Consider the following 57,671-nt stretch of genomic DNA (forward strand, 5'->3'; position numbering starts at 1 on the left):
AAGAAGAAATTTATAACATCAGTTACTGGAAAAAGCAGGAGTATTGAATTATTGATTGAAAAAGATCAGTTACCTGAATTTAAGTAGGGGCAACTGATCAAAATATATGTGAAAGAGTACTAGCACCTAGCACCTAGCACCTTAAAACATTTAATTACGCGATATAAAACACAGCTACAATTTTGCTAACTTGCTAACTTGCTAACTAACCCCTAAAACCAGTTACTTTGTTTTCGATCATTGCGCTATAAGGTACTCAAATCTATACTTTTTGTATCGATCTTGATTAACAATATCAGCACTTTATAAGCGAATGGAAAATCTGAACATAGCCATGGCTGGGCTAACCGCCATTATCCTTTTTATTTTTGGGCTTGAGAACTTTTCTCGGGAAATTGAAAGTATATCGGGGGAGCGCTTTCGTAAATCATTAAGTCGCGCGACTAACATTCCTATTTTGGGGGTGTTAATTGGTGCTGTGGTGACGGCCTTTATTCAATCGAGTTCTGCGACGTCGGTGATCACGATAAGCTTGGTAAATGCGGGGGTGTTAACGTTTAAAAATAGTGTCGGTATTATTTTTGGATCAAATGTGGGCACTACGATAACGGCTCAGCTGGTGGCTTTTAAGCTGACGGTATTTGCTCCTGTGATTATTATTATTGGCTTTTTTCTGTCGCTGACTCGCAATCGCTTTTCTATTTTTGGTAAGGCGATTTTCTATTTCGGTTTTGTCTTTTTTAGCCTTAACCTGATTTCATCATCACTTGCACCATTACAAAACAACCCTGCATTAATTGAGATTTTAACTCAGCCGCAAAACCCACTTTTAGCGATTTTAGTGGGCTGTGTATTTACTGCTATGGTGCAGTCGAGTTCGGTGACTACAGGGCTTGCCATTGTTTTTACTCAGCAAGGTATTTTGGGGCTTGAGAACGCGGTACCCATTATTATGGGGGCGAATATTGGTACCACAGCAACTGCAATGATCTCGGTGTTTGGTATGGATATCGCAGCAAAGAAAGCAGCGCTGAGCCACCTGTTGTTTAATGTGGGTGGGGTGCTTTTATTTCTGCCTTTTATTTTATTGTTTGGTGATAAGTTAAGTGAAATTACGCTTGATCCCGCTGTCGCACTGGCAAATATTCATTTTATTTTTAATGTGGTTGCCAGTTTAGTTTTTATTGCTTTTGTTAACCCCTTTACGCGCTTTGTCGATTTTCTGCTTGGTGAAGGAAAGATGGACTTTGAGCGCCTTGAATTGCCGACTTACCAAGAGGATGAAGAGTTTCAGCATGTCGTCGATAAGTTAGAGTCAGGTAACCAACAGCTGCTTAACTTCTTAAAAGAAAACTATAATCAGGTCACGCTGAGCTTAGAGACCAACTACAAAGGTATTCAAGATACTGCACAAAAGCGTTTGGAATATGCCAGTTTTGTTGAGAAGGAATACATCACTTATTTCACTACTATTGTTAGTAAAATCAATGATGAAGAGCAGTCACGAGAGTTAATGCTGCAAATTAACCGCTTTGATTATTTGTTCCAAATTCATGATTCCATCATTGATCTGTTTGAAAGCAAGCGGATTATGAATGAACAATTTATAGAATTAGAAAGCGATATTTTGATTATGATCCGCGAACTTTCGAGTGATACGCTGACCTTGTTCACCCATACCAGCGAGAATTTAGAACAACCTAAAAATGACGAAATAGATAAAGCAGCTAGGTCGTTGCAACTGCATCTGAATCAGGCGCAGCGTAAGTTATTAATGCTACTTGCTGATACCAACAGAAAAGATGCCGGTACGCTGACAAATTTCGTCACCTATTCTCAGCGCCTCAAAGATAAACTGCTGAACTTACATAAAATGTATTCACGTAAGAATGCCGAGTTGTAAGTTGGGTAGAGCGGAGCGAAACTCGATAAGTTAGCGAGTTTCGAGGGGAAAGAGTAAAGGGGGGAAGGGAGCTATCAGCTTTCATCCGTCAGCTATCAGATTGAAAGTTAGCGAGTTAGAAAGAGTAAAGGGGAAAGTTTACTCGCACCTCGCACCTCTCACCTCGCATCTCGCATCTCACCCCTCTTTTACTCCTAAAATCTAATAATTTGTACTTAAAAAACGCACAAAAGTTAAATTAATGTAAATTTATTCTTGCTTTCGTACCTGTTTGGTCTATGTTTTTGGTCGGAGGTCACTCCTCCAACCTGATAGATAGAATGACAATCAACAGGAACACACATGAAAATAAAAACACTCTCACTAGTGCCAGCTTTAATGTTGGCAGCGGGTATTAGCCACAGTGCTTTTGCTGCGCAAGGAGTCGCATTTGTGCACGGTACAGGCCAGCAAAGCGATGCGTATAATGACTATTGGACAGGCAGTTTTGTCGACACAGTTCGCCAGGGATTACCAAACAGTAGTAATTACACGGTCATTAATTGTGACTTTGATCAATACATGTGGGCAGATGCAGCATCTGGCTGTTTAGCAGGGCAGCTCACTACATTTATCAATAATAAAAACATCACAGATTTAACTCTGATCACCCATTCTAACGGTGGCAATGTGGTGCGTTGGATTTTATCTAACCCAACATGGGATAGCCGTTATCCAAATATTATTAGCAAAGTCACGCGTACTATTGCTCTGGCTCCTTCAAGTGGTGGTACGCCGTTGGCTGATGCGGTTATTGCGGGTAATTCGTTCGAGCAAAGCTTGGGTTGGCTTTTAGGTTACGGCAGCGATGCAGTAAAACAACAACAAGTATCTTGGATGGAATCGTATAACGCACAGTGGCTGTATGGCACACCGAACCGCCCAAGTTTACCGTCTCAATTCGAAACCGTGGTGGGCAGTGATGTTGAATCAGCGGTATGGGATAGCGACAGCTATTGTGGCGGTTATCAAAATCAAGTGGGCCTTGAAGTAACGCAAAACTGGTTAGATAGCTGCTCAGATGGCTTTTTAAATTGCAGTTCTCAGTCGTTAGCTGGGGTGGTGTGGTTTACCGATAAATCACGAACCCAAGGTGGTGAGCCTTTGAGTCATCAGCAAAGTCGACGTAACTGTTTTGGCTTGCCAAACATGCTTAAAAACCGAATTTAGGAGCCTGCTATGATTAATAAGTTAACCACAATTGCAGCTGCAATAGTGCTTGTAAGCACAGCCGCAAATGCTAATGAGCAAACGGTTTATCAATTCCCTCAAGTTCAACCAGCATCAAGCGCTCAACTACAAACACTTGAAAAAGACAGCGTTGAATATTGGCAGAAAGTATCGGGTAAAGAGCTTAAGCGTGGTGTGCCTGTCTTTGTAAACCAAGCTGATAACTTTATTCGCATTGCACCAAAAGCACGCTTTGATAGTGGCGAAGTATTTAAGCCTCATGGCTTACAGCTAGATAAACTGTCGGTGCGAGATGACAGCTTTAGACAAATGCCAATGCAAGCCATGGTTGCACGTGAGCAAATGGAAAATGCAGGATTTAGCGATGGTAGTGTTGGGCTAAAGCTAGGTCAGGTAAATGGCAAAGCAATGTTAAGAACAAGCCAAGCGCTGAACGATAATGACACCTACTTGCTGCATGTGATTGAAAAAGGCTCGAGCAATGCTTTACATGCTAAATCGCAGTTTAAAGTGAAAGATCAGCAACAACGTGTTGCTATGCAGCTTAGTATGGGTAAAAAGCGTTTTAAAGATAGTGATGTGAAGTTAACGCTTTCAAGCCCTGATGGCGAAAAACTAGATGTACGTTACGAAAATGGTGAAGCCGTATTTAATTACCCGCTTGAAACCTTAGGCGCAATAAATGGTTACTATGAGCTTGAAGCCAGTGTAGACACTAAAGTGAATGGCCAAACGGTAAAACGCTCTATAAAAATGCCGTTTGTGCATAGCTCACAAACCATTAGTATGGATAAAGCCAAAGTCACTGCGCTTGGCAATAATAAATACCAAGCTAGTGTACCGGTGCAAGTGACCGATTCAGGCCGTTATGCCATTCGTGCAACCTTAACTGGCAAAGGTGATAAAGGTGAGCGCATCAAACTGGCAACGGTTGAAGTAGCAAAACAGATTGATAGCTACGGCAGTTTCACCATGCCTTTTGCAGTCACTCAAGCAGCCAAAGCCCCATATGAGCTGGTGGATATAGAGCTTACCGACCAAACGCGAATGTTAAAGTTTGCGGGAGAGTAAAAGGTAGCTCTTATTGTATGTTGGGTGGAGCTGAGCGAAGCCCAACAAGTTAGTGAGTTGCTAGGGGAGTAGCTATCAGCTTTCAGCCGTCAGCTATCAGAAAAGTTTGCGAGATCGAGTTGTAGGCGTTTTTACGCCGAACCCTGTGGTTCAATTTGTTTTGCACAAAGAGAAGAGAATGAGTAACCCAACAAAACCACCAAATTTGTTTTTAATAATACCTCTAAAGCGCAGCGTCTCTTATTACTCTTTGTGAGTATTACTTTCTCTGTGTAGCGCGAAGCGCCTCGGTGCTCTCTGTGGTTCAATTCGCTTTTCACAAAGAGAAAAGAATGAGAAGTAAATGAGATAGACCAAAAGAGTATTTTGGTTTTTCTTCTAAAGCGCAGCGTCTCTTATCCTCTTTTTGAATATTATTTTTAAATGCTGTTTTTCTCAGTGTAGCGCGAAACACCTCGGTGTACTCTGTGGTTCATATACTTTGAAAATAAAAATATGCTCAATGTGAATTTGAACTCAAACAAATATCTGTTTAATAGGTTGTTTTTGTGTTTATTATAGAAATTAAACAATAATAAAGTTTGAGCTGTATGCTCACCAAGGACGGTTATGCCAGATATGTATTTTGGAATGCTTGCCAATTTAGGCGTTGTTCTATTACTCGTTTTAATTTTAAGATCACTCAATAAAGTAACTATAAACCTAACTTGGTTGCTTGCAACTCTCTTAATTCTATTTTGCTATTTCTTAGCTTTATTCAAAGGTAAAGAGCTCATTTCCTTAGATTTACTCTTTACAGATCTCAAATGGAATTGGTCAGGTAAAATTGTCGCTATTACTCTTTGGGCTTTGGTTTTGGCTATATTAGCAGCATTTAAAAATGACTTTAAAATCAAGGATGCTGGTTTTACTTTTAGGCAAAATAAAGGCTCTATTAAGCCTGCGCTCGTTGTTTTAACCCTGTTTGTTGTGTTGCAGATTATTGTAACGCTTAGCTTTGGGAACGGACCAAATTACGATTTTGAAACGCTACTCTATCAAGCTCTTATTCCTGGGTTAGATGAAGAACCAATGTTTAGAGGGGTTTTATTATTTTGTTTTTCGTTGGCTGTTGTTTCATCGCGCATTAACTTTTTTGGCTCGCCAATAAACATTGCAGGGTTACTTTTGGTTTTATTATTTGGTCTAGTTCATGGGGTTATGTATATCGATGGTGAGTGGCATTTGTCTGCATTTAGAGTCGTATTAACTGGGAGTTATGGATTTATTTTGCTGTGGTTAAGAGAGCGTACTGGTAGCCTTGTTTTTCCAATTGTAGCGCACAATATGGTTAACTTTGTTGGGCAGTTAGTTTAGTGCTTGAACGTAAAGGAAATATGTCATTAAGTAGGAATGTTGGCTTGATGGGAAAGTAATGGCAAAATTGTGTTTTAAAAAATGGAAACTTAAATAATGGATTATAATCAGCCACTTTCGAAGCACTCCCTAGATTTAAACCTGAGCGACCGAGTTTGGTTTAGGTATTCAACTTTCTATAAAAAGCCAGTATTGCAGGCTGATTCTAATACAAAACTAAAGTCGCTACCGGGCCTAGCTGTGCTGTCGGGCGGAGCTGAATTTTTATTTTTCTTTATGACTATCGCTATTGCTGTAATGAGCCTAGTGCTTCAAGAAACGATGCAGCCGATACCTGCTTTTGTAACTTGTGTGAGTTGTTATCTTTGTGTATTTGTTATCAAGCGAATTGTGATTTATAACAAATTTGGATTTGGTCGTAAGTGGGTTATGAGTATATCTAAAGACTCACTCGAAATAGATAGGCAAGCAATAGAGGGTAAAGCTTCAAAAGTTTTGCAAATCGCTAAGGAAGATATCAAAGAGATCATTTTTAATTATACTTTTCACGGTAGAAGTGGTCATATTGTGAACGAAAAAACGGCCAATTTACACGCTTGTGAAATTCATCAAAAAAGTGGCGATGTTGTTACGCTAGATAGTATGCGAGTAGGTCTTTTTGATGTGCTGTATCTTTTAAAATTCCACGAATACCCGCTACTATTCAGAAGTACAACTTCGGGCGGTGCAGGTAATATAGTTATTTTGATTATGCGGTTAATTTCTCTTTCTGCGATCATTTCGGCTCTTGTAATGTTGGCATTTAATTTAAAGTCATAAAGGTGAGTTTTTTGTATGGCTATCAGCTGGTAGGTTGGTTAGAGCGGAGTGAAACCAAACAAGTTAGCGAGTTGCTAGGGGAAAGGAGCTATCAGCTTTCAGCCGTCAGCTATCAGACGAAAAAGTTAGCGAGATACGAGTTATAGGAGGCGTTTTAACGCCGAACTCTGAGGTTCAATTTGTTTTTGCACAAAGAGAATAGAATGAGAAGTGAATGAGTAACCCAATAAAACCATCAAGTTTTTTAATAATTCCTCTTAAGCGCAGCGTCTCTTATCCTCTTTGTGAATATTATTTTTAAACCCTACTTTTCTCTGTGTAGCGCGAAGCGCCTCGGTGTTCTCTATGGTTCAATTTGTTTTTGCGCAAAGGGAAGAAAACGAGAAATGAATGAGTAACCAATAAAACTATTAGTTACTTTCCTCTAAAGCGTAGCGTCTCTTATTACTTTTTGTGATTATTCAGTGGGTTACGCGATATAAAATCGCAGCTACATTTTGCTAACTCGCAACCTGTGTCTCTAGACCCTTTCACCTGTATTCTTTTACAATGCATAAAATGACTTAATTTAGAGAATGCGTTGAACTACTTGGCTCACCTTTATTTAGCACAACCGACGGCTGATTCACATTTTGGTAATTTGCTGGGGGACTTTGGTGGGCGTCGATATTCAGCACAGTTACCCAATGCGGTTAAAAATGGCCTTGAAAATCATTATTTGGTTGATAGGTTTACTGACTCACATCCCCTTGTAAAAGAGGCTAAGCAGTACTTTTCGCCAGCACGTAAACGCTTTGCAAGTGTCGCCATTGATGTAGCGTTCGATCACTTTCTTATTCAGCATTGGCAGCGCTTTAATGACCAACCATTGGCTGATTTCAAACAGCACAGTTATGGGCTTTTAAATGCCAGGCAAGCCATGATGCCTTCACGCATGCAGCAAGTTGTGACCAGTATGACCAACAATGATTGGTTTAAAGAATATGAAACCCTCGATGGGGTCGGCCTTGCCCTTGATAACATCGCCAAGCGTATTCGTTTTGCCAACAACTTTGCAGGAGCCGCTGACGATATAGCCCGCCACTACCAACAGTTAGACGCGGTGTTTTTAGCGTTTTTCCCAGAGCTGGTTGAACATGTGAAGCAAATGGGAGTGGAAAAGCTAAAGCTTTAAGCCGGTAGGTTGGGTAGAACGGAGTGAAACCCAACAAGTTAGCGAGTCGCAAGGGTAAAGAGTAAAGGGGAAAGTTTGCGAAATACGAGACGTAGGAGGGGAACGTCCAACTGGTAGCAGCGGGTTTACCCCGCGTAATTTACTGTTTATTTCTATGTAACGCGAATCGCCTCGGTGTACTATGTGGTTCAATTTATTTGTTGCGCAAACAGCTTAATGGAAGTGAAAAGGGAGATAATTCTTCCCTAAGACTCAGTGTTTATTAATGGAAAAGTGTTCGCAGTTACAGTTATTATTACAATTGCTTTTTAATATACTGTAATTGCTTTTTGTGCCGTCTCTTATGCCTTTTAATAACGAGTGAGCTAGTTTTAAGTAGCTTACTAAAGAATAACAGTGCTAGTAATAAGTTAAGCAAAATAAAAAAGCTTGATAACTTTAAACCATTAACAGATTGGGCATAAAGGTCAGTGAATAAAATTATAAAAAAAGTAAAAAGTGATATTAAAGTCGCTGTAATAACCAGCCCTTTAAAAATTTTTATGACCCAGGTTTTTCCAAGAGATAAAAGTACACCCAGTGTTATACATGTACAAATTCCAGAAAAGAAAATTATTACTCTAGGAGTCAAATCTTTAAAGGATTCATAAGGCCAAAGAACCATTAATACTAAGAACGCAGCTGATGAGTAGCTAAAAACACTAGCAACTATAGATATAGCGCAAGTTAAAATGTATTTTAACTTTGGGACGGAGTCACTTAAGGGTAGATCTTCAGCCTTCACTTTCTAAGCTCTCATATACACCAATTGCAATTCCTTTTATTTCACCGTTATATGCACTACCGGTAAAAGCAAGTGCTGCTGCGACAGAATCACGTAAACGCGTTCTTAGTTCATTGTTTATTTGTATATTATTAAACCTCTTCGGAACAATATTACTTCTCATCATTTTTTTAAGCATTTTATTAGATATCCCTGGTACCTTAAGCCTTATTATTTCTTTAGTAATCCGGCTTCTTTCTTGTCTGCTTTTACTTGATAATAGTTGTCTAAAGCTCACACCGCTAGAGTTTGCTATCTTGAGAGTTCTTACTGCGATAGCACTAGCAGCTGTAGCTCCAGCTAAAGAGATATAGTCTAGTGCCTTGATTGTGTTTACATACCAGTCCTCAGAATCTAGCCAATCATTAAATTCTGGAGAATACTTTTCAGCACTACTTCTCAGTATTCCGTTTGCACATTGGAGTGTTGTTGCAGATGCAGCGCTAAAGGATAAAACAGAGACTACTGCACTGCTACCAAAAGATATTGGGGTAGCTAAACCAGAGGCGACAAAAGCAACCCAAGAAATTATTGCACCAGTACACGCAAAAACTGTCCCTGTAACTTCAGATACGAATCTACTTTCTCTAGGGTTAACCGAGCTATGTCTAAGTTCGTTTGTAAAATCGCTTTTGTTTATATGCTTTGGTGGTTCTCTTAGAATTACATTTACAGGATTTAGACGGCATATAGGTTTGAACTCCCTAAGAGTAACTACTGTAAAATTTTCATCTATATATATAACACCAGCGCCAGAGAGCTGGATATCCTTGTCTATTTCTTCAAATAACTTTTTTTGATCAAGAAAAAAATTTAGTTTGGTTTTAAGTTGCTTTTGCTTAAAACTATCCCTGTTTAAAATATTCACCTGTTATTCCTTTAAAAGGTTTAATATAGGTGGTCATGGTCTAATTAAATAAAACGTTTGTCAATAATAAGGGAACGGAATTGTTTTTCACTTAACTAATAGTTAAAGATACATTTTTTGGTTGAAACAGATTGTTCATCACTTCTTTTCTGCAGAAGCTCGTATTTTTATTTTCTCCTTGTAGCGCGCAGCGCCTCTTTCCTCTTTGTGAAAATCACCCCACTGCGGTTTACAAACAGATTTACCTCTTACTTTAAAATATGAAATGGCTGATATCTTGGCTACTTGTTGCGGTTATATAGTGGTTTATCGATAGATAAGTAATCTCTTAGGCGCTTAAAAGCTCGTTATTTAACTGAGCTGAACTACCTTTTGTAAAGCAAGTAAGCCTTGAATGAATACTTACCTCAATCGCAGTACCTTGAACATAGCAATGTAATGTAGCAACCGTGAGGGAACAATAATGAGCAAACCCATAATTGCAGCCGTTTCGCCGAAAAAAGTCACCTTAGAGCAGGGGCAAGAATACTATTTTTGTGCCTGTGGGCGTTCTAAAAACCAGCCATTTTGTGATGGCTCACATGCCGGAACCGATTTCAAACCCAAAGCATTTACAGCAGAAGAGTCGGGCGATGCCTATTTATGCCAATGTAAGCACACTGCCAATGCGCCGTTTTGTGATGGCAGTCACAAACAATTTGATCAAAGCCAAGTTGGTCAAGAAGGGCCTGGCGTGCAAATTCAAGCCTCTGATTCGCCAGTTGCTACAGCAACCAAAGAGGAACCCACCGTTGAGCTTATCCATCAATTAGCACGTGAAGGATTATCTAAGCTTGGCCATCATGGCCCTATGGTGTCGATGGGCGTGCCACGATATCAATTACCTAAATGGGATGATTTACAGCTAATGGTGGCGCAAATGGCAACGCAACCTTTAATGGAAGATGTTGCTGTTAATACTGAGCTTGTGATTGGCCCGCGAGCGAAAAAGCCATTAAAGCTGGCTATTCCATTATTTGTTTCTGATATGAGTTTTGGAGCTTTATCTGAAGAAGCTAAAGTATCTTTAGCAAAAGGAGCAGAACTTGCTGGCACAGGTATTTGTTCGGGTGAAGGGGGTATGCTTCCTGAAGAGCAGCAAGCCAATTCACGGTACTTTTATGAATTAGCAAGTGCAGGCTTTGGTTATAGTGAAGATAAATTAAAGAACGTTCAGGCCTTTCACTTTAAAGGTGGACAAGGCGCAAAAACGGGTACTGGTGGGCATTTGCCGGGCAATAAGAATGTTGGGAAAATCTCTGAGGTTAGAGGAATTGAAGCGGGTACTTCGGCGATTTCACCACCAACATTTAAAGACTTACACAGTGCGGCCGATTTCAAAAAGTTTGCTGACAAAGTCCGCGAAGTAACCGGCGGTATTCCAATCGGGTTTAAACTAAGTGCTAATCATATTGAGGAAGATATTCAATTTGCGCTCGATGCGAGTGCCGATTACATCATTCTTGATGGTCGTGGAGGCGGTACAGGCGCAGCCCCTGAGATCTTTAGGGATCATATTAGCGTACCGACTATTCCTGCACTTGCCAGAGCAAGAAAGTATCTAGATGAACAAGGTGCAAGTGATGTTACTTTGATCATCACTGGTGGTTTACGTTTACCAATTGATTTTGTAAAAGCGCTTGCGCTTGGTGCCGATGGGGTGGCGATATCAAATAGTGCAATGCAAGCAATCGGCTGCGTTGCTGCGCGTATGTGTAACACCAATAACTGCCCTGCAGGGATTGCGACACAAAAGCAAGATTTACGTCAGCGCTTAAATATTGAAAAGTCAGCAAATCAATTAAAGAACTTTTTTGAAGCGTCAACTGAGTTAATGTCGGTAATGGCTAGGGCATGTGGTCATGACTCTTTAGCTAAGTTTAATGCTAATGATCTAGCAACATGGCACAAAGGTATGGCGTCGTTATCTGGCGTTAAGTATGCAGGTGTTGGAATAAGTTAGCGAGTTAGAAAGAGTAAAGTTAGCGAGATACGAGACGTTTCAACGCTGAACTGGTAGCAGCGGGGGTTACCCCGCGTAATTTACTGTTTATCTCTGTGTAACGCGAAGCGTCTCGGCGTTCTCTGTGGTGCAACTTGCTTTTGCACAAAGAGAAGTGAATGAGTAACCCAACAAAACTATAAAATTTGTTTTTTAATAATACCTCTTAAGCGCAGCGTCTCTTATTCTCTTTGTGAATAATATTTTTAAACCCTGTTGTTCTCTGTGTACCGCGAAGCGCCTCGGTGAACTCTGTGGTTCAATTTATTTATTGCACAAAGAGAAGTGAATGAGTAACCCAACAAAACTATAAAATTTGTTTTTAATAATACCTCTTAAGCGCAGCGTCTCTTATCCTCTTTGTGAATAATATTTTTAAACCCTGTTTTTCTCTGTGTAGCGCGAAGCGCCTCGGTGAACTCTGTGGTTCAATTTATTTATTGCACAAAGAGGAGATAATGAGAAGTGAATGAGAAACCCAATAAAAACTATTAGTTACTTTCTTCTAAAGCGTAGCGTCTCTTATCCCATTAATCGTCTGGGCCTTTTAGGGTAAATACTAAATGCCTGCGCATGTCTTTTAAAATCACGCCTTTTTTAAGCATTGCGCCACTTAGGCGTTTTTGCCACTTTAATAGCTCTGGGGTCGCTGCATCGAGTGTTTGTTGGTTTTCAAATTGAAAACATAAAAGCAATGAGCCTGGGAATAAGTGGTATTCCACATCAAACCAGCATTGCAACATGCCTTCAAGTTCTGTGCGACCTTGCTCTTCAAGGGCGTCGGCAACATTTAATACAAGGGCTTGCTGTTTTAATTGTACTTTAGAAAGCTTTTTCATGTAAAAACCAAAATCGAGTCGAAAAACAGATTATACCTAAGCTTTACGCTTGGCGGAATGCATTACGCCAGTCTCGCGGTGATAAACCAAACTGAGAGCGAAAATGATGACGTAAAGTAACAGATGAGCCAAAGCCGCATTGCTCGGCTAAATGTTCTAATGGTAAATCAGTTGACTCAAGAAGTCGCTGTGCGTGGTTTAAACGTTGATTTAACAGCCACTGCCCAACGCTCTGTCCTGTAAGCGATTGAAAGTGGCGGGTAAAGGTGCGTCGGCTCATGTGCATTTGCTCTGCGAGTGTGTCAATCGTATGGTTGCTAGCTAAGTTTTTTTGCATCTGTTCAAGCAAGCTTGCTAAACGCTCATCAGCAACATTTTGCGGGACGGGTAGGGCAATAAATTGTGTTTGCCCCCCAGTGCGATACGGCGCAGTTACCATCATTCTGGCAATAGCATTAGTTTGCTCGCTTCCTAAAAATTTGCGAATTAAATATAAGCAACAATCAATGGCTGCCGCTGTTCCTGCCGATGTATATAGCCGATTATGTTCAAGGTAAAGTACTTGATTGTTAAGTTTCACTTTTGCAAAGCGCGCTTTGAAGTCATCGCTGTATGCCCAGTGGGTGGTTGCTTCAATATTATCTAAAAGCCCAATGTGCGCTAACGCATAAGCGCCTAAACAAAGCCCTACAATTATAGCGCCACGGCTATGCGCGTTTAGCAAACTGGTTGCTAATTCTTTAGAGGGGGCTGTTTCAGGTGATGGCCAAGACGGAATAATTATAATATCTGCCTGATCAAATTTTGTTATTGAGTGGTGCGCTTGAATATCAAACCCCGCACTAGAGGGCATTACCTGTTCGAATTCGCTGCACACTGTTAAATTAAATTCTTTGATACCAGCTGAGCGAGCGCCTTCACCAAACACCATGCATGGTACTGCAAGGTGAAATGGGCTGATATTTGGAAATGCGAATACTGCAACATTCATGGTAAAGCCTTATCAAACACTTTGGCCCAATATTATCGATAAATGGTGTTTGGGTCACTGTTTGATACGTTAAAAATTCAGCAAACTAGGCGTCAATACAATGAAAAAGGGTTTATACAATGACAAACACAGCATTACTAATAATCGACTTACAGAATGATTACTTTGAGGATGGCGCGTTTCCTTTATGGCAGGCTAAACAAGTAAAAGATCAGCTCGTCGATGTGATAAAACAAGCCACAGAGCGCGGAGTTTTACCTATTCATATTCAGCATGTTGCTGATCCTTCTCAGGGTTTAGCGCCATTTTTTAATGAAGGTACAGAAGGTGTTGATATTCATCCTGATATTTTAAATGCAGCACCAGAAGCCCCTGTGGTTGTAAAACACTATGCAGACAGCTTTCATCAAACTAATTTAGAAGATGTCTTAAAGCAGCATGGTATTAAAAAACTTTTGATCGCAGGCATGATGACGCAAAACTGTGTGACTCATACAGCTATCTCAGAGCAAGCTAAAGAGTACGATGTGGCAGTTTTAACGGATGTGAGTACAACAGTATCTGAAATGCTACATTTAATCGCACTAAATGCGCTTGCCCCACGAGTAAAACTGCTAGACGCAAAGCAAGCCTTGCTTAGTTTGCAAAGTAATTAATATTTGCAAAGGCCGAAATAACATCTTTGGCAAATGCAATACGGGGGTGCTTTAGTGCCCCTTTGTTCCAAACTAAGTAAATTATGTTTTCTGGGCCTTCGGGTCCTAGTTGCACAAGCTCCCCGGCTTTTATCTGATCGCGACAAAGGTAATCGGGTAATACAGAATAGCCAATGCCTGAGCGAATAATATTGCTAATAGCACGTATGTCTGGGCAAATAGCAATGACGTTTGAGTGGCATTTTGCGTTGAATACAGCTTCAAAGTATTGTCTTATCAAAGGCAGCTCTTCATCATAAGCAACGACATTGTAGCTAGAGAGTAAATCTGCGGTAATGGTGCTGTCTTTGATTTCTCTTCCATGTAGACGGTTCATCACCAAAATTAACTTTTCTTTGTCGAGCACTAGGCTATCAAATAGTGCTGGATCAGGCGCTGATGCGGCAATAGCAATATCTGCAGTACCTGATTGCAATGCGTCAAAAATACTTACCTTATTACCAATATGCAGAACAAGGTTCACATTGCCAGATTGCAGTAAGTTGGCAATTTGTGGCCCTGACACACTACTAATATATTCGGCAGGTCCTGCGATATTTATAGTGCCATGTGCGGCATCAGAACGTGCCCGTATCGACATGATCTTTTGCTCTAATATATCGATATGACCAGAAACCTGCAGCGCTAAATCATGTGCCGCTGCGGTGGGGGTAACACCGCGGGCTTTACGCTCAAATAAAGATTTACCAACTACAGCTTCCATTGCTTGAATGTGTGAGGTCACCGAAGGCTGAGATAAGCCTAAATTAGCCGCTGCCTTCGTAATATTTTTACAACGATAAACTTCAACAAAGGTTTTTAATTGCGTGAGATAAGACATGTAAATGTACGAGCCATAAATATTCTGATTGCTCCTCTTAATTTATCCGAATTCTACTCGCCCCGCAAACCAACTATGATGGCTGCACTTTCTAAGAGGATGAGTTATGAAAAAGATATTACAGCGACTAACGCTTGTTGCTGCATCAACTATGTCGATGTTTGCAGTGGCGGGTGAAGGTGAGGTGTTGGTTATTTTATCAAGTGAAACAACAATGGATTTAGCTGACGGTCAGAGTATTGAAACAGGCTACTACCTAAATGAGTTTGGTGTGCCTGCGAAAGCATTGGTCGATGCGGGTTATGAGCTTGTACTTGCAACACCCAAAGGTAATGCGCCTCAAGTAGATAAAAAATCAGTGAGTACCGACTACTTTGATGGTGATGAAGCTAAAATGCAGAGCATTCAGCGTTTTGTAGCATCGCTACCAGATATCAAAGATACCGCAAGTTTAAGCGAAATTTTAGCGGGTGACTTAAGCCAATATGAGGCTGTGTTTATCCCAGGCGGCCATGCGCCTTTAATTGATTTAGCAAACAACCCAGAAGTGGGTGAGATTTTGCGTCATTTTAATAAGCAAGGTAAACCAACAGCGGCAATTTGCCATGGCCCAATTACGTTGTTGTCGGCACAAGTTCAGCCAAATTCTTATTATCAAGCGATAAAAGATGGCGAAAAAGCATCAGCCAATAACTGGATTTATGACGGCTATAAAATGACTATTTTTTCAGACCCTGAAGAACGTGTTTTTGAAAGCAGTTTAGAAGGTAAAAAGCTTAAGTTTTATCCAGCTATGGCAATGGAAAAGGCCGGTGGAAATATGGCATTCGCTAGTGAGTGGCAGCCTAATGTGGTTGTTGACCGCGAACTCATTACGGGGCAAAACCCGTTTTCAGATAAATTATTAGCAGAAAAGCTTTTAGAAATGTTAGCTAAGTAAATTAGCTAATTAGCAATTTAAACCTAATTTAAGGGGCATTTAAATGTTGAACTTTATTTATAAAAATCAAACTGAAATTTTGTTTGGTAAAGGTCAAATGAGTGAGATCACGTCACGTTTACCAGAAAACGCTAAAGTACTATTACTTTTTGGTGGTGGCTCAATTAAGAAAAATGGCGTATACGACCAAGCAATGAGTGCATTAGCCGATGTTGACGTGATTGAGTTTGGTGGTGTTGAACCTAACCCAACATACGAAACGCTGATGCAAGCTGTGGCAACTGCTAAAGAGCAGAATGTTAACTTTATTCTAGCTGTTGGCGGTGGCAGCGTTATTGATGGCGCTAAGTTTGTTGCAGCAGCTTATAACTTTGCAGGTGAGCCGTGGGATATCCTTGTTAAAGGTGCTGAGTTTAGCAACCCGCTTCCTATCGGTGCGGTATTAACTTTACCTGCAACTGGCTCTGAGAGTAACGGTAACTCAGTGGTTACTAAAAAAGAGACGTCGCAAAAACGTGCTTTTTCATCACCGAGTGTGCAACCTGTTTTTGCAGTACTTGATCCTGAATATACTTTTTCGTTACCAGAACGCCAAGTAAGTAATGGTGTTGTCGATGCGTTTGTACACGTTATTGAGCAGTACTTAACTTACCCAGTAAATGCGCCATTACAAGACCGCTTTGCAGAAGGTATTTTACAAACTTTGATCAGCGAAGGACCTAAAGCGCTGAGCGAGCCGCAAAACTATGATGTAAGATCCAATGTTATGTGGTCGGCTACAATGGCACTGAATGGTTTGATTGGTCAAGGTGTACCGCAAGATTGGTCTACGCATATGATTGGTCATGAATTAACAGCCCTTTACAATCTTGATCACGCACAAACGCTGGCGATTGTTTTACCTGCGCTAATGCATGTTCAAAAAGAGCAAAAGTCTATTAAAATACAACAGCTTGGTGAGCGAGTGTTTGGTTTTAATTATAACGATGAAGCTGAGCAAATCGATAAAACGATTAAAGCAGTGCAAGACTTCTTTGAAGCAATGGCTGTTAAAACACGCCTTGCTGACTATGACCTTGATGAACAAGCAATCGACGCGGTTGTTAAAAACTTAGAAAAGAATGAGATAACAACGCTAGGTGAACACGGTGATATTGACTTAGCGAAGGTTAAGCAAATATTAGCGCTTGCACTTTAGGGCTTAAATTTAAAGGCGTAACATGAAGTGTTACGCCTTTTTAGTGCTTAAAAATCGATTTGCTAGAACTGGCTAAAGATAGCCAAAAGAGCGGTTTACTTGAGCAGTTTAATGCGTGATGAAAGAGCAATATCAGCTACGTTACCCTGAAAAAGTAAACTAACGTTGGTGAGTGTTCACTATTTCATTGAGCGCCATGCAAAGGTCGAGGCGGCAACTACAATCGCAATAGAAATACCAAGGTAGAGGGTTTCTATTGTGCCGCCGAATTCAACGGCGTGTTCTAAAAACAGAATCACTAAAATGACGGATGTTACCTGCACTAAGGTAATTTTTAAGTCATGAAAATCTTCGATATGAAAGGCGGCCAAAAACTGGCTACTCTTTGTGGTTGCAGGCGAAATGAATAGCCGGTAAAGGCTGATGGTAATAACTTGAAGAGTAATACCAATCAGTAATAAGTCGAGAATTTTTAAAAGCTCGACAATTAACTCTTTCCCCCCTTTTGCTGAGTCAGGTAGCGCGGTGATGGTGACTTTAACAACATTGAAAACGATATTCACACAAGCAATGTAAACAAGTAATGATGAAATTGCTGTAGTGATAATCGCGATGATGACTAAAAACCGGCTATTTTGAAAAAGGCGCTCCATATCAACTCACACAAATTAATTTCTTTGTTATACGAAGCTTAGCTGGTTTTTGATTAAATACAGCACGGCCATTAGCTAAGGGGACTTAACTTATTAGTTCTTTGAGTATTTACGTGCGAGCTTTGGTTGTGTATAAGTTTAAGGAACAAAAAGGTTGCTTCTATTAAGCATTAATACAAAAGGGATTTTTATGGGCTCGATGGCTAAGCACTCACTAGAACTAGATTTAAATGATAAAAAATGGTTTCGATATGCTGCCTTTAAAGGAAAATCGTCACTAACTGAAGAGTCAATAACAGAACTAGAATCTCTCCCAGGCTTAGCGACGTTATCTGGGTGGGCCGAAGTGTTTTTTGCGCTTATGGTATGCGCAATTTCGCTATCTAGTTTTTATTTAGTAGATGCTTTTAACCCATGGTTGGCTTTTTTAGTTTGTCTTACAAGTTTTTTGGTCGTGTTTATTACCAAACGCATCATGACTTACAAGAAGTATGGCTTTGGTTCTAAATGGGCAATGAGCATAAGCAAGGATGAGCTCAAAATTGATAAATTGACTTTTAAAGAGCACCAAAATCACACTCTCACCATTACTAAAAACGAAATCGCAGAGGTTTTGTTTCACTACACGATGGATCTAAAACGCAAACGAAAGTTTGGCGAACCACGAATTAGATTACCCACTTTGCATGTGTGTGAAATTCACTTAAAAAATGGTGATACCCATGAAATTGATGGGATGCGGGTAGGGCTTTTTAACGTGTTATATTTAATGGTTTTTCATGGCTACCCATTAAGCTTTAAAGGCACTTTTGCTGGTGGTGCGGGGAATGTCTTAATTTTGTTACTAAGGATGTTTGCTCTATCAGCAATTGCAAGTGCGCTTAGTATGCTTTTCGTTAATTTAAAGCCATGAGCAGTTGTTGTGTATTCTTGAATGAAATAGCGCCTATTAGAATTAATAGACGCAGTTGGTACGCTCGTATTAAGCAATAAAGTCGAGGGTTACAAGTAGCCGTTTTTCGCCAGCAGCGAGTGCTGGTGAGCGGTGCACAAGGCCTTTGCCTTCGTTATCTTGCCAAGTTTCGCCTTTTAATAGGGCTACATCACCGACATTTAGAGAGTGAATTTTAGTATTTGCTGTCATTAAGCCTGATTCTTCATCGCTTAATCCTTGATGCCCTGCGCCAAGTTTAGTGCGATCAAGTCCTGCATTTTGCAACCACTGTGAGCCACTACCACAATATGTGCTGACTAACCGGCAAGGGACTCTGTCAACATGAAAACGTGGGCACATGGCACGTTCAAGTACTCTTAGGCGTAATCCGGTGCGCTTTAATTCAAATAAATAACAAAACATATCAACGAGCTGAGCCAGGTCGGCCTTAAGCTCTTCTGCTTGAGGTAGTTTTTCAAGGGCCTTATTTATGTCAGTCACAATGGTATTTTGATTGATCACAGCGTTAATACTGAGTTCTGGGTTGGCTGTAATACTCTCAGCTACTTCTGATTGCAGCTGTTCAGTTAAGTTACGCTGCCAAATTGCAATGTTATGCTCAGGTTTATATATTTGTGAAAACACCACAGGGCTTAGCGCTGTTGCTGCCGCTGATGGTAGGTTATCAGTGTCATGCTCTAATGCGTAGGCTGTCATTATGCTTCCTCCCAAATAGGAAATGGATCGGGCAGGGTTTGCCAAAGCGCTTTGCCTGCTAATAGTTCATCGTCGCTAAGTAAGCAGTTATCGAGAGCTTGAATGATCGCTGCTTGATTGAGGTTTTGACCAATAAAAACCAGCTCTTGGCGCATATCACCAAAGGGTTCTTGCCATACTTGGTTAATTGAATCTAAGTAGTCGCTATCTGTTGGCCACTGATCTTTCGGTAAGGCTTTCCAAAATATCCCGCCAAAACCATAGCGGGCTATGCCGCCAGCTTGATTCCATTGGCAAGCAAATTGTGGTCGAGAGGCTAACCAAAAGTAGCCCTTGGAGCGAAGTAATTTCCCTTCGTGTTGATTGTTATGAATAAAGTTATAAAATTTTTCAGGGTGAAAAGGGCGGCGGGCCCCGTAAGTAAAGCTGCTAATACCGTATTCTTCGGTTTCTGGGGTATGCTCGCCGCGCAGTTCTTTTAGCCAGCCAGGTGCTTGCTGAGCTTTTTCAAAGTTAAACAGGCCCGTGCCCAAAATTGTGTTGATATCAACTTGGCCATTTTCAATGGCAATAAGCTCTGCGGAAGTATTTAATGAGCTTAAAATGGCTTTTAAACTCTCAAGTTCATCGGCACTAATTAGGTCTGTTTTACTAATTAAAATGACATCAGCAAACTCAACTTGATCAATAAGTAAGTCGGCTACGCTTCGCTCATCTTCATCACCTAAATGCTCGTTGGTTTCTTGTAAAAATTTGGCTTCGTTAAAGTCGTTTAAAAAGTTAACGGCATCAACGACCGTGACCATGGTATCAAGCCTTGCAACATCAGAAAGTGACAAGCCATCCTCATCGGCAAAGGTAAATGTTTCGGCAACCGGAAGGGGTTCTGAAATACCGGTTGACTCAATAACTAAATAATCAAATTGGCCCGTTTGTGCTAAAGCGCGTACCTCAATGAGTAAGTCTTCACGTAGTGTGCAGCAGATACAGCCATTGCTCATTTCTACTAGTTTTTCTTCGCCGCGGCTAAGCGAAACATCGTTTTTAACTGTTGCAGCATCAATGTTTATTTCGCTCATATCATTGACGATTACAGCCACTTTTTTGTCTTCACGGTTATTTAAAATATGGCTGAGCACAGTGGTTTTACCTGCACCTAAAAAGCCAGAGAGCACGGTGACGGGAAGTTTGCTCATAGTAGTGACCCTTAATTAGATTAAACAAAATATGCTAAATGTTTTGTTATAATATATCAATAAAGTGTCATTTAGGAATAGTAATCGTTGTTCGAGTAATACTATTTGACAGTGTACTAACCGGTACAACTGGCTTAACCTTTAGCTAATTGACTGCTTATTAAGGATTTATATGCGTTTAGCCAAATTGTTGTTAGCATTTTCTATTACTTGTTTACCTTATACGTTATCGGCAAAAGAGCTGTTAGCACCAAAGCTCCCTGAGGCTATACAAGAAATTTACCCTACAGTAATGAATCAACAGATTTGGGTTGCAGGGGGTATCTCTACCGAGCTGCCAGCATCAGCGGGTAAGATGACCGCAAAAGTCCATTTTTGGTCACCCGAGTATGCAAGTTGGCAATCAGCCCCGAGTTTGCCTGAAGGGCGTCATCACACGTATTTAATTGCTGTAGAAAACAGATTATTTGCCTTTGGTGGTTTTATTAATAGCCAAGGCCAGTGGACCAATAGCCGTGATGTGTTAATGCTTAATGAAGGCGCTGACGCATGGCAAAAGGTGGCGAGTTTACCTTTTGCGTTGAGTGAAACGGTTGGCGCAGTGCTGAATGGTAAAGTGCATTTAGCTGGTGGCCGCAGCCCACACAGTGAAAAAAATGGGCAATGGCAGCATAGTTTAGATGTGAGTGCGCATTTAGTTTTTGATCCTAACAACTTCACATTTACAGAAGCCGCGCCATTACCTTCGGCTAGAAACAGTGCGACAAGTGCACAAGTAAACGGCCGTTGGTTTGTGTTAGGTGGCAGAACCGTTGGCGGCGAGCCTATCACTGATATGCTCGAATACTTACCCGAAAAAGACACTTGGCAAGCACATGCAGCACTCCCTAAAGCACGAGCAGGGCATGCCGCAGCGGTTATTGATAATGCTATCTATGTGTTTGGCGGTGAACATAGCAAAGGAGTTGACCGTGAAGTTTTTAGCTATGATTTGTCTAAGCAGCAATGGCGTAAAACTTTCGAATGGCAAATACCTCGCCACGGTTTAGGTGCTGTTACGTTAAACGGCCAAATTTGGCTAGTGGGTGGTGCCACAAAGGTAGGACTGTCTGAAACAAGCCTTGAAGTGAATAATGCACAAGTGATGATAGGTAATTTGAAATAGTTTAATTAGCCCCGAGTAGTGCTTTTGCTAAACGGGGCCGATTTTTTACTTCATTATTTGGTTAATCTTTACAATAAAGTCAACATCGTTGTTCAGTTTAAAATGATAGCTATCATTTGTTTTTATAACCTTAGATAGGAATATGTTGTTATCTATAAATGATAAATCCATTACTTTATCAAAATTTTCAGAGTTATAAATTGCAGAGTATGTAACTATTAAATGGTTTTCTTTGTCAACGTATAATATGGATGTATCATTGAATTTGTGGATTACATAAGATGGATCATAAAGATCCAATATGCGTGTGGGGGTATAAATTCTACCTTCTTCTTCTGAAACTAAAAAGAAGTTGTTATTGTTATATAATTTAGAATTATAAACATACTTTTCATTTGAGATAGCTGAATTATCTAGTAAAGTAAATTCTTGTATTTTAGATTCATCATAATCCATTGTATTAGCTAGGATGTATATGCTGTTGTTTGATAATGGGTTAGGTATGACTCTATGAGTTAATGCGAACTCACTATTCTCAAATACGTTGCTTTGCTTAGTAGAAAAAGTATATTGTTCGATTATAGCGCTTCCTGTTTTTTGTTTATAGTTTACGTCATTACAATAGTTATCAATGCTATTTATTGTCATGAATGCATTTGGATATTCATCTAAAAGTTCATAGGTATCAATATCAACTTTAATGTGTTTCTCTTGGTAATTCTGTTCCAGAATAAGGTATTTATTTTGTTTGTCGTAACAAAGTCTTCCAAAAGAATTATGTCCATGAAATACATTAGTGATTTTACCCTGCTCATTTTTTTCTAACCAAGCGCTACTATTGGATGATAAAAATATATTTTTTGTTGGTAGGTATGTACCAAGGCCATAGCTAAATTCGCCTCGATTAAATCGGTCATAGGTGAATTTGTATATATTATGATCTATGGAAAACTTACTACCAACTTGAACTGTAATGCCAATTACATTGTCTTCTTCATTTTTTGGCGGTTTTATAATTAACTTATTATCTAAAACTTCAAAAGTAGCAGAGCCAGTTGAAGCGAAGTAGTTTTCAAGGTTGAATAAATCTATATATGCTTCATCAATTATTTTATTATAAGTGAGTTCTAATTGCTGTGAATCATCAAAAATATTGAATGTATCTTCATTGCTTTCAATAATGGTAAGGGGGGTTATCCTTTGAGTATTATCGGTTAATTCTTTATTTCCTTTTAAATACCAAAGAGTGTCGGTATCAAATAAGTCATATATTAGAGCATAGCCTAGAATATTTTGATTATATAATAAGCTCATTTCAAAATTGTCAGCGACTCCAACTACTAAATTGTTTTCGTTATTAATTGATGTTCTTCCTGTTGGTGAACCGCCGGCTAGACTAATTTCGTAATTACTCTCCATTTGCCAAGTTGTGTTATCAAAACCAGACAAAAATTGACCTTCTAAGGTCATTTTATAGCTTTCTCCATTATAATTTGTATCACTTTCTTCGAAGCTTTGAGAGATGTTGGTATTAGTTAGTGAATCATAATTATTTGTAATAATAGGAGCGTAGAAAGATTCTATTATAATTTCACGATTGCGATAACCATCAGTATTTATATTATATTCATTAGTATTCCATTCTTGCTCTGATGTTAATGCAAACTCAAATTCAATGAAAACCTGTGGTCTATTTGGGAGGGGCTCGGAAATACTCAATACACTATGAGTTACATCCAAGCTATATTTTATCACCCCTGGTTTGCGATAGTCATTTAGGTTGGAATCTGTAGTGCTTAATATTTCGTAATTAAGAGTAACTTGACCATTAGCATTAAACCTTTCTTGTTCGTAACTTTTGTTCGGGAAATAAGTTAGTAAGCAGTTCTGAAAGTCTAGAACTAATTGACCTTTTGAAGGGGTTGTTGATGAATTATTCCAAGCAACCTTACCGTTGTTTTCACAGGTTCGGTAATTAATAATGTCATTAGATAAGTAAAAGTAATTAAACTCAGCACTGATAATGTCACTGATTTGTATAGCACCCTCGGCTAAACTCATTGCACCTAAGAGGAGTATGATTGATTCATCATTTGTGTAGTCATTCTCTGGTTGAATTGAAATATTATTATTCGATGAATCGTCTGAGATTTCAGTGCCTCCGCCTCCGCCGCCGCAACCGAAAAGTAAGACTAAAACGAAAAGGGTAAAGAGTATTTTCATTGTTATATCCCTATATTAAATTATTTATTCTATATTGTTGTTATTTCAGGTTCAATAAGAATACTTTCCTAACAAAAAAAGCCTCCGTTAGGAGGCTTTGGGTTAGGTTCATCACCTACAACAACATAATGGATTAGAAGGTTCCGCGAATACCTACGAAGTATTGGCGACCTGTAAAGTTGGTTGTCGCAATGATTGATTCGTCGTTATTGAAGTAACGGTCGAAACGCTCATTGGTTAAGTTAGTCACGTTAAAGGTCAATGAATAGTTATCATTGATTTTGTAAGACGTACTTAAGTCAAGCTGTTGGTAGTCGTTTACATGACGAGGACCAGCGAAGAAACCGAACGAAGGTTCTAGTAAGTATTTCTCACGATAGTTGTAAGATAAACGTACTGACGCTGGGCCTTTTTCATAGTAACCAACTAGGTTATATACATTTTTAGACAAGCCAGTATAGCTGAATGTTTGACCTTCAAAGCCATCACCAAAATCAGTGTCACTGTCTGTGTAAGTATAGTTTGCGAGCATACCTAAGCCATCGAATGGCGCAGGTAAGAAATCAAAAGCAGTTTGGAAGCTAAGCTCTGCACCATTGATTGTTGCCGATGCCGCATTACGTGGACGATCTACCGATGCCCAATCAATTCCGGCAATTGTTTCTGGTGAGCTTGAGTTAAACACAAAGCCATCAATGTCTTTTTGGAACAAAGCAACACTTGCTAAACCTGTATCGTTGAAATACCACTCAAGTGATAAGTCGAGTGAATCAGACTCAAATGGTTCAAGCGCCGGGTTACCCGCAGAGCCTGTTAGTGTGGTGGTGCTAAAAGTAAAGCGTGGCGATAACTGCGAAAGTGTAGGACGCGTTACTGTTTTGCTAGCCCCAAAGCGTAAGTACACTTCGTCAGTTAGCTCTGCATTTAAGCTTAAGCTTGGTAGTACATTAGTGTAGCTACTGCCTGTTGAGCTGGTTTCACCAACCACATCGAAGTCACCGGCACTGCGGATAACGATTTCAACAGGTAATGCACCCGTTGCTTCAACGTCGGTAGTTACTGCACGCACACCCACATTACCTTTTACTGGAATGTCTGCAACATCAAAGGCCATGTTCGCTTTTACGTATGCCGCTGCAATATCTTCTTCAACTTTGAATGAGCTGATGCTATCAAACTGTTGCTCAACACCGTATTTGTTATGGAAATCAATTGGATCACCAATCACAAAGCTGCGGATAACATTAGCGTTTGGTGCTTCACCTAAAAAGTCATCAACCGGGAAATCAAGTAAGTTAATCGCTGATGTAGGTAGTACATCAGGTACTCCATTTGAGCCTGTAAAGCTGTTACCTACATAGGCTTTGATTTCTTTTGAACGTTGTGTGTAACGTACACCTGTTTCTAGGCTTGTGAAGTACTCATTGTCTAAGAAGTACTTTGCGTCAACGGCAAACGACAGAGATGTATCTTTTACGTCACGTGCATTTGAGTTACCAAACGCTACACGGTAGTTATCAGGGTCATTTAAGTCAGTACCAGTAACATATAGGTCAGGGATACCATTATCTGGATTACGCGCATCATACACTACGTCAGCAAATGCTTGTAATAGCACGCTTTTAAGGTCGCGTGTTTGCTCACCTTTAGAGTAACCAATATCAAAATCAAGTTCCCAATCATCATTTGGCGCCCAATTTACATGAGTACCTAAAGCAAGTGTGTCTGATTCCATCTTAGTTAACTCGGATACACTACGGAACTGGGTTTGCGGTGCAACGGCATAAACCAGGTTATCGTTTTCTACCACAGCTTCGGTTACGAGGAATGGGAAAATACCGCCTACACCACGACCGTTTGGGTCATTTAGGTCGGCTGCAACCCACAGGCTAGGGTCTTGTGGGCCACGGAATTGGAAACGAGCAGGTAACTGTAGCGCTGTTTCATCTACATCGAATGTTGCATATAAACCATCAAATGTGATGTTTAACTCATCGCTAGGTTGAAACTCGATAACAGCATTTAAGCCAGTACGAGTGCGCTCATCACCATAGTATTGAGTAAGGGGTTCGATAGGGTAAAGAGAATTAGGGTAATCGATACTGCCATCATCTGTACCACCAGGAACGGTTGCAAGATCAGGGCGAATTTCAACACCATCGCCAGTGCCTGGGCCAAAGTTTACATTACCCCAAGAAAAATATTCGTCTTCACGGGTTTGACGCTCTGAGTAGGTTACACCAACGAGGACACCGAGTTTTTCATCGTCTGATTTCCAGTTCACAATACCTGAAATACGTGGGTCGGTTGAATCTGGCAGCTCACTGTACACCCCTTCAGCTGACCAAGCTCCAGAAAAGCCAACTTCATCTGCATCAAGCGGTTTACGAGTTTTAATGTCAGCATTACCACCAATACCGCCTTCGAGTTGGTCTGCTGAAACTGTTTTATAAACGTCTAACTGACCAATAAGCTCTGAAGGCAGTACATCTAAAGAAAATTGACGACCAATACTGCGACCTGATGCTAAAGAGCGGCCATTTAATGTAACCTGTGTAAAATCAACTGGTAAGCCACGGATTTGTACATATTGACCACCTAGTCGACCATCGGTACTGCCATTGGTACCGCCATTTGGGCTACCGCGAGGACGGTCAATTGAAATACCTGGAACACGTTGCAAAGACTGCGCGACGTTTTCATCAGGGAATTTACCCATATCTTCAGCGGCAATTGAGTCGAGAATTTTGTCAGAGCCACGCTTGGTTGCGATAGCTTCTTTTAAACTCAGTCTCACACCGCTAACAGCGATTACTTCAATATCATCTTGTGCAACATCCTTGGCTGTACTGCTTTGTTCTGCCATCGCTGTGCTACCCATTAGGGATAAAGCAACAGACAAGGCTATTTGGCTTTTGGTGAATTTCATCATATTGACCCCCATCGCTCTTGGCGAATTATTCTCGTGAATGTTCAAATGTCCATTCAGTGATATATAAAGACTAAAAAACCGTCAACACGCTTTGCAGGCTGCGTTATCAAGATTTCTTAGTTAAAATTTCGTAAAGAGTGATGTTTTATAAATGAAACAAAATGGTTGAATTTGTGTTAACGGTTATTTTGGGAAAATTCCTAAAATAGTATTAGTAAAAGGATATTCACCAAAAAAACTGCCTATACCAAAAGACCAGTATATTGCTTGAGTAGTTGTATGAATGGAAAATCATAAGAAAAGCACCATAGATTAGGTCTCTTCATCAAAACCCATTTTTTGTGAAATAAGCAGTGAGGTTTCTTTTAACTTATTTATCACATGTTCAAAGTTAGCATTTCGAGACTCGTCACGGTACATAAGAATCGAGGTGAGCAGTACAGCGACGGCGTTATGGTAATAATCAAATATGGGCACACCAATATCATATACGCCGGCGAGAACAGGGCTTGGCATGGCTTCGTGACCTTGTTCTTTTACTCGTAGCCAAATATTTCGCAGTGCCATTAAATCAAGAGATAATTCGGGATGATTTTCTTGGTATGCTTTGAGCATTCGTTCTCGGTTGTCGTACGATGCAAACGCTAATAACACATGGCCTGCACAGTTATCGGTAAGGGGTCCTCTTCCTCCAACGGGTAGGGTTAAGCAGTTGCTGTTGGTATCATAATCTTGGTGAGACAAGATTAATCCACCACCGTCTGAATACACCACTAAGTGGCAAGATTGTTGAATTTCACTACACAATTCTTGGATGATAGGAAAGGCAACATTATTTAGGTGGTGAACTGGCGCGTAGCGGTGAGTAAGCCGATAAAGCTTGAGTGAGAGCCTATAAACGCGTTCAGTTTGAAAAAACTCAAGGTAGTGGAGATCATTTAGAACCGCCACCATACGAAAAATTTCAGCTTTTGATTTCCCTAATGAGTCAGAAATTTGTGTCAGATTTAACCCTTCCGGGGTTCTTGCGAGTAATTCTATAATCGCCATGCCTTTCTCAAGAGCGGGCGCTTTATATTTAGTTTCTTTCTCTGTCATCGGGTACTTCTAATTACTTATTCTTAGATTAAAACCTTATACATAAGTGTAGTCTCAAAGAGCGCTTATGCACTGAAATATCACCTGAATTTGGTAATAAAGTAGCTTGTATATCCCAACTGTTTTGTTTTGGTCAATAAAGGTTTTCTGGTTTTTATTTAAAAATTAAGTAGTTGAAGCTGTTTTCAATAATGTTTAGCGTAAACTTTTCGTTATAAAAGTGAGCGTCTATGCTGCCTCTCGTCAATTAAGATTATTTAACGTACAGCTAACTAGAACCTTTATTAATTGAAGATTGTTTTGTATTTAAAACCCATGTTGAGCCGAATTTCATAAAAAAAATCCCATTCACAAAGCGCAGACAAGTGATTGACTGTTCAAGTGCAAGGTAACTAACTTGAGTTATTAATGTACCTTGTAGGAATAAAATTGTGAAAGTAGGAATTTGTGGTTTAGGCGACCGGTTAAGTTATGTTGCCAAAGTGATGCATGAGCTTATTCCAAATTTTGATTTGGTGGCTTATGCCGACCCTGAATCTGTAAAAGTTGAGTATATGCAGTCGCATGGTATTTCGATGCGCGCTTATGACGAACTTGCAGAGATGTTGCAAAATGAGCAGCTTGATATGCTGATGATTGGCTCTCCAAATCATATGCATTTAGAGCACTTACGCCTTGGCATTGAAGCAGGATTACTCATTTTTGCAGAGAAACCTATTGTGATGTCTGAGCAGCAGACCTACGACGTGCTTGAGCTTATCGCTAAACATAATGCCTTCGATAAAATTTTAGTGGGTATGGTGCTTCGTTATGCGCCTTTGTATAAAGATTTGGTCGCAGCCTTATCATCTAAATTACTGGGTGAAATCACCAGTATTGAGGCATCAGAGCATATTCCGCCAGAGCATGGTGCGTTTTTTATGCGAGATTGGCGCAGACATCAAGGGCTATCGGGCGGCTTCTTATTAGAAAAATGCTGTCATGACTTAGATCTTTATCAGGGCATTGTGAAAAGTCGCCCAGCTAAACTTGCCAGTTTTGGTGGTCGAAGAACCTTTACGCCTGAGAACAAGCACTTAGGCAAGCATCCTGTCTATCATCAGCGCAAGTCACGCTGGAATGGCATAGATGAAGTGTTTGATAACGATTCTGAGCTGGTGGATCACCAAACCGCACTCATTCAATATGAAAATGGCATAAATCTGAGTTTTCATACTAACTTAAATGTACCGAACGATTACCGACACTTTAGTGTATTTGGCACACTCGGTATGGCTGAAGGTGACTTTGTGCGTAACTATTTCAAAGTACATGACTGTATTACCTCAGGGGCATTGATTGATAAAACGTACTTACACGATGATTCAATTTCGATGCACTACGGCGCTGAAGAAGAAATGGCGGCAGATTGGATAGCCTATTTTGAAAGGGGGGCTCCTTTACCGGTATCCATTGTTGACGCTTTGCAAGCGGGGCTCACCGCCATCAAGTTAGATGAAGCTAGGCAAACAGGTTCGATTATCGATATGACAGAAACATGGAAAAAATTTGATAGCTACCTAAATAAAAATTAAAACACATCGGGGGATTCACATGGTCTTAATTGATTGGTTAATAGTTGCATTTTATGTAGTAGCAGCGGTTGTTATCGGGATGCTCTTTACAAAAAAGGCCAGTGAAAGTACGGCTGATTTTTTTGTCGCAGGGCGATCTTTACCTTGGTATATCGCGGGCACATCCATGGTGGCCACCACCTTTTCATCTGATACACCCTTGTTTGTAGCAGGAGCTGTGCGAGAGCAAGGCATTTACGCAAACTGGATTTGGTGGGTGAGTGTAATTGGCGTGATAATTTCGGTGTTCTTCTTTGCTAATTTATGGCGAAGATCAAAAGCACTCACCGAAATTGAGCTTATCTCACAGCGATATGATAAGAGTAAAGCCACTGATTTTTTAAGAATTTTTAAAGCTATTTTTGATGGCGTGTTTGTTAACTGTATTATCATTGCCTCGGTGACTCTCGCCATGTCGAAAATTATTGTGGTGATTTTAGGACTCTCTCCTGAACCCCTATTCGACATTCCTCTGTTTGGTGCTATCACAGCGACCACGCTTATTTTGATTGTGCTAGCTGTTGCAGCGGTCGTGTATACCGCGATGTCTGGTTTATATGGTGTTGTGTATACCGATTTAATTCAGTTTGCCTTAGCTATTGTAGGCTCTGTGGTATTAGCTGTTATCGTTTATGTCGACTTACAAGATCACGGTGGCATCGTTGCTGCGGTAGAGGCCTCTCCTGGGTTTAATAGCGATACACTCAAAATGATCCCCGACTTTGAATGGGATCTAAAAACCGCAACTTTTGTTATTTTAGTGTGTATCGGCTGGCTAAATTACGCGCCTGGGTTTGGCTTTTTCTTACAACGCACACTTGCTGCCCGCAGTGAAAAAGATGCCATGTTAAGCTTATATTGGTTTGCTTTTTGCCATCTCGTATTAAGAAGTTGGCCTTGGATTATCGTGGGTGTTGCCTCTTTGGTTTACTTTCCATCGTTGGTAGATGCAGAGCAATCATACCCAATGATGATAGATGAATTCTTACCAGTTGGTTTAAAAGGCATTATGGTCGCCTCTTTACTTGCTGCTTTTATGAGTACGCTCGATACTCAACTTAACTGGGGCTCGTCTTATTTAGTCAATGATGTTTACGAGCCTTACTTAGTTAAAGGCCGAGAAAAAGCACATTACATTAAGGCTGCTCGGATCAGCATGTTAGCCCTTACTTTGGTTGCTCTGATTGTAACGACTCAACTTGAAAGTATTCTAGGCGCTTATGAATATATTTCGGTAATCATCATTCCAATCTCTGTGGTACTTATCGCTCGCTGGTATTGGTGGCGAATAAATGTGTGGTCAGAAATTAGCGCGCTGATTACTGCTGTTATTGTCGGTAATGCGATGATGTACATACTACCTGATGAAGGCGAGGCTAAGTGGTTTGCCGTTCGCATGTTGGTAACTACGATGACAACCTTGGTTGTGTGCTTAGTTGTTACATTAATGACCTCAAGTAAAACCCCAAGCCCGAAAACTATCGAATTTTATAGCCGTTTAAAAATTCATGGCCGCGGCTGGAAAAAAGTCAGAGATTTAACCGGTATTGAACCGATTGCAGCGGGGATTAAAGATAACGCCATTGCCTGTTGTGCGAGCATTGCGTTTATTTATTCATTGTTGCTTGGTATCGGTAATGCCTTATTTGAAGATTGGCAAACCTTTGGCTATTACTTAATTGTGATTGTGGCGTCTGGTTGGGTTGTAAAGCGTAAAATGCCGAAAGTGATAGCCTCATTAAGGCAAGAAGTATAATAACAAGGAATATTCTAGTTGTGTCGCAAGCCATGCATTATTGTTAATTTTCATTCAATAATGCGTGGCTTTTTTATTAACACGAGTTTAGCGTGATCCTGAAAAATCAGATTGATATTTGTTGTTTTGTTTTTGAAATTTAAAGTTATTAAATTTTTCACCTGTAAAACTTATAGCTCTATCTAGCGGAACTAAATGTAATCTGATTGTTGGTTAAATGTTAATTGCGTAAGCTCTTTATTATCTTCCGTTATTGCATGGTTTAGTCGTTATGATTAGAAAGTTCTATAAAGTTTTGCCTAGTTTTGCCTTAGCTGCTGTCAGCATTAGTGCTGCTGCGTCTCAGTTACCTAATGAAGTTAAATGGATGCAAGATGCTAAGTGGGGGATTAGCCATCATTACCTTGCTGGTGGCACTATGGATAATGCGTGGTACCAAATTACAGACTATAACGAGTGGAATAACTACGTTAATGGTTTTGATGTCAACGATTATGCTGATAAAGCCGCTAAGCTTGGTTATCGGTATGTAATTTTTACCATTACCCAAAACCGCGGTTACTTATCTACGACCAGTGATATTTACGATTTGCACTCACCTGTATGTCCAAGCAAACAAATTGCACCGGGTTGTATCACACAGGTTAATTCTAATCAGGCTGATTACACACCAACTCGTGACCTTGTTCTGGATTTGGCGCTGGCACTTAAAGCAAAAGGCATCAAGCTAATTGCATATCTACCTTCACACTTAGGTGATAGATGGACGGGCAAAAAAGTGAAAGCGCCATACCCAGACTGGTTTATTAATGGCTTTGTGAGTGAAAGAGCCCAAACTTGGGGTGATAATATTGCCGGTTGGTGGTTTGATGGTTGGTATCAAGCAGATGAATCGCAGCAAGAGCTGGCAGCAAATAATGCTTATCCTGTTGCAGATCAGCTTGCGAAATCAGTGCGTAGTGGCAACCCGAATGCCGTGATCACTATTAGTGATGGCTTTGAGTACAGCTTTATTCCAAATGACCCACAAAGTAACTACACCCAAGGTGAGCATAACGAGCTGCCACCTATTCCAAAGTCTGGTGAAGTAACCACAGCGCTCGGTACAAAAGTACAGTGGCATGGCTTTACCTATACCTCGCAAGAAGACCCATTATTTGGTGGCTGGGGGCAAGTTAAACGCAGCTTAAAATACAATAATAATGAGGTAGCAAACCGAGTAAAAGACATCGCAAGGGCTGGGGGCGTCACAACTTTAGATGTGGCTATTAATCCAAACGGCAGCTGGTTAGTTGACCGCTTAGTGCAAATTCAAACGGTAGGCAACACGGTTGGCACAACATCTGATACCACTTATTCAGGCCTCGAGCTGGTAAACGATGATGATCCTCGCATTCAATATAGCGAAAATGGCAACTGGGTGAGGTCTGAGCAAACAAATACCGGCGAATACCAACAAGACTTACACATGACGACTGTCAATGGTGCGTCGTTTAGTTATGACTTTAGTGGTTCGAGTATTGTCTTTGCGACTTCAAAAGACATTAACCATGGTGACGTTGAAGTTATCTTAGATGGTAAATCACAAGGCATATACTCTATTTTTGATGGTAATAACTACCGCCAAGTTCAAAGTATTGTGTTTGAAAAACATGATTTAGCAGCGGGAGCGCATACTTTAACGGTTAAAAAAGTATCGGGAGATGTTATGCCCGTTGATGTAGTGCTTTCGAAAAAAGCAAAGAAAATATATAAAGCCAAATCGCTGTAGCGATACCTAAATCAAGGGTGGATGGGGATCCCCCTTTTTATTCAAGCAAGTTTGAGGTTTAACTGAGAAGCCTTAAGCTTGCTCTCCATGTTAAACCTATTCCATGTAATGCTATTCCTTAACTTTCGCCAATAAAGCTTGGGCATCTTATAGCTTGTCCTTACATTTCTTTTCACTGTCTGTTAAAAATAATGTTATATTTGTGTTCTTACTTAAAAGTAATAAAATAATACAAATTAAAATTTAACGATCAGGTTTCAAGATGACAATACAAACAAACAGTCCGTTAGTAGAGCAGCGTGCCGATCCGTTTGTGCATAAGCACAGCGATGGTTTTTATTATTTTACAGGTTCTGTACCAACTTATGACCGCATTGAACTTCGTAAGTCTGCGACATTAGAGGGCTTAAAAGACGCTGAAACCTTTGATATTTGGTTTAAACATGACAGCGGCCCGATGAGCCGTCATATCTGGGCACCTGAAATTCATTACCTCGATGGCAAATGGTATATCTACTTTGCTGCGAGTGAAGAAGATGATATTTGGGCATTACGCCCGTATGTGCTTGAGTGTAAAGGCCAAGATCCGCTAAATGATGAGTGGGTTGAGCTTGGCATGATGCAAGCGGCTGAGGGTGATGAAAAGTCGTTCACTGATTTTTCTTTAGATGCCACCATTTTTGAAAACAACGGTAAGCGTTACTTCTGCTGGGCAGAGAAAACCGGCGGTCAATTTGCTGCATCAAACCTGTATTTAGCTGAGATGGAATCTCCAATTAAGTTAAAAACAGCGCAGTTTATGCTGACTACACCTGATTACGATTGGGAACGTGTCGACTTTTGGGTAAACGAAGGCCCGGCAGTACTTAAAAATAACGGTAAAATCTTTATTGCTTTCTCTGCAAGCGCAACTGGTGCATGTTACTGCATGGGCTATATGGAAGCCGATGAAAACAGCGATTTACTTGATCGTAATTCGTGGACTAAAACACGTATGCCTGTGCTTGAAACAAGTGTTGAAAAGAACATTTTCGGCCCAGGTCATAACTGTTTTACAGTAGCTGAAGATGGTGAAACGCCACTGTGTATTTACCATGCCCGAGACTATGAGCACGCAGTTGGTGAACCAAGTGTAGTGCCAAAAACAGACACCCGTCCACTTGAAGAGATTGTAAAAGATCCGCTTTACGATCCAAATCGCCATGCTCGAGTTATGGAAGTGAAATACGACGAAAATGGTCGTCCACTATTTGAACTGTATTAATTTTATATTGACGTAAATTAAGTTCATAAAGCCACCAACTTAGGTGGCTTTGTTGTTTCTAGGCTCTGTTATTTAGGGCTTAGTTAAGCAATAAAAGCGGGATACAAGCTTTCCAGCTGTACGGAGCAACAACAAACACATGGCCGTTAAAACGATGAAACTCTGCTGATTGTGTGTGTCGTTTTTCAATTATCAAACTATCCATCCATTTTTGGCATTTTGCAGCCCATCAAAATACAATTAAAAGAGTTTTTTCGACCATTTCTAAAAACTCGGTAAAGACAATACCTTTCATACGATAGCCCAACAAAGCTTCATACTAAAAGTTCAGATGTAAAGAGAGATATTACAATTTTTCACCGGTGAACTTTAGTATGGATAAGGTTTCAAATTTGCTGAAAAATTAAAGCCTAGCAAGCAAACTGGTCAAACGGGGTTATACTTTTTAGTACTAATGTATTTTTGATTCTGCTGGGTTTGATGTTTTATGGTGATTGGTACAAGGCTTAAAAAACGCTTATTACTTGCTTTCACCGCAGCGTGCTTTGCTATTTTATTAGCGCAAACAATCATCAGACACTTTTGGATATTGCCAACCTTTGAAGCGATGACAAAGCAAAACGATCGGATTGATATTCAGCGGGTGGAGTCACAGCTTCAGCAAGAGCTTGATGCCCTGTCAAAAATGGTCTTCGATAGCTCAGCTTGGGATACCATGTATAAAGCTGCACAGCAACGTGATACTCAGTGGTTCAATACTGACTATGTTATTGCAGATGCATTACAACGTTTAGACGTAAATGGTTGGTATTTATATGATACACAGGCAAATATTATCGGCGGTGGCAGTTTTAATAATGATTATAAGCCTTACTCACCAACGATTTTAGAAAGCCCCAATTTGTTGATAAAAAACGACCTAATAATCTCATCTGACGATATAACCACTAGCCAATCTGAGTTAATTCATAAAGTCCGGTTTATTACCATAGATAAAACGCCAGCCGTGACCGTCGCTTACAATGTAACGAAGTCCGATGGCACCGGTGAATTTGTGGCTACGTTACTGCTTTGGAGCTTTATTGATGAAGACTTTGTCGAAAATCTAACACCAGGGTTAGCAAATGATATTAGCTTTTATGGCACTGATGAAGCACCAAAATATAAGGAACATCTAATTAGGGTGTTTGGTGAAAAAAGGAGTGCACTCGAGACGACTCAATACAATCGGCGGCTTTACTTAGGAGTCAATGATCAAGCTGGAGACTTACTGTTTGTGCTATCTATCGCATCTCGTGAACGGACTTACGACCGAAGTTTGTTTGATAGCTCTTTAATTACCGGTTTATTGATCTCTGGTTCTGTATTTATTTTGTTTTATTTATATATAAATCAACAGGTTTTAAGGCCACTCAGAAAGCTCTACATATTGGTAAATTCAGCAATCAGAAAGAACGACTTTAGCGCTCGGGATGAGTACTTTGGCAATAACGAATTGCATCAGCTCGGGCGAGGTATGAATGAGTTGTTTAGTCTGATAGAAAATCAACGCGCAGAAATTTTAGAGCGCCACCAGAAGTTAAAACATATCAGTAATACCGACTCAATGACGACGCTTGCCAATCGTCGGGCATTGGATAAACATTTTGCAATGCTTGCCAGCGATACAGATTTAGCATCGCAGCCTATCTCAATGATTGTCGCCGATATCGATCATTTTAAACTCTACAATGACTACTATGGACATGATCAAGGTGACAAAGCGTTATGTGAAGTCGCCAATTTTCTTAAGGAAAATACCCAGCCAAGTAATCACTTTGTTGCCCGCTATGGCGGCGAAGAATTTGTAATTGTGCTCAGCAATACAGATAAGCAGGAGGCACTCAAAGTGGCTGAAACGCTACGAAACGCCGTTGCATCAGCTCACATAACTCACCAAGGCCGTGCAGACTTAAGCTATGTTACCTTATCGATAGGTGTTGCCTGTAAGGCTGCTAATGAGGCGTTTGATTCAGATAGCTTGTTTAAAATAGCGGATGACGCGCTTTATAAAGCGAAAAAGCAAGGTCGAAACTGCTGCGTTGCTGGGTGATTTTTAACATTTGTTTACATAAAATAAACATAAATGGGTGCTTTTGGGTACGGATAAATTAAACTATCTCTTTAATAATGTAATTTTATATTACAAATATAATAAAGGAGATAGTCTTGAAGATTTTAAACCAAACTAAACTGTTAGCATTATGCCTACTAGCAGTTGCGTGTTTTGCTCAGAGTGCTGTTCATGCACAACAGTGTAGTGCTATGCCTGAATCTGGCACTGTATATTCCATTATTAATAGAGGCTCTGGCCTTGCACTTGATGTAAATACCAGTGATTCTAGCTCAGCCCCGAATATTATTAGCTACGAATACTGGGGTGGAAATAACCAAAAGTTTCAGCTTATTCAAGAAGCAGATGGCTATTGGATTATACGCTCTAAATTTAACAATAAAGTTCTTGATGTGTTGAACTCATCTCAATCAAATGGTGCAAATATAATTGCTTATGATGATTGGCAAGGGGCTAATCAACGTTGGTTGTTAAAAGCATCTTCATCGGGCGGCTTCAATATCGTCAATAAGTTAACTGGTAAATCTTTGACAGTTGCAGGTTCAAATAATACTGCAAATGTTTATCAAAATGATGATGCTGGGATCAGTTCACAAAGATGGTTTATTAATCCAGTAAATGGCGACTGTGGGACTACCGGAACCACTCCTAGTGACTTAATAGGCTTTGCATCTCAAGCAGGTCAAGATGGATTGAGCACAACGACCGGTGGTGGTAATAACACTGCCATCACAGTATATAGCTGTGATGATTTAAGTGCTGCATTGAGCTCTGGCTCTGCTGCGGTTATTCAGGTTCCTGATAACACAGTGATTGATTGTCGAACTGCGGACAGAACGGTATCGGCTTGTCCACTTGATTGTGGTCAATGGGGAGATTACGGTAAAACGTGGTACAGAATTCCCGTTGGTAATCAAAGCTGTAGTGAGTTGGGAAGTAGCTCAAACTCAACCGTGAATGTTACCCGTAATGATAGACGTATCATTGTGCAATCAAATAAAACACTGCAAGGATTAGGTAAAAATTCGAAAATAATTGGTGCCAGCCTCGTTATTAGCAAGCAGCGAAATATTATTATTAAGAACATTATGCTTGAGGATATTAACCCTGCGCTTGTTGAAGCAGGTGATGCTATTTCAATAGATGATAGTAGTCATGTATGGGTTGATCACATGGCATTTAATAAAATCAGTGATGGATATATTGATGTAGACAATAGTCAAAACGTTACTTTAAGTTGGAATCGTTTTTATGGATATAACCCTCAAGTTTGCGCTAACCAGCATTGGTATACTCATTTATTCAGAAACTCTCAAATAACAGCGCATCACAATTTTTGGGATACAGCTGCAGGGCGAAACCCTAAAGTAGATGGCTATAACTCTCGTGTGCATATGTTTAATAATTACTGGAAGAACATTACTTATTTTTCAATTAGTGCGGGGAATGGCGCTGAGGTTTTAGTGGAAAATAATTACTTTGAAAATTCAGCGAAACCTCACTGGAATCAAGGCTCTGGTTATTTTAGTGCCTCAGGAAATGTTTACACTGGAAGTTCTGCAACTGATCAATATCGTGATAGCGGGGCAACAGTATTCGGTGATATTCAACTTTACCCATATCGATTAGATGATCCAAGTTCTTTGGGCAGTAAAGTGAATGGCGGAACAGGTCCACAATAAGTATCAATTGTGAATTGGAAAAAGCTTAGCTATTGCTTTATAGCTGAGCTTAACGCTTTAAATTGCAACTAAGCTTTGCTCAAGCATTGCTTTAATTTGCTTAACAATTTTTGCTTCTGTTTCTGGCTCAAATTGTTGAATACGTGGGGTGTGAATATGCCCTGTAGGGATGTCTGAATTCAGCTCATCACGTAGGCGAATACTACGATACGAAATTTCATTTGATAAGTAGCCGCCGCCACCGCCTTTTACTGCAATCGCACCTTCTAATTCTTTAAGTGATTTTGGCTCAAATGCTTTTTCAAGCGTAACGACTTTATGATTGTCGTTGATTGGGAATGGCCCTTTGGCTTGTTGCATTTGCTTAACTGGTAAGCTGAACGTTACAAACTCATTGCCCGGAAGAGGGCGGTCGTTAAGGCTCGAAATTTTCGGTGCGGTGGCTGTGCCGCCATACACAATATTGGCGTTATCGGGCGCCGTTACACTGCGGCGTTTACCCGGAAAGCGTTCAAGATCAAAGTCTTTGCTGCCCATACTGATAGTGGCAATCATATCGACATTGTTAAGTGCATAATATGGCGCAAGTAATGATTCGATAATACCTTGGTCAAAGTCTTCGTAGCGTACTGGCACCATCACCGTATTGATCTCGGCGCTAATGCCATTGTAATTAATTACTTGGCCATCAAGTAATAATGCTGCAACACCGGATGGGTTACTTTGATTAATATTTCTATCTAATAAGAAGGGATCAAAACCTGTAATTAAAATGCGTTTGTCGGTTTTTTTACTGTAATCAAGGTCGGTGCGTCCACGGCTGCCATTTTCGAGCATTGTTAATAACGCGGTTTGTTCGCTGTCGGTCATTGCAAACTGGGGTTTGCTGGTACGAATAATTTTGCTTGAAAGTAAACGCGCCCAATATAGCTCTCGGTCGTCGAAGCTGTTGGTTTTAATTATACGCGCTTTGGCATCGCGCCATAATTGTTTAGCGTAATCATCAATAAGGTCACTTGCTTGCTGATAACTAGCAGCCGCTTGCCACTGTTTTTCAAATTGGTTCACTTCATCAGAAAAAGCACTCAACACCTTTGGCATGGCTTTGCTGGCTTTTTCAATACGCAGTTCTTCAACGGTTAAATTGGCTGCAAATGCAGTAAATGACGAGGCGATTAAGCCGGTGGCAAGTAAAACTTTTTTCATGATTATCCTATTTAGTTACAGCACGTTTAGTAGGCTTGCGTTAACTATCCTATGGATAAATGCCGAGCGCAAATAAAATCGCTCAACACAGAATTTGAAAAATAATGAATTAAAGGAGATAGCGCTTTTGATCAAAGTTATTTCTCAAATGAAGGGCTTTTAATGTTCGATATTGAGTAATTAATTATCGTTTTTCGATAATTTTAGTTTGTTTTTTAACTTATCTAGTGCCATAGTAGTTTTTTTACTAGAAGGATCGTGAAAATGAAATTTGGTTCTATTACAGTGGTTTCGCTGATTGTGCTGTTATTAACTGGTTGTACGACAATTAAAGTTGAGGAATCTCACTTTTTATATCCGGATAAAAAAATAACGATGCAGGAAATACAAAGTGTTGATGCCACCGCCAAAACGCAGGAGATAACTTTAAACACCGATGAGGGTACTAGACTTAAGGGTACCCTTATTAAAGTTGCAGATGCTCGTGCTACGGTAATTTACTTCGGTGGTAACCAGTTTCGCGTTAGTGCCGCAGGAGGGGAACCTGCCAAGCTACTTTTACCTTTTCAAGTTAATATTTTAATGATGGATCATCGTGGTTATGGGCTTAGTTCTGGAGTACCTAGCGTAGCTAATCTGCAAGCTGATGCATTACAGGTATTTGATTATGTAAAAGGCAGATCAGACCTAAATACTTTGCCTGTGGTGATCCATGGTCATTCTTTAGGGAGTATGATTGCCGGTTATCTTGCCAGTCAGCGTAACGTTGATGCTCTGGTACTCGAAGGGAGTGTGACAAATGTTGAACAGATGACAGCAGCACGAATTCCGTGGTTTGCTAAACCGTTTGTTAGCGTTGAGTTTAGTGAAGAGATTAAACAAGTCGATAATTTAAAAGCGTTACAAGTTTATCAAGCACCGCTATTAATAATTACCGGTGAAAAAGACACTCAAACTCCACCTGAGTTAGCTAAGTCACTATATCAACATGCAAAATCTCAGCAAAAGCAGATTTACATTGCAAAAGGGAAGCACCATTCAAATGCGTTAACAGGTAAGCAGTTAGCGACTCATTATGAGCAACTTCTAAAACAAATAACACTGAGTAAATCGTCATGAAAAAAATTGTTTGGATGAGTTCGTTTATCCTAAGCCTGCTATTTTTTACGCTTATTAGCTTGTTAGTAACAAGCATTATTGTGCTTTTCAGTGACAGTAATGTGTTAAGTTTTACACAAAGTAATGGTGCGCATATGTGGATTGGTCTTGAAGTCAGCGGCTCTTGGCAAGGAGTTGCACAAACATTAAATGAGCATGGTTTTGATAGTGTTTTATGGCTTGGTCTTGTGCAATTGCTACCGTTTATGCTGATCAACATAATTTTGATTCGGTTATTTTTGCTTTACCGGCGTGGATCCTTCTTCGCTATTGAAAATATACAATGTTTTAAATGGTTAGGTGGCGTATTATTGGCGCAATTTGCACTAGTTGTGTGCTACCCGTCACTACTTATAACTCTTCTTAACTTGGCAACAGGATCAGATATCGGAAGGGTCGTGGCTATACAAGATACTGATATTATAGGCTTAGTGATGGGATTAATTATTTATGTTATTGGTTGGATCATGGGTCAAGCGCAGCAGCTACAAAAAGAGCAAGAGTTAGTGATTTAATGGCGATTATTATTGATTTAGATGTAGTGTTAGCAAAGCGAAAAATGAAGTCTGCAGAATTAGCTGAAGCGATAGGTATTACGCCACAAAACTTATCAGTTCTTAGAGCTGGACGAGCTAAAGCTGTGCGCTTTACGACCTTAGATGCAATTTGTAAGCACTTAGGTTGTCAGCCTGGTGATATTCTGCGTTTTGAGGATGACTAACGAAAAATAAGCTTTGTTTGTTTAGTTTGAGAGTCTTTCAATAACTTGCGGTATTTTGCTGGGGTGATGTGCATTATTGCTTTGAATTCTTTGATTAAATGAGGCTGATCGGTAAAGCCACATTCAAGTGCAATATCTGCAAAGCTCATTTCAGGGTTATCTTTAATTGCTTGTTTAGCAAGTTTTACTCGGTAGATACGCTCAAAATACTTAGGGGTAACGCCGCATTGATCCTTAACTTGCCTTTCGAGCTGGCGTTGACTGAGTGGGGCAAGTTGGTAAGCAGTTTCGAGTGGCGTTAACTCAATAAGGTTACGGATTAAGTGCTTTGAGTGCCTGTTGCTGTGGTTAATGTTTTTATTATCAGTAAAGTGGCGGCTAATAAGCGTAACAAACGCGGCTAAGCTGGCATTATTTTGCAGATCTTCGGCAATTTCAGATAGGGACCGTTCTGCAAGGAGTGGGTGAGCGTTTCGCTTTAGTTCAGACAATACCGTTGGGTTAAAACGAATACCACAAAACTGTGCATCGTGTGAAAATGTGACTTTAGATGCTTGAGTCGATGTTTCTTGAACTGCATAAGAGGCAGCAAGCGGCTTGTCATCAATTAAAACTTCACCAACAACAGGAAACACAAGCCCTGTGGCACCATCGCAGGCAAGCCATTGCTCTCCTTGAGAGTGCGCTGTGGCATACCAAATAGCTTGTATGCTATCGGCAAGATTGCCCTTTGGGATCATTAATTCGAGCGTTAAATGGTTACTCATTAAACTTCACTGCCTCTATCGATAGCGAAAGTATCATCAATTGAATAGCGTTGTGTCAATTTTTAGTCCAAAAGTAAGCTAGATTAGGGGCTGTTATTCGCACCCTGTTTTTAATCCTGCTATGCTACGCCCATTAGCAATCACTGAGTATTTGAGATGATTAACGATAACGATGTAATTGAAACATTAGACGAGTTAGAAACATTTTTACGCCTAGTTGAAACTGGCGGTTTAGGGCTAGAGAATGTAACCGGTGTTGCTCTTGCAACCAATAATAGTGATGGCCGCCCATTTATTGCGGTACTTGATGATAAACATCAACTTTTACTTGGCCGTTACGTAACAAGTGAAGTGTATGAAAACGGTAAAGATATGGTACGTTACGGCACTAAAAAGCCGCATTAATCATCACTGTTTACCAATAAAAATGGGGCGAAGACGCCCCATTTTTATTGGTAGTCGGCAAGCTCTCTGTGAATGCTCATTACCAGTTCATTAGGAATGCATAATTGGTTAGCGAGCGTGTCTAAGTAGTGTTTAGAGATTGCTTGGTTTAAATCAATTGCGCTGGCACTGGCTGCATATACTTCAATGCCCATTTGTGCGTTAGGCACAGCGGCAACTAACTCTGATAGTTGCATTGGTTTTCTTAGCTCATCGAACAGCATGGCCTTTTCTTGCACAGACAATTGCATTGTTTCTACTTGTGCGAAGATTTTTTGTCTTTCCGTTTCATCAATATGGCCATCAGCATAGGCGGCTGCAATCATAGCGCGCATGAGTAATAATTGCCCATCACTGTGATTATCGTCGATGACATCATTAAATGACTGCTCGGGCAGCGTGGCTGGGGTAAAATCAAAACCACGAGAACTAGTTTGCTGAACTGGAGCCGCTTTTTGTTCTGAGTATTGTTTATAGGCTTTCCAAGCAAGGCCACCGACAGCAGCAAGCGCACCATATTTTACGGCTTTTTTGCTGCTCTTTTTACTTTTTCCGCCCATTAAGCTCGTTAGTCCGCCGCCAGCAACGCCTCCTAAAAAACCACTCAGCGCACCTGATTTATTTAAATTACCCACTAACTTTTGTAAGTCTTTCATTGTTCTCTCCTTGCAGTTATGTGCCCAGACTAGGTGATTTAAAATGAAAAGGAAACGAGATAAATGTTACAAAACACATCAGGTAACAATTATCTGCTTTAGGTACTTATCTTTAGCTTGCTTAAAAGACACCCAGTACTATAAGTTAGGGTTTCTGTTTAATTAATAATAAGGAAAAAACTCATGACAGATAATTACACACCACCTGAAGCAAGCCTTCAGATGGCATCTGAAAATAACTCAGGGCAGGGGAAGGTAGACGATTTACCCGAGGGCATTAAAGGCTTTAGTTGGGGCGCTTTCTTGCTAAGTTGGATTTGGGCAATTGGCAACAGCACTTGGATTGGCTTATTGGCCTTAGTGCCTTATGTTGGTTTTATTGTGTCGATTTATCTGGGTTTTAAAGGCCGAGAAATGGCATGGCAAAATAAACGTTGGGATAGCGTTGAGCATTTTCAACGAGTACAAAAACAATGGTCATTTTGGGGCGTGTTGATCATTGGTGGCATATTTTTATTGGGTATTGTAGCGGCGATAGCTATCCCTGCTTACCAAGCCAATGTCTAACTTATAAATAGAGCGAAAAGCCAGTATTTACTGGCTTTTTTTATGCCTGAAATGGTCAAAATATGGGTTTAATTACTTGCTGAGTTATTATGTTTTTCATTCTTTATTTTATGATAATCGTAAAATAAAGTTTGACAATCATAAATCCTTTGTGTACTTTTTAGACTATGAAAATACGAATCAACCTAGATATAGAATTGGCAAAGAACAAAATGCAGCTGAAAGAGCTATCTCAGCGCATTGATATTTCTATGACCAATTTATCATTACTAAAAAACGGAAAAGTGAAAGCGATCCGCTTTAGTACCCTTGAAGCTATTTGTGAAGAGCTTAATTGCCAACCCGGCGATATTTTGGTGTACGAACGCGATAGCGAATAACTTTACAACGCAACAGGATTTTGGAGGGCATATGCTCAACCGTGACTATTTACTACCCGGCATAGCAGCAGGATTACTTGCTGTGATTTTTCCCATGTACTGGATTTCAGTTTTTGGCGAAACACTTGATGGCTTAGGAGAGGCGCTTAAGCTTGATTTACAAAGCTTAAACTTTTCAGACCTTGTGTTCGTGCTCATCGGTGCACTTGAAATTTACGTGTACCTGAGTTTACGCAAAGCACTAAAAGATATGTTCGATGTTGAAGGTGTACGCATACTGTTATGTGTGCTTGCGGTGCTGGTATTAGCTTTTCATGCCACTGTGTTATGTGATGTTTATCTTGCCGTAGCTGGTGATAAAGCATCGAATGATGTAGTAGAAAGTATTTCAATTATTGCCATGGTGGTCTCGGCTGGAAGTTTAGGCTTGTATGCCTTAGTGGGTTTGATCACAGCCGCGTTATTACTAACAAAGCGCCATGGAATGTCATCGTTGCTAACGGTGTTTTCTATCCTACTGTTGCTGATGTGCATCTTACAGCTAACGGTGATTTTTGCTTACTTGAATGTGTTTTTATTCCCAGCAGCATTATTAATTTTAATGGTGTTCTTTATCAAAAAGCCTGAGCAAATTGAAGTGATTTAACAACGCTTTGTAACACAAGGAATAGGGTATGAGCTGGTTTAAAACGATTCTGTTAACGCTATTTTTGTCATTTTTTTGGGCTGCTACCTGTGTGTATGGTGGTGTCAGTGGTTGGTTTTTAAAACCCATTGCCGAAACGGGCAATACTGAGCAATTTATTGCTAACAGTCAGGCGCTGATTGCCAACAATGAAGCAAGCATCGCTTATGTTTTGATTGAAAATGGCCAAGTGGTTTTTCAAGATTACTCAAAAAGCAAAGATGAAATAACCGCAAATACTTTGTTCCCTGTGGCATCGCTCAGTAAATTTATTACCGCCTATGGCGTGATGACTCTGGCAGAGCAACAACAAATTCGTTTAGATCACGCGATTAATGAGCAACTGACGGGTTGGCAGTTACCTGAATCAGAGTTTGATAATCAATCAGTTAGCCTTGCTCATCTGTTATCTCATACTGCGGGGCTTGGTGATGGTTTAGGCTTTGCTGATATTGAGCTAAATGAAACCGTACCAAGCGTGCTTGCGTCGCTAAACAAGCCGCTATCATCAACGGGTGTGCGTGAAATTAAAGTCACCAAGCCTGTGGGCGATTTTCAGTATTCTGGGGGCGGCTATTTGATGCTCGAGCTGCTGGTCGAAGAAAAAACGAATCAACGCTTTGCAACTTGGATGGCTGATAACGTCTTTAAGCCAGTCAATATGACTGATGCTAGTTACGATGTACTCACTGAGTTAGACAACATCGCACCTGCTTATGATAAAAGCGGTCAAGCTGCGGGGCATTTTCAATACGCATCGGCAGCGGCAACAGGCTTACTGGCAAGTAGCCATGACTTAATCGCTTTAGTGCAAGCATTAACATCACCTCAAACAGGGCAGTTAAGCCCGCAAATGATCAGTACCATGCGAGCGCCTTTGGCAATTAGCTTAGGCGCACCAATTTGGGGGCTAGGTACCATGCTTTATGTACCAACAGCATCGGGAGATTTTGTGTTTGGCCATGATGGCGCGAATGAGCCAGCAATAAATAGCACACTTCGCATCAACCCAGATAACAATGATGCAATCATCGTACTTAGCAGCGGCGGTGAACATATTGCATCAAAGCTCGATTATGAATGGACGCTTTGGCAAACCGGTTACCCCGACTTTTTAGCGTTTGATGTTGCCTTGCAAAGTGCTTTTGTACCTTGCTTAATAGGCCTTGGCATCATCTTGATAGGTATGCTTTTGGTGCGTTTCAAAAAAGCGAAATAAGCAATTGATGTTAGGTTTAAATTATTTTTCTGCTTTACCCAGTAATTAGTAGCATTGTCATTGTTCATTAACGTGAACAGCTATAGTATTTGCTTTACATTGATTATTCAGGGTAGGGCGCATGTTACGATTTTTTTCTATAGACCAAGGTGTGATCACAGAAACTGAGCCAGCTGCAGATACGCCTCTTGCAACCGCCATAAAAAATGCCCACTGGATTGATACCATAAATCCAACCGAAGAAGAACGACAAGCGCTGGCAAGCACGCTTAATATCACACTACCTGGTGCTGATGATGTTGAAGAAATCGAAGCCTCTTCCCGTTGTTTTATTGACCATGAAGGCTTGCATGTGCATGCGCTTTTCATGTCACCAAATGAAGGGCGCTTTAATACGGTAACCGTGGCTTGTTTGCTACAAGACAACTGCTTGCTGACAATCCGCGATGATGAACTAGCCGATTTTCGTCTATTACGACTGCGTGCTCGTAAAGGGCAAGTTGCGTGTGATAATCCAAAGCAACTTTTGGTGACTTTATTTGACCAAAAAGTCGAAAACCACGCTGATATGCTTGAAGACATGCATCACCAATTAGAAAAACTCAGTGCCTACGTACTTGAAGAAGATGATTCTGATTTAGAAGAAGCTGTTAGCCGAATTTCTCGCCTTGAAGATAATAACGGTAAGGTGCGTTTATGTTTGATGGATACTCGCCGGAATATCTCGTTTTTACTGCGCCACCTAGGAGCGCCTACAGAAGATCGAGAATCACTACGTGAAATTGTGCTTGATATTGATACCCTCATGTCTCACTGTACATTTTTGTTTGATAAGGTTAATTTCTTAATGGACTCGACTCAGGGTTTTATTAACATCGAACAAAACCAAATTATCAAAACTTTCTCAATTGCCTCTGTGGTGTTTTTACCGCCGACCGTCGTCGCCAGTATTTATGGAATGAATTTTAATAGCATGCCTGAACTGCAATGGGCATGGGGTTACCCGTTTGCAATTGGCATTATGTTGCTGTCTGGCTTTGCACCATACTTGTTCTTTAAACATAAAGGTTGGTTGTAACAAAGCATAAAAAAGCCCAGCAATTGCTGGGCAAGGGGTCTTCGGATAGACCTAGGGGGGTTTAACCTTTCAATTCGCCGGTAGACGATTCGATATGTGCACGAACAAACCATTGAAATTGTTCTAAATCAGCCAGTTGGCCGGTGATCATATCTTCAGAAACTGGGTCTAGCTCACCAAGCTTATCGATAGCTGCACGGTGGTCTTTATTGACTCCGTTATACACTTTATCAAGGGCTGTTAGATGGTCAGTAACTAAGCCTTTACCAATTGAATAATCTTGCCAAGTACGGCGTTCTACAATTGATTGTGGTGTGCCAACAGGTACGCCGCCCATAGTTGCAATACGCTCTGCAATCGTGTCAGTCATCTCTTGCACTGCGCTTACTTGCGGGTCTAACATTTCGTGTACACCAATAAAATTAGGGCCAACAACATTCCAATGAATGTGTTTTAAAGTGAGGTGTAAATCGATTAAAGCGACCATGCGCTGGTCTAGAATAGCAATCGTGTCAGCTGCAGCTTGGTCTTTAACACCGGGTGCTGTAAATTCTGCGATTTTTGATGATGAATTACTCATTACTCCTCCGAGATTATCTATAAAATTCCTTTCGCTTTTAGTTTAAAAGCGCGCTTGATTAGGTAGAAGCAAGCGCTGTGCCTAAAATGGAATGTTTATAAATAATTGAATTTTAAAGGTTAATTTAATTTCATTTTAAGGTGGAGTGTTTGTGGGGAGGTATGAGTATGAAAACTCTGCACACCTTCTGTAAAAAATTCAGTGTGCAGATACAAATTTACGACTTAAGAAAGCAATGCAGCTGCTAAACGAACAAAATCAGATGAAGTTAGAATTCCCACTAGGTTGTTTTCTTTATCAACCACAGGCATGCAGCCATGACGGTTTTCAACAAAAAACTTAGCAACTTCGTGAAGCGGTTGCTCTGGCGAGATACTAGTAAAATCGGTAGCCATAATATCAACTACTTTAGTTTGCTTTTCTTTGCGTTCAAGGGCGCTGGCGCTGTAATTAGCCATGATATTCATTACCTGAGCAATCATGATTTTTTGCGTTAACATGCCAACTAAGCCACCGTGCTCATTGATCACTGGAATATGGCGAACATTCTTCTCTTTCATTAGATTATGCGCGTCATGAAGGGTATTTTGCGCACTTATGGCGAATGGGTCTGGCGTCATCAAATCACTAACTAGGTGTGTCATGGCTAAATCCTTACAATTAATCAAGTTGTGGTAAGTCTAGCGCTTATCGAGTTAATTGCACTTTAGTTAGATCAAAGTTTTAGTGATTAACGGTGCAAGTACCTGCATTACTTTGCTGACAATAGTGAAAGTCTAAATAATAGTGAGACTTAGCTGGGCGTTCACCTTTAGTGAGGTATTGATACATCAACTCGGCAGAAAGTCGGCCCATTTCAAAAGGGTTTTGACCAATATTGGCCGATGATAATCCTTGCTGTAATACTTCTAATTGCATTTGCTCAGTATCAGCAGAAACGATCACCACCTCTTGATTGGCAATGCGTTGTTTATGTTTAGCAATCACGTTTGCATAGTTAGAGTTAAATTGAGCAAAACCCGCTACCGCTAAAAATAGTGGTGGATTTTCAAGGTTAAGCAGTTTGTCGAGTTGACCGAGGGAGACTTCTCGCTTGCCTAAGCTATATAAAGGGCATCTATCGAACTCACTCCAGCCATTTTCACCGCTTAAACGTTTATCTTTTTGCCCAGATAACGCATAGCGAACACCTTCAATACGCTTGTTTAAATTAGGTGTTGTTGAGTGCCCTGATTGAATACAAACCTGGTTATTTTCTTTGTTGGTGAATTTTTTTAATTCGTTACCTAAGGCCACACCATAATCAAAATTATTGGTACCTACGTAGGTTAAACGGTACTGCTGATCTTTCTCGAGCAGATCAGAGTCAAACGTGATCACAGGAATGTTGTTATCTTTAAGCTTTTTTAATGCTCTTTCAACAAGGTAATTGGAATCTGTGGTTGCGATTAATAAACCACTAATGTTGTTTCTGCGAACTAGGTCGGTGATCACTAATACTTGCGTGCGAATATCTTGAAAGTCTTTGGGGCCGTCGTAAATACATTCAAAATCGAGATGCTGTTTTGCAAATTGCTCACACCCTTTAAAGGCTTGCTGATAAAAGCTATCGTTTTTGGTTTTACCCACAACAGCCACCACATATTTAGCCTGAATTGGCAGGGCAAAAAGCCAAAAACTGGCACACAAAAGTACCCAGTTTAATTTAAAATTTAATAATACTTTTAAAGACATAGCACTACATATTGCAAGTTAAGTATAAGCACGAGCTAATTATAGTGGCAGAGTTCGAATTTACCAGTCAGCATTTGCATCAATCAACTGGCTTTAACATATAATGAAAAAGCCTTTTTAGGGAAGCGGCTATTTTTGCTACCTTTTATGACTCAAATGGAGTGGCTATGATCATATATAAATACTGGCAGCAATTAACAACACTTTGGCAAAAGGCCACTTTTTTATGGGGGGCTTTTTTTATTCTATTTAATGCATATTGCTTTTTTTGGCGTCATTTAATTGCGGGAGGCCAATATCAGTTTATTGACTCACAAATTTTTTGGCTAAAAGAGTGGGGGGCTTTATGTACTTTAAATATTGTTCTGGTGGCTTTTGTTGATTTAAAAGCCAGGATTAATAGCAACTTATTTGTTTTTATTATTACGTGCGCAGTGACTATTTGTTCTTTGGTGATGTTACGTATTTTTGTTGATTACTCTTTTTATGGCTATGCAATTGCGGCTTCATTCATTCAGCTTTTACCAAAGTACTTAATCGCATGTTGTTTGGTATTGGCGTTATGGCGAGTATGCAGCATGTCGCTCTTGTCAAAAGCAAAGAACGACAAGCCAGAGAAAGGTCTATCTGAATATATTGAAATAAACCATAAAGGGGTTGTTAAGAGACTCTCCCCAGAATCAGTATTATTTATAAAAGCTGCCGGTAACTATGTAGAAATACAAACATTAACCGAATGCTTTTTAAAAAGAGATACCATCAAAAACATTCAAGCTCACTTACCTTGCAATGAATTTAAGCAAGTGCACCGCAGCTACCTTGTAAACTTAGCTCATATTGAAGATTTTAATCTTCATAAAGCAAATGCAACTTTAAATATGAAACTAGGGTTTAGCATTCCTGTTAGCAAAACTTTTAAACCAGCATTAGCAAATGTATTAAGTGAGCCAAGTGTATTCGTCACAGAATGAAGAGTTTCGTCACAATCTTATTTAAAACAAAAGCTTAATCTTTACTATTAAGTCATGAATACAGTTTTTAAGGATAAAATTCATGACAATAAATACACAGAAAACACATAAGTTACTGCATTGGCTCAGTGCGCTATTAGTCATTAGCGTACTTGTTTTGGGTTACTACATGACCTGGGTGACTGACTACAGTTTGTATCATTGGCATAAATCAATTGCGGTGATCATTGCCATCGTCTGGCTGTTAAGAATAGTTTATAGGCTCTATCAGCCGTTTCAATCTACTGTACAAACAAGCTTAACTAAGTGGTTGCATTTATATCATTGGGGCTTGCTAATCTTGCTAGCTGTAATGTTACTGTCTGGTGCTTTTTATAGTGGTTTCGGCGGCTTTGGTATTGCGGTTTTTTCATGGCAGTTAGTGGCTAGTAATTATAACGAAGCAGGTCAGGCCGTTGCGTCAAGCGCCTGGTTAAGCGATTTTGGCTGGCAAATTCATATTTTATTTGGCTATATGTTATCAGCTGCTCTTTCAATCCATATTTTAGCGGCGCTTAAACATCACTTCATAGATAAAGACGCGACACTAAAGAATATGCTTTAAGCGTTTATTTTAATTTGGTTTCGACCATTATCTTTCGCCTCATAAACAGCTTTGTCTGCGCGGTTTACTAAGCTTTCAAAGCTGTCATTTGGTTGCCAATTGGTTAAACCAAAGCTAGCAGTAACCGATATACGATGTTCTCGATAAGCTATTTGACTGCCTTCGATGGTTTTACGAAGGCCTTCTAAAAATTGTGTCGCTGACTTGATGTCGGTAGCAAAGAACAACAGTAAAAACTCTTCACCGCCGAGCCTGCAACATAAATCTTCTTTTTTCAAATGGTGTTTCATTAGATCAGAGAACACTTCGAGTACTAGGTCACCGCCATCGTGCCCGTAACTATCATTAATACGTTTGAAGTAATCAATATCAACTACGCAGGCGAATAAGCTAGATGTTTGACTTGGGCTGAATAGTTGCTGCTGTTCGATAATGAATTGTAGTCCGCGGCGATTGTAAAGCCCGGTAAGTGGATCTTTTAAAGACAGCTCCAAATAGCGTTTTTTTTCATCCACTAACAGGGTAGTGATGAGACCAAGGCCAGTCATAACAAACACGGTTGCATGGGCAATAACCGTGAGAGAGTATAAGGTCGCTAAATTGTGTTCATGGGTAATAATACTCAGCTGTGAAATAGGCACTAAAAGAAGAATACACTGCGCCATCGACAACACTGTATTGCCTATGTTCTTCTCACAGACAGCGCGCTTTGTTGTGTAGTAAATAAGTGCAGGTAACACGCTTAGCGTAAAACAGGCTTCAACAAGGGCAAGTTGATTTATATTTTGAGTAAGGAGGGCAAATACAGAAAAAATAGCACCATGCGCAATGATTATCTTATTAAAGCGGCTGGGTTCATCATGGTTATAAATGGATAATTGCAGTAATGTCATGGAGATCATATAAATCACCACACCAGAGCGAAAACTTGGCGTAAGGTCTAATAAGTCTTGGATCCACAGCCATGCAAAGCCAATTACACCAAGGTAAAAAAACAGGTTAAATAAGTAAATCGAGCGGTTATTAAAACTACTGCGCATCAGGCGCGTGGCTATAATGGAGCAGGTTACTACCGTAATGAGTAAGAAGACAAAAAAGCCGTGGTAAAAGTAATTCTCTACGTTACTAGCCATGAGTCGCACTGAAAAGCTCTAGGTAAATAAAGCTTAGCACAGGAAAATTTACTCACCTTTAAATCCTACCTATGATTCAAAAATGCTTTAATCGTTAGTTCATTTATTGATAGCTAAGCTTAAAATTTTTAAAGAAGCTACTGCAATGAAAACATGTTTAGTTTTAGCCTTATTATTTTGCTCTGGGTCGGTTTTGGCTGATAGCGTTTGTGGTGGAACTACTGCCAATGGCTATGTACGTAATGCAGTAAAATTACCCAGCAAGGGTGATAACTTTACCAGCTACAGGAAAGTGGCTGAACTGGCAGGGCGTACTTATGTTCATTCGCAGGTAAAAAACATCATTGTTGATGCTTACCAAGCGCTCCTGAAATCCCATCCAGATAAACGATACAAATACGCTGAAACGGGCTCAGAAAATGGCGGGAAGTTTAGCCCGCATAAAACCCATCAAAATGGCTTGTCGGTTGATTTTATGACACCTGTTGTTAACGAAAAGGGGCAATCAGTTCATTTGCCTACTCATATGTTTAATCGTTTTGGCTACGACATAGAATTTGATAAACAAGGCCAGTTTGAACAGTTTAAGATTGATTATACCGCTTTAGCAGCTCATATTGTTGAGCTGCATAAATCGGCAACAGCAAAAGGGTACGATCTTTGGCGAGTGATCTTTGACCCAACCCTGCAAGCTGGGCTTTATAAAACCAAGTATGCCGACTATTTACAAGAGCATATTCAGTTTTCGACTAAACCATCTTGGGTGCGACATGATGAACATTACCATGTTGATTTTTTAGTGCCGTGTGAAAAATAGTCTTCAATTCATTACGGTTAGAATTGTTTATTAGATTATACGGTTTTAGTGAACAAGCAGCTGAAAGCTGATAAAGTACGTTGCGCAAAACATGGATGTTTCAACTTGTGCCACTTTTAAGTAAGTCCCTCACGTTTTCTTTAAGAAAAATAGAATCATGCCTCTGTTTGTATTTAATCTGCTTAAAGCCTCACTATGCACATAGCTTAAGCATTTTAATTTAGAATTTACTATTAAATATAGAATTTAAAAATATGAAAAAATTAATACAAATCTTTGCTATTTTATTCTTTGTATCAACTTTATCTGCTTGTATGACAACTTATAACCCCGTTCCCAAAGGGTATCAGGGCGAAACAGCAACTATAGATGACACCTTCAGAACCATGGCAACTAGTACCGGACGGTTCTTTTACTTGAGTAAAGTGAATGGTAAAGATGTCAATAACGCTATTAGGGCAACAAACCAAGCTACTTATGGACAAGGTATGGTTCTGTCACCAGTTGGGTTTAGTCGAAAAGTACCAGCAGAGGAAATGATACTAACACTAGTAGCGCAGGTCCATCATGCCGCACCTATTAACTATATGTTTAATTCAGGAACGAATTACATTGTTACAGGTGATGTATCTTTTATTCCAGAAGCAGGGCAAAGCTATCTAGTAAAGGGGTATTTGAGTAGTGACTTTTCTTCTGTTTGGCTTGTAAATAGCGCTGGTGAGCAAGTATCTGATGCTGTTGTTTTAAAAGGTGATCCTGATAAGAGTGAAGCTGTAATCGCCAAATTAGTTAAGGGTAAAGTTGTACTTCCCGAGCCGCCAAAAACGCAAGCGACTATTACAAAGCAGGTTGCTATCACAACAGAGTCATTTGATAATCCATTGTTTTTTCTTGAACAGGGCCTAAGCGCGGAAGCTATTATTAAGAAGTTAGGTGAGCCTGATCATATTCGTTATATTGAAAAAGGTTTTTTTAATAACAAACCTGAAATACAAATATTTCATTTCACAGATCTTGGCAGTGTTCAAATGGTTAAGTCACCTGCAGATGGGCAGTTTTACTCTAAGTTAACTTATAATGTTAATAGCCAAGAGCATTATCAGTTTGTTGATGTAGTGAACCAAGCTGATGGTAGCGAAACTCAAATCCTTGGTAAGAAATTTTATAATATCGGTGTTTACAAAGAGCAATACCTAGACGCATTAGCGAATAAGCTCTGGCAAAATAAATATACTGTCGATGGGCGTATGCTAGATGGTGTCGCGTACTATTGTAAAATTATTGCCAATGCACAAACGATGCGTTACCAAGCTATGCTAAAAAGCCTTGTTGCAGATAAAGATGTTCCTTCAAAGTTACGTCGTCATTGTAAAGCGGCCAAAAAAGATATAGACAAATTAAAGCTCGCAACTGTTGAGCAGTTTGAATTTATGTAGTTTAGAACCAAGCCAATTCACTTAATCAAGTGAATTGGTATTTCAATCTTAATAATCATTTAAAACAAACTAAACATCACTGAAGCGATTAATAGTATTGCCATTAGGTAGTTAAATGCTTTTAAGCGCTTTGGGCTGGCAAGCCAGTGCTGTAGCTTTTCTCCAAGTAGAGTCCACGAACTAACGCATGGCAGGTTAATTAAGCCAAATACGAGGCTTACGATTAACACTGAGGTGAGGTTTTTGTCTGGGGCATATAAGCTTACCGCGCTTAATGCCATTGCCCACGCTTTTGGGTTCACCCATTGAAATAGTGCAGCCTGAATAAAAGTAAACGGTTTACTTTCACTACTGGCTTTTTGTTGTGCGTTACTTGTGGCAATTTTAAACGCCAGATAGAGTAAGTAAGCAATGCAAAATACCTTTAATATCAAGTAGCTTGGTGGAAACAAGTCAAATAGCTGCATGATGCCAAGGCCCACCAAAACCAGCATCAACATAAAGCCAAGCGTCACGCCAAGTAAGTGTGGTGTGGTTCTTTTAAAGCCAAAGTTAGCACCTGAGCTCATCAACATTAAGTTATTTGGTCCAGGGGTAATTGATGACACCAAAGCAAATAATGCCAAGGCTGTTAAAATTTCAAAACTCATCGCTATCTCTCCATTTAAATTAAGATGCAATTATAAGTTGTAATGCGCGCAATTTTTGCGCTTAATGTTGTTGTGTATGTTTAAGGTTCACAATAAAAAATGAAAAAAGATAAAATTAACGACAGAATATTGCATGAGCTTAAACGCAATGGCCGAATTGCCAATGCCGAGCTGGCAGATAAAGTGGGTTTATCGCCATCGGCATGCCTTCGTAGAGTACAAGAACTAGAAAAGCTTGGGGTTATTGCCGGGTATCGGGCGGTTATTAATAATCAGGCTGTTGGCCTAGGGTTTATCGCTTATGTTGGGGTTGGTTTAAATGAGCACTCAACAGTATCTCAGCGAGCATTCGAACACGCTCTTGAGTTTATTGATGAAGTAAAAGAGTGCCACAATGTAACTGGCTCGTTCGAATATTTGCTGAGGGTTGAGACGGCGGATCTCAAGTCCTACAAATCGTTTCATGCAGATGTGCTCGGCTCAATTCCACAGGTACGAACCATTACCACTCATGTCGTGATGGAATCACCGAAGGATGAACGCGCTTAACAACAGAGGTTGTACCTTTTTTGTTGTTAATTTATTGCGAGCTATAAGGCCTTAGTCTAGAATCTTCGCGTTAAAATAATAATATATAAGGAAATTACGTGAAAACGTTTAAGCCTCTTTTGGTGTTTATAGCTTTAGGTTTATTAGCTGGCTGTCAATCTACAACCGAAACAGGTGTATCGATGGCACGCTTTGAGAGCCCAGAGATCAACAGTGATCCCTTTCATTTTCGTGCAACCGTCGGTACAGATACAAGCAAGATCATTGCGAAAGATACCAGCGAGAGTACATCAACGAGTACAGCATTAACGACTTCGATGAATATGACCTTAGGTTATTCGACGGAGCTTACCCTAGGGGCTGGAATTGGTGGCGATCATGATTATGAAAAATACGCTATTAAGCATCAGTTTTATGGCAGCCCTTTAGAATCGGCCGTCGAGAAAAACTTCTCTATGGCTGTCAGCCTTGGCTATATTCGCAGTGAAGATGCGGGGTATGGTCCACTATTAGCGGGTAATTATGATGACGATACCTATGATTGGGATTTATCGCACGATACTTATGATATTGCACTTATTTCAGGTTACCGATTAAGCTCAAAAGCCTTGTTATACGGCAGTGTCTTTTATCAAAAAGGCACGATCGATGTTGATTATACCCAGATGTATTATCTTGCCAGCGAAGAAGGGGCTGTGTTAACTCGAGCGTGTAGTGATACGCCGGCGCAATGCCTTGATTTTAGCGCTGATCACGACGGTCATAATGCTGGTGTCAGCATTGCACTTGAATATGCATTTACGCATTGGTTCGCTATTACAGTTGAAGCGGTTTATAAATCGATGAACTGGTTTGATCGCAGTGAAAGCGAGACTGCAACAAATGTAAACTTTGAATTTAGGTTTTAAGTTCGGCTTTTCGAGAAAAAGGCATTAGCAATCGCCAGTGCCTTTTTTGTAATGATTGTTATAAAAACACATAAGCTGCTGGAAGCAGTATACCGCTAATGACTAATACAGAGCGGCTGCCCCATGGGCTATTTTTACCCTTGATCATAAACAAGCCGCTGATTGCTAAAAACAGCAGCAGCCCAGCAAAAATATCAGAAAAAATCACCCAAGAAGCTTTTGTCTCGTTCAAGTGTAAGCGGTTAAATGCTTGCAATACATGACGAGGCTCAATAGCTTCATAGCTTATGACATCTTTATTGAGTTTAAGGCTTAGGTTGTTACCGTTTTTTAAAAACACCTTAAATTCTTGCGGCGACACCCAATAAGAAGCCTTTACCGGCTCGCTTATATCAGCATGGGAGATAATTTGCTCAATCAACAACTCGTCATTATCTAATTGCCAAGTTTCATCGTTCACACTGATTTGCTGGTGGCTTACTTTGTAGTTTGGGTTCCAATCATCTTTGTGGTTCACTGCAATGCCAGAAACCGCAAAGATAATCACTAAACCAACACAAAAGTAACCAATATCGCGGTGTAAGTTTCTGTTTAACTTAAACCAGTTGATACTTGATTTATTACTCAATGATTTCAACTCCGCTCGGGACAAGCTGATAAATAGCCATTGCTTCAGTCACAGAGTTTACATCAAAACTTTCGCCAGCTTGTTGCGCTTTGTGAGCAAGTAACGCTTTAGTGCGGCCAAGACTAAGCTGAATTTTATCGAGCTTACCGGTTACGATAGCTTTACTGCCTTTAGCCGTCATCGGGAATACCATGTCGCCATCTTCAACTTTGATACGTAAGTTTTCAAAGCGTTTGTCAGATGCAAGCGTCATCCAGCAACCACGTTTTTCGCAAACCCCAGTGATAGTCCCTTCCACGGTAATTGGACTTGCAAGGTAATCGTCTGGTGAGGCCATAACCGTCGAAATTTTAATGAGTTTGTCACTGTCGACTGGATTGCCAAACTGTAAGCTAAAGGCGTGTTGGCTAAAGCTTAAAAGCGCCAATGAAAATGCAATAAATGTTTTTGATTTTAGGAACATAGCCGTTGCTTCTTGAAATAAAATTAAGCCTTAGTTTAAGCGATTTACTTGTATGATAAAAGCTTAATGCGATTAAAAATGATTTGCAATTGAGGTTCCTGTAGGGCAATTGCTTTAATGTTTTACGTGTTTTATCAGTTAAATCAAGCTTTATGACAATTTCGTGAATATTGTGATAATGTAACTTTTTATCGTTTCATTGCTTTATAATACCTTTTTTATTTGTATGATAAAGCTGGTTTTTAGCTTGGAGTTAGCATGGTTTCACGTCGAGAGTTTTTAGTAGGGGCGGGCACATTAGCCTTTTTAGGATTATCAAAAAGTGCCATAGGTAAAGTGTCGTTAGGTGATTTAAAAACAACGGCTGTGGGCTTTGGCCCGTTAATTCCTGATCCAGATAAATTGCTCGAC

55 protein-coding genes (1 of these 55 running past the window's edge) are annotated in these 57,671 nt (G+C 40.1%); 34 read left to right on the forward strand and 21 right to left on the reverse strand.

Going from position 1 to position 57,671, the window contains the following annotated elements:
* Positions 1–313 precede the first annotated feature (313 nt).
* The 6 genes from NFU46_RS13020 (at position 314) to NFU46_RS13045 (ending at position 7,553) form a co-directional block, all read left to right on the forward strand.
* Positions 314–1,903, forward strand: a complete 1,590-nt coding sequence (locus NFU46_RS13020) for a Na/Pi cotransporter family protein (RefSeq protein ID WP_175078621.1) — start codon at positions 314–316, stop codon at positions 1,901–1,903.
* Positions 1,904–2,245: 342 nt separating this feature from the next.
* On the forward strand, positions 2,246–3,112 hold the full coding sequence (locus NFU46_RS13025) for a hypothetical protein (RefSeq protein WP_251602395.1): 867 nt from the start codon (positions 2,246–2,248) through the stop codon (positions 3,110–3,112).
* A gap of 9 nt (positions 3,113–3,121) precedes the next feature.
* A complete protein-coding gene (locus tag NFU46_RS13030; RefSeq protein ID WP_251602397.1) occupies positions 3,122–4,204 on the forward strand; it encodes a DUF4785 family protein in 1,083 nt (360 codons plus the stop codon).
* 609 nt (positions 4,205–4,813) lie between these two features.
* The gene (locus tag NFU46_RS13035; protein WP_251602399.1) at positions 4,814–5,560 is read left to right on the forward strand and encodes a type II CAAX prenyl endopeptidase Rce1 family protein; all 747 of its coding nucleotides are present in this window, start codon (positions 4,814–4,816) and stop codon (positions 5,558–5,560) included.
* Positions 5,561–5,656: 96 nt separating this feature from the next.
* Positions 5,657–6,379, forward strand: coding sequence for a hypothetical protein (locus tag NFU46_RS13040; RefSeq protein WP_251602401.1), 723 nt, complete (start codon positions 5,657–5,659; stop codon positions 6,377–6,379).
* A gap of 580 nt (positions 6,380–6,959) precedes the next feature.
* Positions 6,960–7,553 (forward strand): ACP phosphodiesterase, encoded by a 594-nt coding sequence (locus tag NFU46_RS13045; RefSeq protein ID WP_105181193.1) that lies wholly within the window; start codon positions 6,960–6,962, stop codon positions 7,551–7,553.
* Between the two features lie 295 nt (positions 7,554–7,848).
* Here NFU46_RS13045 and NFU46_RS13050 read toward each other — a convergent pair whose 3' ends face one another.
* Both NFU46_RS13050 and NFU46_RS13055 read right to left on the reverse strand, forming a co-directional pair.
* Complete coding sequence (locus tag NFU46_RS13050) at positions 7,849–8,337, reverse strand: hypothetical protein (protein WP_251602403.1); 489 nt, start codon at positions 8,335–8,337, stop codon at positions 7,849–7,851.
* Positions 8,327–9,244 (reverse strand): hypothetical protein, encoded by a 918-nt coding sequence (locus NFU46_RS13055; RefSeq protein ID WP_251602405.1) that lies wholly within the window; start codon positions 9,242–9,244, stop codon positions 8,327–8,329. The genes NFU46_RS13050 and NFU46_RS13055 overlap by 11 nt, the downstream gene beginning before the upstream one ends.
* 463 nt (positions 9,245–9,707) lie before the next feature.
* Between NFU46_RS13055 and NFU46_RS13060 the strand changes: the two genes are divergently transcribed.
* On the forward strand, positions 9,708–11,246 hold the full coding sequence (locus tag NFU46_RS13060) for a glutamate synthase-related protein (protein WP_251602407.1): 1,539 nt from the start codon (positions 9,708–9,710) through the stop codon (positions 11,244–11,246).
* A gap of 569 nt (positions 11,247–11,815) precedes the next feature.
* Here the strand turns inward: NFU46_RS13060 and NFU46_RS13065 are convergent.
* Positions 11,816–12,124: a hypothetical protein gene (locus tag NFU46_RS13065; protein ID WP_251602409.1), complete on the reverse strand. Its 309-nt coding sequence runs from the start codon at positions 12,122–12,124 to the stop codon at positions 11,816–11,818.
* 43 nt (positions 12,125–12,167) lie between these two features.
* On the reverse strand, positions 12,168–13,115 hold the full coding sequence (locus tag NFU46_RS13070; RefSeq protein ID WP_251602411.1) for a GlxA family transcriptional regulator: 948 nt from the start codon (positions 13,113–13,115) through the stop codon (positions 12,168–12,170).
* A gap of 119 nt (positions 13,116–13,234) precedes the next feature.
* Here NFU46_RS13070 and NFU46_RS13075 point away from each other — a divergent pair, with 119 nt between their 5' ends.
* On the forward strand, positions 13,235–13,771 hold the full coding sequence (locus tag NFU46_RS13075; protein WP_251602413.1) for a cysteine hydrolase family protein: 537 nt from the start codon (positions 13,235–13,237) through the stop codon (positions 13,769–13,771).
* Here the strand turns inward: NFU46_RS13075 and NFU46_RS13080 are convergent.
* On the reverse strand, positions 13,752–14,651 hold the full coding sequence (locus NFU46_RS13080; RefSeq protein WP_175082684.1) for a LysR family transcriptional regulator: 900 nt from the start codon (positions 14,649–14,651) through the stop codon (positions 13,752–13,754). The genes NFU46_RS13075 and NFU46_RS13080 overlap by 20 nt on opposite strands.
* 106 nt (positions 14,652–14,757) lie before the next feature.
* Here NFU46_RS13080 and NFU46_RS13085 point away from each other — a divergent pair, with 106 nt between their 5' ends.
* Positions 14,758–15,591 (forward strand): type 1 glutamine amidotransferase domain-containing protein, encoded by an 834-nt coding sequence (locus NFU46_RS13085; protein WP_062564996.1) that lies wholly within the window; start codon positions 14,758–14,760, stop codon positions 15,589–15,591.
* A gap of 43 nt (positions 15,592–15,634) precedes the next feature.
* Complete coding sequence (locus NFU46_RS13090) at positions 15,635–16,789, forward strand: iron-containing alcohol dehydrogenase (RefSeq protein WP_251602416.1); 1,155 nt, start codon at positions 15,635–15,637, stop codon at positions 16,787–16,789.
* A 179-nt stretch (positions 16,790–16,968) separates the two neighbouring features.
* Here NFU46_RS13090 and NFU46_RS13095 read toward each other — a convergent pair whose 3' ends face one another.
* Positions 16,969–17,442, reverse strand: a complete 474-nt coding sequence (locus NFU46_RS13095; RefSeq protein WP_175078613.1) for a YqhA family protein — start codon at positions 17,440–17,442, stop codon at positions 16,969–16,971.
* Between the two features lie 190 nt (positions 17,443–17,632).
* Between NFU46_RS13095 and NFU46_RS13100 the strand changes: the two genes are divergently transcribed.
* Positions 17,633–18,355: a hypothetical protein gene (locus tag NFU46_RS13100; RefSeq protein WP_251602418.1), complete on the forward strand. Its 723-nt coding sequence runs from the start codon at positions 17,633–17,635 to the stop codon at positions 18,353–18,355.
* Positions 18,356–18,424: 69 nt separating this feature from the next.
* On the opposite strand, the gene NFU46_RS13105 is transcribed toward NFU46_RS13100, so the two are convergent.
* Positions 18,425–19,093: a DUF1826 domain-containing protein gene (locus NFU46_RS13105; protein ID WP_251602420.1), complete on the reverse strand. Its 669-nt coding sequence runs from the start codon at positions 19,091–19,093 to the stop codon at positions 18,425–18,427.
* Positions 19,093–20,289 (reverse strand): zinc metallochaperone GTPase ZigA, encoded by a 1,197-nt coding sequence (gene zigA / locus NFU46_RS13110; protein WP_251602422.1) that lies wholly within the window; start codon positions 20,287–20,289, stop codon positions 19,093–19,095. Before zigA ends, NFU46_RS13105 begins: the two co-directional genes overlap by 1 nt.
* Positions 20,290–20,461: 172 nt before the next feature.
* Between zigA and NFU46_RS13115 the strand changes: the two genes are divergently transcribed.
* A complete protein-coding gene (locus tag NFU46_RS13115; RefSeq protein WP_251602424.1) occupies positions 20,462–21,454 on the forward strand; it encodes a kelch repeat-containing protein in 993 nt (330 codons plus the stop codon).
* Between the two features lie 45 nt (positions 21,455–21,499).
* Here NFU46_RS13115 and NFU46_RS13120 read toward each other — a convergent pair whose 3' ends face one another.
* The 3 genes from NFU46_RS13120 to NFU46_RS13130 form a co-directional block, all read right to left on the reverse strand.
* The gene (locus tag NFU46_RS13120) at positions 21,500–23,677 is read right to left on the reverse strand and encodes a hypothetical protein (RefSeq protein ID WP_251602426.1); all 2,178 of its coding nucleotides are present in this window, start codon (positions 23,675–23,677) and stop codon (positions 21,500–21,502) included.
* A 133-nt stretch (positions 23,678–23,810) separates the two neighbouring features.
* Positions 23,811–26,609: a TonB-dependent receptor gene (locus NFU46_RS13125; protein WP_251602428.1), complete on the reverse strand. Its 2,799-nt coding sequence runs from the start codon at positions 26,607–26,609 to the stop codon at positions 23,811–23,813.
* 312 nt (positions 26,610–26,921) lie between these two features.
* Positions 26,922–27,707, reverse strand: coding sequence for an IclR family transcriptional regulator (locus NFU46_RS13130; RefSeq protein WP_251602430.1), 786 nt, complete (start codon positions 27,705–27,707; stop codon positions 26,922–26,924).
* A gap of 431 nt (positions 27,708–28,138) precedes the next feature.
* On the opposite strand from NFU46_RS13130, the gene NFU46_RS13135 reads away from it, so the two are divergent.
* From NFU46_RS13135 to NFU46_RS13160, 6 genes are all read left to right on the forward strand, one after another.
* Positions 28,139–29,281, forward strand: a complete 1,143-nt coding sequence (locus tag NFU46_RS13135; protein WP_251602432.1) for a Gfo/Idh/MocA family protein — start codon at positions 28,139–28,141, stop codon at positions 29,279–29,281.
* Positions 29,282–29,300: 19 nt separating this feature from the next.
* Positions 29,301–31,076, forward strand: coding sequence for a sodium:solute symporter family protein (locus NFU46_RS13140; RefSeq protein WP_251602434.1), 1,776 nt, complete (start codon positions 29,301–29,303; stop codon positions 31,074–31,076).
* Positions 31,077–31,347: 271 nt separating this feature from the next.
* Positions 31,348–32,847, forward strand: coding sequence for a hypothetical protein (locus tag NFU46_RS13145; protein WP_251602436.1), 1,500 nt, complete (start codon positions 31,348–31,350; stop codon positions 32,845–32,847).
* A gap of 262 nt (positions 32,848–33,109) precedes the next feature.
* The gene (locus NFU46_RS13150; protein ID WP_251602438.1) at positions 33,110–34,111 is read left to right on the forward strand and encodes a family 43 glycosylhydrolase; all 1,002 of its coding nucleotides are present in this window, start codon (positions 33,110–33,112) and stop codon (positions 34,109–34,111) included.
* A 487-nt stretch (positions 34,112–34,598) separates the two neighbouring features.
* Positions 34,599–36,203 carry a diguanylate cyclase gene (locus tag NFU46_RS13155; protein WP_251602440.1) on the forward strand — a complete coding sequence of 535 codons (1,605 nt, stop codon included), beginning with the start codon at positions 34,599–34,601 and terminating at the stop codon, positions 36,201–36,203.
* Positions 36,204–36,319: 116 nt separating this feature from the next.
* Positions 36,320–37,906 carry an RICIN domain-containing protein gene (locus NFU46_RS13160; RefSeq protein ID WP_251602443.1) on the forward strand — a complete coding sequence of 529 codons (1,587 nt, stop codon included), beginning with the start codon at positions 36,320–36,322 and terminating at the stop codon, positions 37,904–37,906.
* Positions 37,907–37,963: 57 nt separating this feature from the next.
* On the opposite strand, the gene NFU46_RS13165 is transcribed toward NFU46_RS13160, so the two are convergent.
* Positions 37,964–39,112: a hypothetical protein gene (locus NFU46_RS13165; RefSeq protein ID WP_251602445.1), complete on the reverse strand. Its 1,149-nt coding sequence runs from the start codon at positions 39,110–39,112 to the stop codon at positions 37,964–37,966.
* Between the two features lie 264 nt (positions 39,113–39,376).
* Between NFU46_RS13165 and NFU46_RS13170 the strand changes: the two genes are divergently transcribed.
* From NFU46_RS13170 to NFU46_RS13180, 3 genes are read left to right on the forward strand one after another with little or no spacing between them, the layout of a single operon-like run.
* Positions 39,377–40,231, forward strand: coding sequence for an alpha/beta hydrolase (locus NFU46_RS13170; protein ID WP_251602447.1), 855 nt, complete (start codon positions 39,377–39,379; stop codon positions 40,229–40,231).
* The gene (locus NFU46_RS13175; protein ID WP_251602449.1) at positions 40,228–40,785 is read left to right on the forward strand and encodes a DUF2975 domain-containing protein; all 558 of its coding nucleotides are present in this window, start codon (positions 40,228–40,230) and stop codon (positions 40,783–40,785) included. Before NFU46_RS13170 ends, NFU46_RS13175 begins: the two co-directional genes overlap by 4 nt.
* Positions 40,785–40,991 carry a helix-turn-helix transcriptional regulator gene (locus NFU46_RS13180; protein ID WP_054560721.1) on the forward strand — a complete coding sequence of 69 codons (207 nt, stop codon included), beginning with the start codon at positions 40,785–40,787 and terminating at the stop codon, positions 40,989–40,991. The genes NFU46_RS13175 and NFU46_RS13180 overlap by 1 nt, the downstream gene beginning before the upstream one ends.
* On the opposite strand, the gene NFU46_RS13185 is transcribed toward NFU46_RS13180, so the two are convergent.
* Positions 40,988–41,758, reverse strand: a complete 771-nt coding sequence (locus NFU46_RS13185; RefSeq protein ID WP_251602451.1) for an AraC family transcriptional regulator — start codon at positions 41,756–41,758, stop codon at positions 40,988–40,990. The genes NFU46_RS13180 and NFU46_RS13185 overlap by 4 nt on opposite strands.
* A 156-nt stretch (positions 41,759–41,914) precedes the next feature.
* On the opposite strand from NFU46_RS13185, the gene NFU46_RS13190 reads away from it, so the two are divergent.
* On the forward strand, positions 41,915–42,163 hold the full coding sequence (locus NFU46_RS13190; RefSeq protein WP_054560719.1) for a hypothetical protein: 249 nt from the start codon (positions 41,915–41,917) through the stop codon (positions 42,161–42,163).
* Positions 42,164–42,207: 44 nt separating this feature from the next.
* On the opposite strand, the gene NFU46_RS13195 is transcribed toward NFU46_RS13190, so the two are convergent.
* Complete coding sequence (locus NFU46_RS13195; protein ID WP_251602454.1) at positions 42,208–42,858, reverse strand: tellurite resistance TerB family protein; 651 nt, start codon at positions 42,856–42,858, stop codon at positions 42,208–42,210.
* A 183-nt stretch (positions 42,859–43,041) separates the two neighbouring features.
* Here NFU46_RS13195 and NFU46_RS13200 point away from each other — a divergent pair, with 183 nt between their 5' ends.
* From NFU46_RS13200 to corA, 5 genes are all read left to right on the forward strand, one after another.
* Positions 43,042–43,425 (forward strand): hypothetical protein, encoded by a 384-nt coding sequence (locus NFU46_RS13200; RefSeq protein WP_251602456.1) that lies wholly within the window; start codon positions 43,042–43,044, stop codon positions 43,423–43,425.
* 167 nt (positions 43,426–43,592) lie between these two features.
* Positions 43,593–43,805, forward strand: a complete 213-nt coding sequence (locus tag NFU46_RS13205; RefSeq protein ID WP_054560716.1) for a helix-turn-helix transcriptional regulator — start codon at positions 43,593–43,595, stop codon at positions 43,803–43,805.
* Positions 43,806–43,836: 31 nt separating this feature from the next.
* Positions 43,837–44,451 (forward strand): hypothetical protein, encoded by a 615-nt coding sequence (locus NFU46_RS13210; protein WP_062565021.1) that lies wholly within the window; start codon positions 43,837–43,839, stop codon positions 44,449–44,451.
* A 28-nt stretch (positions 44,452–44,479) separates the two neighbouring features.
* The gene (locus NFU46_RS13215; protein ID WP_251602458.1) at positions 44,480–45,709 is read left to right on the forward strand and encodes a serine hydrolase; all 1,230 of its coding nucleotides are present in this window, start codon (positions 44,480–44,482) and stop codon (positions 45,707–45,709) included.
* A 121-nt stretch (positions 45,710–45,830) separates the two neighbouring features.
* Positions 45,831–46,787, forward strand: a complete 957-nt coding sequence (gene corA / locus NFU46_RS13220) for a magnesium/cobalt transporter CorA (protein ID WP_054560713.1) — start codon at positions 45,831–45,833, stop codon at positions 46,785–46,787.
* A gap of 61 nt (positions 46,788–46,848) precedes the next feature.
* Here corA and dps read toward each other — a convergent pair whose 3' ends face one another.
* From dps to NFU46_RS13235, 3 genes are all read right to left on the reverse strand, one after another.
* Positions 46,849–47,367, reverse strand: coding sequence for a DNA starvation/stationary phase protection protein Dps (gene dps, locus NFU46_RS13225; protein WP_054551887.1), 519 nt, complete (start codon positions 47,365–47,367; stop codon positions 46,849–46,851).
* A 224-nt stretch (positions 47,368–47,591) separates the two neighbouring features.
* Complete coding sequence (locus tag NFU46_RS13230; RefSeq protein WP_175078603.1) at positions 47,592–48,011, reverse strand: HPP family protein; 420 nt, start codon at positions 48,009–48,011, stop codon at positions 47,592–47,594.
* Between the two features lie 79 nt (positions 48,012–48,090).
* Complete coding sequence (locus tag NFU46_RS13235) at positions 48,091–49,101, reverse strand: substrate-binding domain-containing protein (protein ID WP_175078602.1); 1,011 nt, start codon at positions 49,099–49,101, stop codon at positions 48,091–48,093.
* 167 nt (positions 49,102–49,268) lie between these two features.
* On the opposite strand from NFU46_RS13235, the gene NFU46_RS13240 reads away from it, so the two are divergent.
* Together NFU46_RS13240 and NFU46_RS13245 are read left to right on the forward strand one after the other, a co-directional pair.
* Complete coding sequence (locus tag NFU46_RS13240; RefSeq protein ID WP_251602460.1) at positions 49,269–50,072, forward strand: LytTR family DNA-binding domain-containing protein; 804 nt, start codon at positions 49,269–49,271, stop codon at positions 50,070–50,072.
* Positions 50,073–50,154: 82 nt separating this feature from the next.
* The gene (locus NFU46_RS13245) at positions 50,155–50,676 is read left to right on the forward strand and encodes a cytochrome b (protein ID WP_251602462.1); all 522 of its coding nucleotides are present in this window, start codon (positions 50,155–50,157) and stop codon (positions 50,674–50,676) included.
* On the opposite strand, the gene NFU46_RS13250 is transcribed toward NFU46_RS13245, so the two are convergent.
* Entirely contained in the window at positions 50,673–51,716 is a 1,044-nt protein-coding gene (locus NFU46_RS13250; protein WP_251602464.1) for a GGDEF domain-containing protein, read from the reverse strand. The two genes, NFU46_RS13245 and NFU46_RS13250, sit on opposite strands and share 4 nt — an antisense overlap.
* Positions 51,717–51,954: 238 nt before the next feature.
* Between NFU46_RS13250 and NFU46_RS13255 the strand changes: the two genes are divergently transcribed.
* On the forward strand, positions 51,955–52,626 hold the full coding sequence (locus NFU46_RS13255) for a penicillin-insensitive murein endopeptidase (protein ID WP_251602466.1): 672 nt from the start codon (positions 51,955–51,957) through the stop codon (positions 52,624–52,626).
* Between the two features lie 254 nt (positions 52,627–52,880).
* Positions 52,881–54,062 (forward strand): hypothetical protein, encoded by a 1,182-nt coding sequence (locus tag NFU46_RS13260; RefSeq protein WP_251602468.1) that lies wholly within the window; start codon positions 52,881–52,883, stop codon positions 54,060–54,062.
* A 59-nt stretch (positions 54,063–54,121) separates the two neighbouring features.
* Here the strand turns inward: NFU46_RS13260 and NFU46_RS13265 are convergent, their stop codons facing one another.
* Positions 54,122–54,712: a LysE family translocator gene (locus NFU46_RS13265; protein WP_055198399.1), complete on the reverse strand. Its 591-nt coding sequence runs from the start codon at positions 54,710–54,712 to the stop codon at positions 54,122–54,124.
* Positions 54,713–54,811: 99 nt separating this feature from the next.
* On the opposite strand from NFU46_RS13265, the gene NFU46_RS13270 reads away from it, so the two are divergent.
* Positions 54,812–55,261, forward strand: coding sequence for an Lrp/AsnC family transcriptional regulator (locus NFU46_RS13270; RefSeq protein ID WP_251602470.1), 450 nt, complete (start codon positions 54,812–54,814; stop codon positions 55,259–55,261).
* A gap of 98 nt (positions 55,262–55,359) precedes the next feature.
* A complete protein-coding gene (locus NFU46_RS13275; RefSeq protein WP_251602472.1) occupies positions 55,360–56,169 on the forward strand; it encodes a hypothetical protein in 810 nt (269 codons plus the stop codon).
* Between the two features lie 58 nt (positions 56,170–56,227).
* Here NFU46_RS13275 and NFU46_RS13280 read toward each other — a convergent pair whose 3' ends face one another.
* Entirely contained in the window at positions 56,228–56,797 is a 570-nt protein-coding gene (locus NFU46_RS13280; RefSeq protein WP_251602474.1) for a PepSY-associated TM helix domain-containing protein, read from the reverse strand.
* Positions 56,790–57,260: a DUF4920 domain-containing protein gene (locus NFU46_RS13285; RefSeq protein ID WP_251602476.1), complete on the reverse strand. Its 471-nt coding sequence runs from the start codon at positions 57,258–57,260 to the stop codon at positions 56,790–56,792. The genes NFU46_RS13280 and NFU46_RS13285 overlap by 8 nt, the downstream gene beginning before the upstream one ends.
* 258 nt (positions 57,261–57,518) lie before the next feature.
* On the opposite strand from NFU46_RS13285, the gene NFU46_RS13290 reads away from it, so the two are divergent.
* Positions 57,519–57,671, forward strand: partial view of an alkaline phosphatase PhoX gene (locus NFU46_RS13290; RefSeq protein WP_138599908.1) — the 5' portion only. 1,215 nt of this gene lie beyond the right edge of the window; only the first 153 of its 1,368 coding nucleotides appear in the window; its start codon is at positions 57,519–57,521; its stop codon lies beyond the right edge, outside the window.

Origin of the sequence: Pseudoalteromonas sp. NCCP-2140, from assembly GCF_023708065.1 — a bacterium.
In the GTDB taxonomy this organism is placed as follows: Bacteria; Pseudomonadota; Gammaproteobacteria; order Enterobacterales; family Alteromonadaceae; genus Pseudoalteromonas.

Bases quoted from the DNA above. Each gene is read 5' to 3' on its own strand.
- NFU46_RS13080 (WP_175082684.1), bottom strand. From the start codon at position 14,651: ATGTCTTATCTCACGCAATTAAAAACCTTTGTTGAAGTTTATCGTTGT.
- NFU46_RS13170 (WP_251602447.1), top strand. From the start codon at position 39,377: ATGAAATTTGGTTCTATTACAGTGGTTTCGCTGATTGTGCTGTTATTA.
- NFU46_RS13270 (WP_251602470.1), top strand. From the start codon at position 54,812: ATGAAAAAAGATAAAATTAACGACAGAATATTGCATGAGCTTAAACGC.
- zigA (WP_251602422.1), bottom strand. From the start codon at position 20,289: ATGAGCAAACTTCCCGTCACCGTGCTCTCTGGCTTTTTAGGTGCAGGT.
- NFU46_RS13205 (WP_054560716.1), top strand. From the start codon at position 43,593: ATGAAAATACGAATCAACCTAGATATAGAATTGGCAAAGAACAAAATG.
- NFU46_RS13265 (WP_055198399.1), bottom strand. From the start codon at position 54,712: ATGAGTTTTGAAATTTTAACAGCCTTGGCATTATTTGCTTTGGTGTCA.
- dps (WP_054551887.1), bottom strand. From the start codon at position 47,367: ATGAGTAATTCATCATCAAAAATCGCAGAATTTACAGCACCCGGTGTT.
- NFU46_RS13105 (WP_251602420.1), bottom strand. From the start codon at position 19,093: ATGACAGCCTACGCATTAGAGCATGACACTGATAACCTACCATCAGCG.
- NFU46_RS13255 (WP_251602466.1), top strand. From the start codon at position 51,955: ATGAAAACATGTTTAGTTTTAGCCTTATTATTTTGCTCTGGGTCGGTT.
- NFU46_RS13115 (WP_251602424.1), top strand. From the start codon at position 20,462: ATGCGTTTAGCCAAATTGTTGTTAGCATTTTCTATTACTTGTTTACCT.
- NFU46_RS13035 (WP_251602399.1), top strand. From the start codon at position 4,814: ATGCCAGATATGTATTTTGGAATGCTTGCCAATTTAGGCGTTGTTCTA.
- NFU46_RS13210 (WP_062565021.1), top strand. From the start codon at position 43,837: ATGCTCAACCGTGACTATTTACTACCCGGCATAGCAGCAGGATTACTT.
- NFU46_RS13175 (WP_251602449.1), top strand. From the start codon at position 40,228: ATGAAAAAAATTGTTTGGATGAGTTCGTTTATCCTAAGCCTGCTATTT.
- NFU46_RS13090 (WP_251602416.1), top strand. From the start codon at position 15,635: ATGTTGAACTTTATTTATAAAAATCAAACTGAAATTTTGTTTGGTAAA.
- NFU46_RS13070 (WP_251602411.1), bottom strand. From the start codon at position 13,115: ATGAATGTTGCAGTATTCGCATTTCCAAATATCAGCCCATTTCACCTT.
- NFU46_RS13150 (WP_251602438.1), top strand. From the start codon at position 33,110: ATGACAATACAAACAAACAGTCCGTTAGTAGAGCAGCGTGCCGATCCG.
- NFU46_RS13190 (WP_054560719.1), top strand. From the start codon at position 41,915: ATGATTAACGATAACGATGTAATTGAAACATTAGACGAGTTAGAAACA.
- NFU46_RS13250 (WP_251602464.1), bottom strand. From the start codon at position 51,716: ATGCGCAGTAGTTTTAATAACCGCTCGATTTACTTATTTAACCTGTTT.
- NFU46_RS13215 (WP_251602458.1), top strand. From the start codon at position 44,480: ATGAGCTGGTTTAAAACGATTCTGTTAACGCTATTTTTGTCATTTTTT.
- NFU46_RS13040 (WP_251602401.1), top strand. From the start codon at position 5,657: ATGGATTATAATCAGCCACTTTCGAAGCACTCCCTAGATTTAAACCTG.
- NFU46_RS13085 (WP_062564996.1), top strand. From the start codon at position 14,758: ATGAAAAAGATATTACAGCGACTAACGCTTGTTGCTGCATCAACTATG.
- NFU46_RS13065 (WP_251602409.1), bottom strand. From the start codon at position 12,124: ATGAAAAAGCTTTCTAAAGTACAATTAAAACAGCAAGCCCTTGTATTA.
- NFU46_RS13125 (WP_251602428.1), bottom strand. From the start codon at position 26,609: ATGATGAAATTCACCAAAAGCCAAATAGCCTTGTCTGTTGCTTTATCC.
- NFU46_RS13185 (WP_251602451.1), bottom strand. From the start codon at position 41,758: ATGAGTAACCATTTAACGCTCGAATTAATGATCCCAAAGGGCAATCTT.
- corA (WP_054560713.1), top strand. From the start codon at position 45,831: ATGTTACGATTTTTTTCTATAGACCAAGGTGTGATCACAGAAACTGAG.
- NFU46_RS13240 (WP_251602460.1), top strand. From the start codon at position 49,269: ATGATCATATATAAATACTGGCAGCAATTAACAACACTTTGGCAAAAG.
- NFU46_RS13060 (WP_251602407.1), top strand. From the start codon at position 9,708: ATGAGCAAACCCATAATTGCAGCCGTTTCGCCGAAAAAAGTCACCTTA.
- NFU46_RS13130 (WP_251602430.1), bottom strand. From the start codon at position 27,707: ATGACAGAGAAAGAAACTAAATATAAAGCGCCCGCTCTTGAGAAAGGC.
- NFU46_RS13120 (WP_251602426.1), bottom strand. From the start codon at position 23,677: ATGAAAATACTCTTTACCCTTTTCGTTTTAGTCTTACTTTTCGGTTGC.
- NFU46_RS13235 (WP_175078602.1), bottom strand. From the start codon at position 49,101: ATGTCTTTAAAAGTATTATTAAATTTTAAATTAAACTGGGTACTTTTG.
- NFU46_RS13165 (WP_251602445.1), bottom strand. From the start codon at position 39,112: ATGAAAAAAGTTTTACTTGCCACCGGCTTAATCGCCTCGTCATTTACT.
- NFU46_RS13030 (WP_251602397.1), top strand. From the start codon at position 3,122: ATGATTAATAAGTTAACCACAATTGCAGCTGCAATAGTGCTTGTAAGC.
- NFU46_RS13260 (WP_251602468.1), top strand. From the start codon at position 52,881: ATGAAAAAATTAATACAAATCTTTGCTATTTTATTCTTTGTATCAACT.
- NFU46_RS13200 (WP_251602456.1), top strand. From the start codon at position 43,042: ATGACAGATAATTACACACCACCTGAAGCAAGCCTTCAGATGGCATCT.
- NFU46_RS13020 (WP_175078621.1), top strand. From the start codon at position 314: ATGGAAAATCTGAACATAGCCATGGCTGGGCTAACCGCCATTATCCTT.
- NFU46_RS13140 (WP_251602434.1), top strand. From the start codon at position 29,301: ATGGTCTTAATTGATTGGTTAATAGTTGCATTTTATGTAGTAGCAGCG.
- NFU46_RS13245 (WP_251602462.1), top strand. From the start codon at position 50,155: ATGACAATAAATACACAGAAAACACATAAGTTACTGCATTGGCTCAGT.
- NFU46_RS13155 (WP_251602440.1), top strand. From the start codon at position 34,599: ATGGTGATTGGTACAAGGCTTAAAAAACGCTTATTACTTGCTTTCACC.
- NFU46_RS13075 (WP_251602413.1), top strand. From the start codon at position 13,235: ATGACAAACACAGCATTACTAATAATCGACTTACAGAATGATTACTTT.
- NFU46_RS13195 (WP_251602454.1), bottom strand. From the start codon at position 42,858: ATGAAAGACTTACAAAAGTTAGTGGGTAATTTAAATAAATCAGGTGCG.
- NFU46_RS13095 (WP_175078613.1), bottom strand. From the start codon at position 17,442: ATGGAGCGCCTTTTTCAAAATAGCCGGTTTTTAGTCATCATCGCGATT.
- NFU46_RS13180 (WP_054560721.1), top strand. From the start codon at position 40,785: ATGGCGATTATTATTGATTTAGATGTAGTGTTAGCAAAGCGAAAAATG.
- NFU46_RS13025 (WP_251602395.1), top strand. From the start codon at position 2,246: ATGAAAATAAAAACACTCTCACTAGTGCCAGCTTTAATGTTGGCAGCG.
- NFU46_RS13285 (WP_251602476.1), bottom strand. From the start codon at position 57,260: ATGTTCCTAAAATCAAAAACATTTATTGCATTTTCATTGGCGCTTTTA.
- NFU46_RS13145 (WP_251602436.1), top strand. From the start codon at position 31,348: ATGATTAGAAAGTTCTATAAAGTTTTGCCTAGTTTTGCCTTAGCTGCT.
- NFU46_RS13100 (WP_251602418.1), top strand. From the start codon at position 17,633: ATGGGCTCGATGGCTAAGCACTCACTAGAACTAGATTTAAATGATAAA.
- NFU46_RS13230 (WP_175078603.1), bottom strand. From the start codon at position 48,011: ATGACACACCTAGTTAGTGATTTGATGACGCCAGACCCATTCGCCATA.